The 56,516-nt window shown below is 71.8% G+C and carries 55 protein-coding genes and 1 pseudogene (2 of these 56 running past the window's edge); 28 read left to right on the forward strand and 28 right to left on the reverse strand.

The window, feature by feature from the left end:
* Positions 1–305, forward strand: the final stretch of a protein-coding gene (locus tag CLV40_RS05235; protein ID WP_104477463.1) for a hypothetical protein. Its footprint begins 325 nt before the window's first position; only the last 305 of its 630 coding nucleotides appear in the window; its start codon lies off the left edge, out of view; its stop codon occupies positions 303–305.
* A 17-nt stretch (positions 306–322) separates the two neighbouring features.
* On the opposite strand, the gene CLV40_RS05240 is transcribed toward CLV40_RS05235, so the two are convergent.
* Together CLV40_RS05240 and CLV40_RS05245 are read right to left on the reverse strand one after the other, a co-directional pair.
* The gene (locus CLV40_RS05240; protein ID WP_104477465.1) at positions 323–1,534 is read right to left on the reverse strand and encodes an amidohydrolase; all 1,212 of its coding nucleotides are present in this window, start codon (positions 1,532–1,534) and stop codon (positions 323–325) included.
* A 45-nt stretch (positions 1,535–1,579) separates the two neighbouring features.
* Positions 1,580–2,455, reverse strand: a complete 876-nt coding sequence (locus CLV40_RS05245; protein WP_104477467.1) for an aldose 1-epimerase family protein — start codon at positions 2,453–2,455, stop codon at positions 1,580–1,582.
* A 66-nt stretch (positions 2,456–2,521) separates the two neighbouring features.
* Between CLV40_RS05245 and CLV40_RS05250 the strand changes: the two genes are divergently transcribed.
* A complete protein-coding gene (locus CLV40_RS05250) occupies positions 2,522–3,088 on the forward strand; it encodes a TetR/AcrR family transcriptional regulator (RefSeq protein ID WP_104477469.1) in 567 nt (188 codons plus the stop codon).
* Positions 3,089–3,907 (forward strand): MBL fold metallo-hydrolase, encoded by an 819-nt coding sequence (locus CLV40_RS05255; RefSeq protein ID WP_104477471.1) that lies wholly within the window; start codon positions 3,089–3,091, stop codon positions 3,905–3,907.
* Here the strand turns inward: CLV40_RS05255 and CLV40_RS05260 are convergent.
* On the reverse strand, positions 3,897–5,258 hold the full coding sequence (locus CLV40_RS05260; RefSeq protein ID WP_104477473.1) for an APC family permease: 1,362 nt from the start codon (positions 5,256–5,258) through the stop codon (positions 3,897–3,899). The genes CLV40_RS05255 and CLV40_RS05260 overlap by 11 nt on opposite strands.
* A 234-nt stretch (positions 5,259–5,492) precedes the next feature.
* Between CLV40_RS05260 and CLV40_RS05265 the strand changes: the two genes are divergently transcribed.
* Positions 5,493–7,109: an integrase gene (locus CLV40_RS05265; RefSeq protein ID WP_146107937.1), complete on the forward strand. Its 1,617-nt coding sequence runs from the start codon at positions 5,493–5,495 to the stop codon at positions 7,107–7,109.
* Between the two features lies 1 nt (position 7,110).
* Here CLV40_RS05265 and CLV40_RS05270 read toward each other — a convergent pair whose 3' ends face one another.
* Both CLV40_RS05270 and pdxH read right to left on the reverse strand, forming a co-directional pair.
* The gene (locus CLV40_RS05270) at positions 7,111–8,397 is read right to left on the reverse strand and encodes an MFS transporter (RefSeq protein ID WP_281261641.1); all 1,287 of its coding nucleotides are present in this window, start codon (positions 8,395–8,397) and stop codon (positions 7,111–7,113) included.
* Positions 8,398–8,473: 76 nt separating this feature from the next.
* On the reverse strand, positions 8,474–9,133 hold the full coding sequence (gene pdxH / locus CLV40_RS05275) for a pyridoxamine 5'-phosphate oxidase (protein ID WP_104477476.1): 660 nt from the start codon (positions 9,131–9,133) through the stop codon (positions 8,474–8,476).
* Between the two features lie 336 nt (positions 9,134–9,469).
* On the opposite strand from pdxH, the gene CLV40_RS05280 reads away from it, so the two are divergent.
* From CLV40_RS05280 to sepH, 8 genes are all read left to right on the forward strand, one after another.
* Positions 9,470–10,630 (forward strand): citrate synthase 2, encoded by a 1,161-nt coding sequence (locus CLV40_RS05280; RefSeq protein WP_104477478.1) that lies wholly within the window; start codon positions 9,470–9,472, stop codon positions 10,628–10,630.
* A 163-nt stretch (positions 10,631–10,793) separates the two neighbouring features.
* Positions 10,794–11,627, forward strand: coding sequence for an ABC transporter ATP-binding protein (locus tag CLV40_RS05285; RefSeq protein ID WP_104477480.1), 834 nt, complete (start codon positions 10,794–10,796; stop codon positions 11,625–11,627).
* Positions 11,624–12,466 (forward strand): ABC transporter permease, encoded by an 843-nt coding sequence (locus tag CLV40_RS05290; protein ID WP_104477482.1) that lies wholly within the window; start codon positions 11,624–11,626, stop codon positions 12,464–12,466. The genes CLV40_RS05285 and CLV40_RS05290 overlap by 4 nt, the downstream gene beginning before the upstream one ends.
* Entirely contained in the window at positions 12,403–13,680 is a 1,278-nt protein-coding gene (locus CLV40_RS05295; protein ID WP_245931093.1) for a sensor histidine kinase, read from the forward strand. The genes CLV40_RS05290 and CLV40_RS05295 overlap by 64 nt, the downstream gene beginning before the upstream one ends.
* Positions 13,677–14,297, forward strand: a complete 621-nt coding sequence (locus CLV40_RS05300; protein ID WP_104477484.1) for a response regulator — start codon at positions 13,677–13,679, stop codon at positions 14,295–14,297. The genes CLV40_RS05295 and CLV40_RS05300 overlap by 4 nt, the downstream gene beginning before the upstream one ends.
* Before the next feature lie 22 nt (positions 14,298–14,319).
* Complete coding sequence (locus CLV40_RS05305; protein ID WP_104477486.1) at positions 14,320–15,681, forward strand: serine hydrolase domain-containing protein; 1,362 nt, start codon at positions 14,320–14,322, stop codon at positions 15,679–15,681.
* 81 nt (positions 15,682–15,762) lie between these two features.
* Positions 15,763–16,899, forward strand: a complete 1,137-nt coding sequence (serC, locus tag CLV40_RS05310; RefSeq protein WP_104477488.1) for a phosphoserine transaminase — start codon at positions 15,763–15,765, stop codon at positions 16,897–16,899.
* A 416-nt stretch (positions 16,900–17,315) separates the two neighbouring features.
* A complete protein-coding gene (gene sepH / locus CLV40_RS05315) occupies positions 17,316–18,329 on the forward strand; it encodes a septation protein SepH (RefSeq protein WP_104477490.1) in 1,014 nt (337 codons plus the stop codon).
* Positions 18,330–18,375: 46 nt separating this feature from the next.
* Here the strand turns inward: sepH and CLV40_RS05320 are convergent, their stop codons facing one another.
* Positions 18,376–18,627: a hypothetical protein gene (locus CLV40_RS05320; protein WP_245931095.1), complete on the reverse strand. Its 252-nt coding sequence runs from the start codon at positions 18,625–18,627 to the stop codon at positions 18,376–18,378.
* A 117-nt stretch (positions 18,628–18,744) separates the two neighbouring features.
* On the opposite strand from CLV40_RS05320, the gene CLV40_RS05325 reads away from it, so the two are divergent.
* Positions 18,745–18,942, forward strand: coding sequence for a hypothetical protein (locus CLV40_RS05325; RefSeq protein ID WP_104477492.1), 198 nt, complete (start codon positions 18,745–18,747; stop codon positions 18,940–18,942).
* Positions 18,943–18,985: 43 nt separating this feature from the next.
* Here the strand turns inward: CLV40_RS05325 and CLV40_RS40210 are convergent, their stop codons facing one another.
* The 4 genes from CLV40_RS40210 to CLV40_RS05345 form a co-directional block, all read right to left on the reverse strand.
* The gene (locus CLV40_RS40210) at positions 18,986–20,818 is read right to left on the reverse strand and encodes an ABC transporter ATP-binding protein (protein ID WP_281261642.1); all 1,833 of its coding nucleotides are present in this window, start codon (positions 20,816–20,818) and stop codon (positions 18,986–18,988) included.
* The gene (locus CLV40_RS05335; RefSeq protein WP_104477494.1) at positions 20,815–22,578 is read right to left on the reverse strand and encodes an ABC transporter ATP-binding protein; all 1,764 of its coding nucleotides are present in this window, start codon (positions 22,576–22,578) and stop codon (positions 20,815–20,817) included. The genes CLV40_RS40210 and CLV40_RS05335 overlap by 4 nt, the downstream gene beginning before the upstream one ends.
* 97 nt (positions 22,579–22,675) lie before the next feature.
* Complete coding sequence (locus CLV40_RS05340) at positions 22,676–23,296, reverse strand: DUF2537 domain-containing protein (RefSeq protein WP_104477496.1); 621 nt, start codon at positions 23,294–23,296, stop codon at positions 22,676–22,678.
* Positions 23,274–24,104, reverse strand: coding sequence for a TrmH family RNA methyltransferase (locus tag CLV40_RS05345; protein ID WP_104477498.1), 831 nt, complete (start codon positions 24,102–24,104; stop codon positions 23,274–23,276). The genes CLV40_RS05340 and CLV40_RS05345 overlap by 23 nt, the downstream gene beginning before the upstream one ends.
* Before the next feature lie 191 nt (positions 24,105–24,295).
* Between CLV40_RS05345 and CLV40_RS05350 the strand changes: the two genes are divergently transcribed.
* Both CLV40_RS05350 and CLV40_RS05355 read left to right on the forward strand, forming a co-directional pair.
* Positions 24,296–25,789 carry a glutamate-cysteine ligase family protein gene (locus CLV40_RS05350; protein ID WP_104477500.1) on the forward strand — a complete coding sequence of 498 codons (1,494 nt, stop codon included), beginning with the start codon at positions 24,296–24,298 and terminating at the stop codon, positions 25,787–25,789.
* A gap of 92 nt (positions 25,790–25,881) precedes the next feature.
* Positions 25,882–26,517 (forward strand): superoxide dismutase, encoded by a 636-nt coding sequence (locus CLV40_RS05355; RefSeq protein WP_104477502.1) that lies wholly within the window; start codon positions 25,882–25,884, stop codon positions 26,515–26,517.
* A gap of 291 nt (positions 26,518–26,808) precedes the next feature.
* Here the strand turns inward: CLV40_RS05355 and CLV40_RS05360 are convergent, their stop codons facing one another.
* Positions 26,809–28,071, reverse strand: a complete 1,263-nt coding sequence (locus CLV40_RS05360) for an MFS transporter (protein WP_104477504.1) — start codon at positions 28,069–28,071, stop codon at positions 26,809–26,811.
* Between the two features lie 114 nt (positions 28,072–28,185).
* The gene (locus CLV40_RS05365) at positions 28,186–28,617 is read right to left on the reverse strand and encodes a MarR family winged helix-turn-helix transcriptional regulator (RefSeq protein WP_374065267.1); all 432 of its coding nucleotides are present in this window, start codon (positions 28,615–28,617) and stop codon (positions 28,186–28,188) included.
* A gap of 86 nt (positions 28,618–28,703) precedes the next feature.
* Between CLV40_RS05365 and CLV40_RS05370 the strand changes: the two genes are divergently transcribed.
* Positions 28,704–29,219: a GNAT family N-acetyltransferase gene (locus CLV40_RS05370; protein ID WP_104477508.1), complete on the forward strand. Its 516-nt coding sequence runs from the start codon at positions 28,704–28,706 to the stop codon at positions 29,217–29,219.
* Between the two features lie 16 nt (positions 29,220–29,235).
* Here the strand turns inward: CLV40_RS05370 and CLV40_RS05375 are convergent, their stop codons facing one another.
* Positions 29,236–30,687: an NCS2 family permease gene (locus CLV40_RS05375; RefSeq protein ID WP_104477510.1), complete on the reverse strand. Its 1,452-nt coding sequence runs from the start codon at positions 30,685–30,687 to the stop codon at positions 29,236–29,238.
* A gap of 17 nt (positions 30,688–30,704) precedes the next feature.
* Here CLV40_RS05375 and CLV40_RS05380 point away from each other — a divergent pair, with 17 nt between their 5' ends.
* A complete protein-coding gene (locus tag CLV40_RS05380) occupies positions 30,705–30,980 on the forward strand; it encodes a DUF2530 domain-containing protein (protein ID WP_104477512.1) in 276 nt (91 codons plus the stop codon).
* Positions 30,981–31,064: 84 nt separating this feature from the next.
* On the opposite strand, the gene CLV40_RS05385 is transcribed toward CLV40_RS05380, so the two are convergent.
* Together CLV40_RS05385 and CLV40_RS05390 are read right to left on the reverse strand one after the other, a co-directional pair.
* Positions 31,065–33,998, reverse strand: coding sequence for a sacsin N-terminal ATP-binding-like domain-containing protein (locus CLV40_RS05385; protein ID WP_104477514.1), 2,934 nt, complete (start codon positions 33,996–33,998; stop codon positions 31,065–31,067).
* Entirely contained in the window at positions 33,995–34,990 is a 996-nt protein-coding gene (locus CLV40_RS05390) for a DUF3027 domain-containing protein (RefSeq protein ID WP_104477516.1), read from the reverse strand. Before CLV40_RS05390 ends, CLV40_RS05385 begins: the two co-directional genes overlap by 4 nt.
* A gap of 58 nt (positions 34,991–35,048) precedes the next feature.
* Here CLV40_RS05390 and CLV40_RS05395 point away from each other — a divergent pair, with 58 nt between their 5' ends.
* The 3 genes from CLV40_RS05395 to CLV40_RS05405 all read left to right on the forward strand — a co-directional run bounded on the left by CLV40_RS05395 (position 35,049) and on the right by CLV40_RS05405 (position 38,298).
* Positions 35,049–35,846 (forward strand): glutaminyl-peptide cyclotransferase, encoded by a 798-nt coding sequence (locus CLV40_RS05395; protein WP_104477518.1) that lies wholly within the window; start codon positions 35,049–35,051, stop codon positions 35,844–35,846.
* 75 nt (positions 35,847–35,921) lie between these two features.
* On the forward strand, positions 35,922–37,817 hold the full coding sequence (locus CLV40_RS05400) for an MFS transporter (protein WP_104477520.1): 1,896 nt from the start codon (positions 35,922–35,924) through the stop codon (positions 37,815–37,817).
* 10 nt (positions 37,818–37,827) lie between these two features.
* On the forward strand, positions 37,828–38,298 hold the full coding sequence (locus CLV40_RS05405; protein WP_181043338.1) for a DUF2771 family protein: 471 nt from the start codon (positions 37,828–37,830) through the stop codon (positions 38,296–38,298).
* A 7-nt stretch (positions 38,299–38,305) separates the two neighbouring features.
* On the opposite strand, the gene CLV40_RS05410 is transcribed toward CLV40_RS05405, so the two are convergent.
* Positions 38,306–38,692: a cold-shock protein gene (locus tag CLV40_RS05410; protein WP_018682566.1), complete on the reverse strand. Its 387-nt coding sequence runs from the start codon at positions 38,690–38,692 to the stop codon at positions 38,306–38,308.
* A 210-nt stretch (positions 38,693–38,902) separates the two neighbouring features.
* Here CLV40_RS05410 and CLV40_RS05415 point away from each other — a divergent pair, with 210 nt between their 5' ends.
* The gene (locus tag CLV40_RS05415; protein ID WP_104477524.1) at positions 38,903–39,094 is read left to right on the forward strand and encodes a hypothetical protein; all 192 of its coding nucleotides are present in this window, start codon (positions 38,903–38,905) and stop codon (positions 39,092–39,094) included.
* 38 nt (positions 39,095–39,132) lie between these two features.
* Here the strand turns inward: CLV40_RS05415 and CLV40_RS05420 are convergent, their stop codons facing one another.
* Entirely contained in the window at positions 39,133–39,771 is a 639-nt protein-coding gene (locus tag CLV40_RS05420; RefSeq protein ID WP_104477526.1) for an HAD family hydrolase, read from the reverse strand.
* Between the two features lie 79 nt (positions 39,772–39,850).
* Between CLV40_RS05420 and CLV40_RS05425 the strand changes: the two genes are divergently transcribed.
* Positions 39,851–40,225: a YccF domain-containing protein gene (locus CLV40_RS05425; RefSeq protein WP_104477527.1), complete on the forward strand. Its 375-nt coding sequence runs from the start codon at positions 39,851–39,853 to the stop codon at positions 40,223–40,225.
* Positions 40,226–40,229: 4 nt separating this feature from the next.
* Positions 40,230–42,602 (forward strand): KAP family P-loop NTPase fold protein, encoded by a 2,373-nt coding sequence (locus tag CLV40_RS05430; protein WP_104477529.1) that lies wholly within the window; start codon positions 40,230–40,232, stop codon positions 42,600–42,602.
* Between the two features lie 217 nt (positions 42,603–42,819).
* Here the strand turns inward: CLV40_RS05430 and CLV40_RS05435 are convergent.
* The 3 genes and pseudogenes from CLV40_RS05435 to CLV40_RS05445 all read right to left on the reverse strand — a co-directional run.
* A pseudogene (locus CLV40_RS05435) lies at positions 42,820–43,635 on the reverse strand (metallophosphoesterase family protein); the annotation flags it as partial.
* A gap of 98 nt (positions 43,636–43,733) precedes the next feature.
* Positions 43,734–44,525, reverse strand: a complete 792-nt coding sequence (locus CLV40_RS05440) for an HAD-IIA family hydrolase (protein ID WP_104477531.1) — start codon at positions 44,523–44,525, stop codon at positions 43,734–43,736.
* A gap of 9 nt (positions 44,526–44,534) precedes the next feature.
* Complete coding sequence (locus tag CLV40_RS05445; protein WP_104477533.1) at positions 44,535–44,966, reverse strand: TOBE domain-containing protein; 432 nt, start codon at positions 44,964–44,966, stop codon at positions 44,535–44,537.
* 114 nt (positions 44,967–45,080) lie between these two features.
* On the opposite strand from CLV40_RS05445, the gene moaA reads away from it, so the two are divergent.
* The 4 genes from moaA to CLV40_RS05465 all read left to right on the forward strand — a co-directional run bounded on the left by moaA (position 45,081) and on the right by CLV40_RS05465 (position 48,147).
* Positions 45,081–46,163 (forward strand): GTP 3',8-cyclase MoaA, encoded by a 1,083-nt coding sequence (moaA, locus tag CLV40_RS05450; protein ID WP_374065260.1) that lies wholly within the window; start codon positions 45,081–45,083, stop codon positions 46,161–46,163.
* A 107-nt stretch (positions 46,164–46,270) separates the two neighbouring features.
* Positions 46,271–46,534 carry a MoaD/ThiS family protein gene (locus CLV40_RS05455; protein ID WP_104477537.1) on the forward strand — a complete coding sequence of 88 codons (264 nt, stop codon included), beginning with the start codon at positions 46,271–46,273 and terminating at the stop codon, positions 46,532–46,534.
* 440 nt (positions 46,535–46,974) lie between these two features.
* Positions 46,975–47,649: a LysM peptidoglycan-binding domain-containing protein gene (locus CLV40_RS05460; protein WP_104477539.1), complete on the forward strand. Its 675-nt coding sequence runs from the start codon at positions 46,975–46,977 to the stop codon at positions 47,647–47,649.
* Between the two features lie 135 nt (positions 47,650–47,784).
* On the forward strand, positions 47,785–48,147 hold the full coding sequence (locus CLV40_RS05465; RefSeq protein ID WP_181043339.1) for a VOC family protein: 363 nt from the start codon (positions 47,785–47,787) through the stop codon (positions 48,145–48,147).
* A 3-nt stretch (positions 48,148–48,150) separates the two neighbouring features.
* Here CLV40_RS05465 and CLV40_RS05470 read toward each other — a convergent pair whose 3' ends face one another.
* The 4 genes from CLV40_RS05470 to CLV40_RS05485 all read right to left on the reverse strand — a co-directional run bounded on the left by CLV40_RS05470 (position 48,151) and on the right by CLV40_RS05485 (position 51,287).
* Entirely contained in the window at positions 48,151–49,059 is a 909-nt protein-coding gene (locus tag CLV40_RS05470) for a molybdenum cofactor biosynthesis protein MoaE (RefSeq protein WP_104477542.1), read from the reverse strand.
* Positions 49,056–49,532: a cyclic pyranopterin monophosphate synthase MoaC gene (gene moaC, locus CLV40_RS05475; protein ID WP_181043340.1), complete on the reverse strand. Its 477-nt coding sequence runs from the start codon at positions 49,530–49,532 to the stop codon at positions 49,056–49,058. The genes CLV40_RS05470 and moaC overlap by 4 nt, the downstream gene beginning before the upstream one ends.
* Positions 49,533–49,593: 61 nt before the next feature.
* A complete protein-coding gene (locus CLV40_RS05480; protein WP_104477546.1) occupies positions 49,594–50,979 on the reverse strand; it encodes an NAD-dependent malic enzyme in 1,386 nt (461 codons plus the stop codon).
* Positions 50,980–51,104: 125 nt separating this feature from the next.
* Positions 51,105–51,287: a hypothetical protein gene (locus tag CLV40_RS05485; protein WP_104477548.1), complete on the reverse strand. Its 183-nt coding sequence runs from the start codon at positions 51,285–51,287 to the stop codon at positions 51,105–51,107.
* Between the two features lie 77 nt (positions 51,288–51,364).
* On the opposite strand from CLV40_RS05485, the gene CLV40_RS05490 reads away from it, so the two are divergent.
* Entirely contained in the window at positions 51,365–53,608 is a 2,244-nt protein-coding gene (locus tag CLV40_RS05490) for a helicase-associated domain-containing protein (RefSeq protein WP_104477550.1), read from the forward strand.
* 778 nt (positions 53,609–54,386) lie between these two features.
* On the opposite strand, the gene CLV40_RS05495 is transcribed toward CLV40_RS05490, so the two are convergent.
* The 4 genes in view from CLV40_RS05495 to CLV40_RS05510 are tightly spaced (at most 30 nt apart) and all read right to left on the reverse strand, a layout consistent with a single transcriptional unit that may run on beyond the window.
* Entirely contained in the window at positions 54,387–54,992 is a 606-nt protein-coding gene (locus CLV40_RS05495; protein WP_104477552.1) for a GTP-binding protein, read from the reverse strand.
* A complete protein-coding gene (locus CLV40_RS05500; RefSeq protein WP_104477554.1) occupies positions 54,973–55,698 on the reverse strand; it encodes a DUF742 domain-containing protein in 726 nt (241 codons plus the stop codon). The genes CLV40_RS05495 and CLV40_RS05500 overlap by 20 nt, the downstream gene beginning before the upstream one ends.
* A 30-nt stretch (positions 55,699–55,728) precedes the next feature.
* Positions 55,729–56,154 (reverse strand): roadblock/LC7 domain-containing protein, encoded by a 426-nt coding sequence (locus CLV40_RS05505; RefSeq protein WP_104477556.1) that lies wholly within the window; start codon positions 56,152–56,154, stop codon positions 55,729–55,731.
* On the reverse strand, positions 56,151–56,516 hold the 3' end of the coding sequence (locus tag CLV40_RS05510) for a sensor histidine kinase (protein ID WP_104477558.1). The gene runs 2,610 nt beyond the window's last position; only the last 366 of its 2,976 coding nucleotides appear in the window; its start codon lies beyond the right edge, outside the window — the gene reads right to left on this strand; the stop codon is at positions 56,151–56,153. The genes CLV40_RS05505 and CLV40_RS05510 overlap by 4 nt, the downstream gene beginning before the upstream one ends.

Consider the following 56,516-nt stretch of genomic DNA (forward strand, 5'->3'; position numbering starts at 1 on the left):
GGGTGCCCAAGCGGGTCCTCATGGGGGCCGGGGCGGCGGTCCTGGCCCTGGCCCTGGTCGTGGGTGGTCGCGCGCTGTTCGTCGAGCTGACCGAGGAACCCGAGTTGGACGGCACCACACCGTGCCGGACCTTCTGGACGTTGAAAGAACCCGAACAGCGGGGACTGCTGGTCCGCGCCTACCGCGGCAAGGGCCAGGAACGGCGCGAGGACGAGCCGTACATCGTGGCGAGCGTCCTGTACGCCTGCGGGCAAAGCCCGGATAGCACGGTCAACGACATAATCGACGCGGCGGCGCTGAAATAGCGCGGAATTCCGCCGGTTCAGCCCCGGTGGAACGGGCTCTCGGTCACGCCGAACCCGGTTTGCTCGTCGAACCGGTACACCGACCGCCCATTCACGAACACCCGCGTGGCGCGGCTCATCACGTCCAGCGGGTCGCCCGACCAGAGCACCACGTCGGCGTCGAGCCCCGGTGCCAGCGCGCCGACGCGGTCACCGATTCCCATCATCTCCGCCGGGTTGGTGGTGATCGACCGCAATCCGGTCTCCTCGTCCAGCCCCTCCTTCACCGCCAGGGTCACCTGGTGCACGAGGAAGTTGATGGGCACGACGGGGTGGTCGGTGGTGATCGCGATGCGAACACCCGCCCGCGCCAGGATCCCGGGGGTGCGCAGCGTGCGGTTGCGCAGCTCCACCTTGAGGCGGCTGACGAACAGCGGCCCGACGACGACGGGGATGTCGCGTTCGGCGATGAGGTCGGCGATCAGGTGCGCTTCCGTGCCGTGGTTGAGGACCAGGCGGTAGCCGAACTCGTCGGCCAGGCGGATCGCGGTCGCGATGTCGTCGGCGCGGTGGGCGTGCTGGCACCAGGGGATCTCGCCGTCGAGCACGCGCGCGAGGGTCTCGTCGGCGAGGTCGCGGTCGAACGGTTCGCCGTTCTCCCGCGCGCGGTCCCGTCGGGCGCGGTAGTCCTGGGCCTTGGTCAGGGCCTCGCGGATGACGGCCGCGACGCCCAACCTGGTGGCGGGCATGACGTTGCGCTCGCCGTAGTTGCGCTTCGGGTTCTCCCCCAACGCGCTCTTGACGCTGATCGGCGCGCGCACCAGCATCTCGTCGGCGGTGCGGCCCCAGGCCTTCACGGCAACCGTCTGGCCGCCGATCACGTTGCCGGAGCCCGGTTTCACCACGATCGTCGTGACGCCACCGGCCAGCGCGTCGCGGAAGCCCTCGTCGTCCGGGTTGATCGCGTCGAGGGCCGACACCTGCGCGGTGACGGGGTTGGTCGTCTCGTTGAGGTCGCGACCCTCCCAGCCCTCGGACTCCTCCAGGACGCCGACGTGGCCGTGCGCCTCGACGAAACCGGGCAGCACCCAGGAACCCGACGCGTCCACGATCTCCGCGTCGTCCGGGACGTCCACGTCGGCGGCGGGGCCGACGGCGGCGATCCGGCCGCCATCGATGAGCACGGTCCCGCCCTCGATCGGCGCGCCCACAACCGGAACCACGTATCCACCCGTCACGGCGATAGTCACACCACCACCGTAGCGCGATGATCAACATGCCACCGGCCCGAACGGCTAGATCGGTGAGATTCCCCAGGATCCGGTCCAGCGCGCGCCCGCGTCCACAACCAACAGGTCCACTCCCGAGTTGAGCGCGTCCGGCGGGCAGGTCATCGGTTCGACCGCGACCGCGCCGCCTTCGCGGCCGGGGAAGGAATCCGGGGTGTACACCTGGACCCAGCGGAACACCGGGTCCGCCCACAGGTCCACGCCGCCGGACCCGCCGCGCAGCGTGTGGTGGACCAGTCCGTCGCTTTCCGGCGCGCAACCGCCGAATGCGTCGTCGAGCGTGACTTCCCGGACCACACGGGAGAACCGGGGCACCGGGGTGGCGGACCCGGTGGGCACCATGCGTTCCGGGTCGAGCGGCAGGTGCGTGGTCGCGGCGAGGGTGAGCACGCAGTCGTCGACGTCGAGGCGGCCGGGGCGCGGGTACGGGTGAGCGCCGACGCCGAAGGGCATCGGGCGCTCGCCCAGGTTCTCGACGCCGTGCGTGACGGTGAGGCCCGCAGCGGAGACGGTGTAGGTGGTGGTGGTCCGGAAGGGGAAGGGCCAGCCGGGGCGGCCGTCGACGGTGACCGCCAGCGTCACGGTGTCGTCGGCGCGCTCGGCGACCTCCCAGGTCTCGCGGCGCACGAGTCCGTGGCTGGCATTGCCGCGCGCGGGCTCCGTTACGTCGAGGCGCAACTCCTCGCCGTCGTGGTGCCAGACGGCCCCCGCGACCCGGTTGGGCCAGGGCACCAGCACGGCGCCGGAGCCCATGGGTGGCTGCTCCCCCGCCGGGAAGGTTTCCAGGTAGGGCACGTCGTCGAACTCGAAGAGGCGCAGCGCGGCGCCGTGGTGGGTGGCGACGGCACGGGCGCCGCCAAAGCGGATCTCGGTCTCGGCCATGCCAAGGAGGCTAGTCGGGTCGCCACGGTCGCGACTCTTACTAGACCGGTCTGTATAATAACCGCCATGCCCCGCCGTACCGACACCCGAGACCGCACGCTGCGCACCGCCGCCGAGCTGTTCCGCACGCACGGCTACCACGGCACCGGCCTCAACCAGGTCGTCGCCGAGGGCGGCCTGCCCAAGGGGTCGCTGTACTTCCACTTCCCCGGCGGCAAGGAGCAGCTGGCCGCCGAGGCGGTGGGGCTGGCGGGGGCCGAGGTGTGCGCGTGGGTGGACCGGGCGTTCACCGAGACGCCGGACGCGGTGGGCGCGCTCGCCGCGATCACCGGGTTCCTGGCCGACGAGCTGGCGGCCTCCGGGTTCCGGCGGGGCTGCCCGATCGGCACCCTCGCCCAGGACGCCGGGGACGCGGAGCCGGTGCGCGCGGCCTGCGCCGAGGCGTTCCGCGCGTGGCACGGCGTCGTCCGCGGCCACCTCGCCCGGCACGGGCTACCCGACCCCGACGCGCTGGCCACCACGTTCTTGGCCGCCGTCGAGGGCGCTCAACTGCTCTCCCGCAACCAACGCGACACGGCCCCGTTGCGCGCGGTCGCCACCGCACTCGCACCACTGCTTCGAAAGGACTCCTAGATGCGCGTTCGACACCTCGACTGCGGCAGCATGCACCCGCTCGGCGGGAAGCTGGTCGACGGTGAGCCGGGGCTGTTCCGGTTCGCCCACATGGTCTGCCACGTGCTGCTCGTCGAATCCGACGACGGCCTGGTGCTCGTGGACACCGGCTTCGGCGTCACCGACCTGACCGACCCGCGCACGAACCTGCCCGGCCCGTTCGTGGCCCTGGTGCGCCCGGTGCTGGACCCGGCGCAGGCGGCGGTCCGGCAGGTCAAGGCGCTGGGCTACGACCCGGCGGACGTCCGGCACATCATCCTCACCCACCTCGACCTCGACCACGCGGGCGGCCTCGCCGACTTCCCCGACGCGCGCGTGCACGTCTACGGGCCGGAGCTGCGCGCGGCGCTGACCCCGGCGACCGGCGCCGAGCGGCACCGCTACCGGCAGGCCCACTGGGCGCACGGGCCGAAGTGGGAGGTGCACGAGCCCACCGGCGGTGAGGGCTGGATGGGCATGGAGGCCGTGCGCGGGCTCGCGGGCCTGTCCGACGACTTCCTGCTCGTCCCGCTGGTCGGCCACACGCGCGGGCACTGCGGCGTGGCGGTCCGCTCGGACGACGGTTGGCTGCTGCACGCGGGGGACGCGTACTTCAACCGGGCGCAGATGGGGCCGACGGCCAAGTCGACCGTGGGGCTGCGGGTGTTCGAGTCTTTGGTGCAGACGGAGAAGGAGGCCCGCAAGGCCAACCAGGACCGGTTGCGGACCATGCTCGCCGCACACGACGTCACGGTCTTCTCCGCCCACGACGTCGTGGAACTGCGCCAGCTCACACGCTGAGCTTCTCCGCGTCCACCCGCACCCGCCCGACCACGAAGCGGTTGACGAGCCAGAGGACGACGCCGACGGCCAGCAGGATGGCGGCGATGCCGTACTCGCGGGCGGGCCTGCCGGACAGCGGGCTGGCCAGGTAGGCGCAGGCCACGGCGCCGATGGCCGGGAGCGCGGTCGGCGCGCGGAAGTGCTTGTGCTCGACCGTGTCCTTGCGCAGCACCAGAACGGCGATGTTGACGACCGTGAACACCACGAGCAGCAACAGCGAAGTCGTGCCCCCGAGCAGGTTGATGTCGACGGTGGCCACCAGCACAACGGCGATGAGACTCGTGAACACGATCGACACCCACGGCGTCCGCCGCGCGGGGTGCACGACGCCGAAGACCTTCGGGATGATCCGCTCGTTGGCCATCCCGTAGACCAACCGGCTGGCCATCAACATGTTGATCAGCGCCGAGTTGATGACGGCGAGCAACCCGATCAACGCGAACACCCAGAGCGGGAAGTCGGGCGCGCCCGCGGAAAGCACCTTGAGCAGCGCGTCGCTGCCGGACCCCGCCAACTCGCGGGCGGGGAGCAGGAGCGAGGACGTGACCGCGACCAGTACGTAGATGACCGCCGCGATCCCCATGCCGACCAACATGGCGCGCGGGAAGATGCGAACCGGCTCGCGGCACTCCTCCGCCATGTTGACCGAGTCCTCGAACCCCACCATGGCGAAGAAGGCCAACGCGGTGGCCGAGCTGACGGCGATGAGGGAACTCTGGCCGGAGGTGTCGATTTCGACGAGCCTGCCGGGGTCCCCCTGACCGTTGGCGATGGCGTAGATGCCGACCACGATGATGATGAGCAACCCCGAAAGCTCAATCACCGTAAGCACGACATTGGCCCACAACGACTCGGCAACACCCCGGAAGTTGATGGCCGCCAAGAGCACGACGAACCCCACCGCGATCCAGACAGTGGGAATGGTGAGCGAGTCACCCATGAGTTTCTTGAGGTAGGTGTTCCCGAACGCCTGCGCGGCGGAGGCAGCGGAGGTGATACCGGAAGACATGACGGCGAAGGCCACCATGAACGTCAGGAACTGGACTTTGAACGCCCGGTTGGCGTAGAGCGCGGCCCCGGCGGCCTTCGGGTACTTGCCGACCAGCTCCAGGTAGCTGAACGCGGTCAAGAAGGCGACGGCGAAGGCGAGGAGGAAGGGCAGCCAGAGGGCGCCACCGACCTTGCCCGCGACCGTGCCGGTCAGGGCGTAGACACCGGTACCGATGATGTCCCCGACGACGAACAGCAGCAACAACCCGGGCCCGATCACCCGCTTCAACTCAGGCTGCGCCTGCTCCTGGGAGGTCATGCCGCAACAGTGTCCCGGAAGGACTCAAACCAAACATCGTTTTGAGCCACGCACAACACCTCTGCCCCGTTCGCCACCCACCGGTCCCTCGCGAACCCCAACAGCACCCGTTGCCGTGATGTCAACGCGCTGGGCGCCACACAGAAAATAAGAAAGCCTGGGGACGGCCCCAAAGGGGCGGCACCCAGGCTTTAGTCATCGTGCTCAACGCACTGGTTAGGAGTGAACCACACCGTGGCCAACACTGTCAACACTCGGGCTGGCTTGCTGGCGAAAGACCCTTTCGCCAAGCATGTCGCTGCGCGGCTGGCCGACTTCTTCGCGGACACCACTCCGTGGCCACGGCGACTGTGGGACGTGGGCAGCGTGCTCGCGCTCCGCGAGGCGGTGGAGGCGGGCAATTGGCTCCGTGCCCATGTTCTCTCAGGAGCTTCGGTGGCCTGGTACCTGCACGATCTGGAACGCGCGCTAGGCCCTGACCGGGGGCTCGGCGATGGGCGCTTGCGTCGCGAACTCACCGATCTGCTGCGCAACGGCTTGTCCCCGGACGGACAAGACCGCCGAAAGCTGATCGAGCTCCTACCCGCGATCCAGAAGAACTACCTGACCCGCTGGGCGGACAGTGTCGACTCATCCCGCCCGCCTTCAGCAGAGCGGCTGGCCAAGGCTGTTGCCACACATCTCCTCGACTGCGGCCACAGCTCCGGGCAGCTGCACCGCTGGGTCCGAGCGTTCACTCGCGAGCCGCAGGCATCACTGGCCGATCTGCTGGACTCCGCTCGCGAACTGGCGGACAGGGTGGACCAGGAGTTCGAGGTCATCGTCCCGTTCATCTCCGTACCGGAGCAGCAACTACTAGTCGAACACCTTCGTGAATGGCTCTCTCCCGACGAGGCTTCGGCCTGGTTCAAAGCGCAGAACCTCACCAACCCCGAGCGCCAGAACGGCGCGTTCCGCTACCGCGTCTCGGCGAAGGACGCTGTTGCCGACGCCCGAACCATGGGTGGACTGGTCCGGCGCATGGAGAACCGGTGGTCCTACTCCCGGAGATCGGACAAGACGTTGCGGCCGTGCGGCAAGGTGTGGGTCATGGGTGCGGCGAAGCCGCTACCGCTGCTCCCCCCGCCGCGTGGCGTCGCGATTCCCTCGCTCATGCGGGAGCGAACCATGTTCGACGTGCAGAAGAGCGACCGACTGGATGAAGCGCTCGAGCTCGCCGCGCCGCTGGACGCCGGTCCCTCGACCTCGGCGGTGACCGGGGCCTGGGCGGCGATCGAGGCGTTGCTCTTCCACCCCGGCGACAAGGCCGAGACCAAGGTGGGACGAGCTGTGGCCGGAGACCGCCTCGCGGCGATCACCGCCTGCTCTTGGCCGCGTGCCGAGCTGACAGCGCTGTCGTACCAGCATCAACCTCCTGCTCCAGACAAGCTCAGCGAGGACTTGGCGAATTGCCCCAACAACCAGCGCCGTTCGGAGGTAGTCGCGAACGCCTTGGGCAACACTTCACTGGTGATCACAACCGCGAGCGATAGCGCTGCGGCCGACCGCATGACGGCGATGGTGCAGGATCCCCAGCCGCAACTGGAGAGCGTCCGCCGGGTCTTCAGAGGGATATTCAGGCGGCTCTACCGGCAGCGGAACATCGTCGCGCACGGTGGGAGCACCGGCGGGGTTGCGCTCGAAGCAGCGCTTCGAACAGCGGCACCGCTGGTCGGCGCGGGACTCGACCGGATTGTGCACGCGAAGCTCGCGGCGGGTGTCAAGCCACTGGCGCTGGCGGCCGGAGCGGAGAACTCGCTGGCTTTGGTCGGGGACGCCATGGGGCAGCCGGTGACCGGTTTGCTCGGCTGAGTCAGTCGATCTTCTCGGGTTGCGGGGCGAAGCGGTAGCGCCAGAAGGCCGGGAGGAAAGCGACCGTGATGATGGTCAGCACGATGCTCAGCACGCCGCCCCACGTGGCCGCCGCGCGGGTGCCGAACTCGGCGGCCGCCCAGCCGTGGGTCAGGTCGGCGATGCGGGGTCCGCCCGCGACCACCACCGTGAACACGCCCTGCATCCGGCCGCGCATTTCGTCCGTGGCCTCGGTTTGCAGCATCGAGCTGCGGTGCACCGCGCTCACCAGGTCGGCCCCGCCCGCCAGCGCCAGGAAGACGACGGCCAGCCAGAGGGAGCTGGTGAGGCCGAACGCCGCGATGGCCGCGCCCCAGCCGACGATCGCGCAGGTGATCACCACGCCCTGGCGGGCGATGCGCGAGTAGGCGCCGGAGAACAGGCCGAACAGGGCCGCGCCGATCGGGATCGCGGCGTAGAGCACGCCCAGGGCGGTGCCGCCGCTGGGCGGGTCGCCGAAGGTGCGCTGGGCCATCTCGGGGAACAGGGCCCGGGGCATGCCCGCGACCATGGCGATGATGTCGACCAGGAACGACACCAGCAGCAGCTTGCGCATCCCCAGGTACCGGAAGCCCTCGACGATCGACCGCAGCCCGGCCGTCCGGTTGGCCAGCTCCCCCGGCGCGATCGGCGGCAGCTGCCACACCATGTAGCACGCCACCGTCAGCGCGACCGCGTCGATCAGGTACATAGTGGACAGTCCGAGCGCGGGGATCAGCGCACCGGCCAGCAGCGGGCCGAAGATCATGCCGAAGGTGAACGTGGTGAAGCTCAGCGCGTTCGCGGGCGGCAGCAGCTCCGCGGGCACCAGCCGGGCGACGGCGGCGCTGCGGGCGGGCATGTTGACCGCCACGAACGCCTGCTGCAACCCCAGCAGCACCAGGATCACCGGCACCGAGTTCAGCCCGACGAACGCCTGCACCCAGAACAGCACCGACATCACCGCGACGCCGATGTTGCTCCACAGCATCACCGTGCGCCGGTCGACGGCGTCGGCGATGGCCCCGCCCCACAGCCCGAAGATCAGCAGCGGGACCAGCCCGACGGCACCGGTCAACCCGACGTATCCCGAGGAGTGCGTCAGCTCGTAGATCTGCTGCGGCACCGCCACCGTGGTCAACTGGCTGCCGATGGCGGTGACCACGGTGGACACCCACATGCGACGGTAGTCGAGCACCTTCAGTGGCCTGGTGTCGATGACGATCCGACCCAGGATGCCCTTTGCCCGCCCAGTCGCCTCAGTGGTCACGATTGGTTAGCTTAGGTTAGCTAACCAATCCGTGTCCTGTGACTTTTCCCGGAGCCCGCGGTCTCAGAACCGGGGGTCACGGACCGAGGCGCTCGACCTTCCAGCCGTCCCGGCCGAGCTTGTAGCGCAACCGGTCGTGCATCCGGTCGCGGCGGCCCTGCCAGAACTCGACCAGCTCGGGCTGGATCCGCCAGCCACCCCAGTGCGGGGGGACCGGCACGGTCTCGGCGTCGGCGAACCGGCGCTCCACATTGGCCAGTGCGGTCTCCAGCGTGCCGCGCCCGCTCACCACGATCGACTGCGGCGACGCCCACGCGCCCAGCTGCGAGCCGCGCGGCCGCTTGGCCCAGTACGCCGCGGTCTCCTTGGCGCTGACCTTCTCCACGGTGCCGCGGATCGTCGCCTGGCGGTGCAGCCCGTACCAGGGGAAGGTGGCCGAGGCGTAGCGCGTGGCGCTGAGGTCGTGGCTCTTGGCGGAGGTGTAGTTGGTGAAGAACACCAGCCCGCGCTCGTCGAGGCCCTTGGCCAGCACGGTGCGCGAGGACGGCATGCCGTCGGCGCCCGCGGTGGCCAGCACCATGGCGTTGGGCTCGGCCAGCCCGGCCTGCTTGGCCGCGTCCAGCCAGGCTTGCAGCTGTTCGTGCCAGGAGGCGGCGAGGTCGCTCTCGTGCAGGTCGCCGTGCTCGTAGGACACCCGCATGGTCGGGAGCTCAAGGGCGATGTCGCCGTCAGCCATTCCACGTCTCCTCACCGCAGCGCGTGGCGGGGTCGCACCACGAGGCCAGTTTGGTTCATTGGACGGTACGGGGAATCGAGGTGAACGGAAACCGCCCGCACGGTGACAGCGGACACCAAGCGCCCGGAGCTGGCGATCGCCGACAATCTGGATCGTTTCACTGGATCGTGACCGAAGACACCGGTGTGAACGATTGCTAACACCGGGTACGAGGAGGAGGGTTGCCCGAAAGCCGTGCAGTGGTGCCCGGCGTGGGCGATCTGCCTCGCAGTGCCGCTGCCGACCCCGCGGAAACCTCCGTGAACCGTCGTGGACATGGCGTGAAAGGCGAGGCGTATGCAGAACGCGGTGCGCGAGACCGAGCAGAGCTCTCCCGCGCAGACCCCCACCCCGCCGGACGACGGTTTCAAACCCGGCCTCGAGGGCGTCATCGCCTTCCGGACGGAGATCGCCGAGCCGGACCGCGACGGCGGCGCCCTGCGCTACCGGGGCGTGGACATCGAAGACCTCGCGGGCAAGGTCACCTTCGGCGACGTCTGGTCCCTGCTGGTGGACGGCCGCTTCGGCCGCGGCCTGCCGCCCGCCGAGCCGTTCCCGCTGCCGGTGCACTCCGGTGACGTGCGGGTGGACGTGCAGGCGGGCCTGGCCATGCTGGCCCCGATCTGGGGTTACCGCCCGCTGCTGGACATCACCGACGAGGAGGCCCGCGAGCAGCTGGCCAGGGCGTCGGTCATGGCGCTGTCCTATGTGGCCCAGTCGGCGCGCGGCATCCACCAGCCCGCGGTGCCGCAGCGGCGCATCGACGAGTGCGCCACCATCACCGAGCGGTTCATGACCCGCTGGCGCGGCGAGCCCGACCCGGCGCACACCAGGGCCATCGACGCGTACTGGGTCTCCGCCGCCGAGCACGGCCTCAACGCCTCCACCTTCACCGCCCGGGTGATCTCCTCCACCGGCGCGGACGTGGCGGCGGCGCTGTCCGGGGCGATCGGCGCGATGTCGGGTCCGCTGCACGGCGGCGCGCCCGCCCGGGTGCTGCCGATGATCGCCGACGTGGAGCGCAGCGGTGACGCCCGCGCGTACGTCAAGGGCATCCTCGACCGCAAGGAACGCCTGATGGGCTTCGGCCACCGGGTCTACCGCGCCGAGGACCCGAGGGCCCGCGTGCTGCGCCGCACCTGCCGGGAGCTCGGCGCCGAGCGCTACGAGGTCGCCGCCGCGCTGGAGCAGGCCGCGCTGGCCGAGCTGCGCGAGCGCCGCCCCGACCGGGCGATCGAGACCAATGTGGAGTTCTGGGCCGCGGTCATCCTGGACTTCGCCCAGGTGCCGCCGCACATGATGCCCGCGATGTTCACCTGCGCCCGCACCGCGGGCTGGTGCGCGCACATCATGGAGGAGAAGCGCACGGGCAGGCTGATCCGCCCGGCCGCCAAGTACGTGGGCCCGGCACCGCGCCGACCGGAGGACGTCGAGGGCTGGTCGACCGTCCGCGGCTGACAATTCGACGATTCACCGGAAAGGGGCCACCGACACCACGTCGGTCGGCCCCGTTGTCCTTTTCCGCGTAGGCCAGCGGACACCGCTGTCCACCGACCGGTGGACAGCCGAGTTCAATCGCTCGTTCGTCCCCGGGGAACGCGCACCGCGACAGCATTGAGCCATGAACGCGATCGAAGTCCACGGGCTACGCAAGACCTACGGCGCCAACACGGCGGTCGCGGGCGTCGACCTGGTGGTGCGGGAGGGTGAGGTCTTCGCGCTGCTCGGTCCGAACGGCGCGGGCAAGACCACGACGACGGAGATCCTCGAGGGCTACCGGGAGCGCGACGGCGGCGAGGTCCGCGTGCTGGGCCAGGACCCGGCGACCGCCGGGCGGCACTGGCGGGCCGAGCTCGGCATCGTGCTGCAAACCGCCACCGACTCCGCCGAGCTGTCGGTGCGCGAGACCGTGCGCCAGTTCGCGGGCTACTACCCCGACCCGCGCGGCGTGGACGAGGTCATCGAGCTGTGCGGGCTCACCGCCAAGGCGGGTGCCCGGATCAGCTCGCTCTCCGGCGGCCAGCGCCGCCGGGTCGACGTCGCGCTCGGCATCATCGGCCGCCCCCGGCTGCTGTTCCTCGACGAGCCGACCACCGGCTTCGACCCCGAGGCGCGGCGGCAGTTCTGGGACCTGGTCCGCGCGCTGGCCCGCGAGGGCACCACGATCCTGCTCACCACGCACTACCTGGACGAGGCCGAGGCGCTGGCCGACCGGCTCGCGGTGATCGCGGCGGGCCGCATCGTGGCCGAGGGCACCCCGTTCACCGTCGGCGGACGCGACACCGCGCCCGCCACGGTCACCTGGACCGACGTGTCCGGCGCGCACGAGGTGCGCACCGTCGACCCGGTCGGCGCGGTCACCAACCTGGCCCGGCGCGGGCCGGTCAGCGGGCTGCAGGTGCGCCAGCCCAGCCTCGAAGACATCTACCTGGACCTGATCGGAGCCAAGGCATGACCACCGGGACGCTGCCCCGCCGCACCACCACCGCCCGGCCGCCGCTGCCGTCGACGCTGCGCAGCGGCGTGCTGCGCGGCGGCGCCGAGCTGCGGATGTTCTTCCGCTCCAAGGAGGCGGTGCTGTTCACCTTCTCCTTCCCGGCGATCATCCTGCTGCTGCTCGGCTCGATCAACAGCGGCGAGGCGACCGAGGGTGTGCCGATGAGCCGGGTGCTCACCGCGAGCATGATCGCCTACGGCATCCTCTCCACCGCCTTCATCAACATCGGCGTCGGCATCGCCGCCGACCGCGAGGACGGCAGCCTCAAGCGGCTGCGCGGCACGCCGGTCACCGCCGGGGCCTACTTCACCGGCAAGGTCATCCTGGTCGCGGTGGCCACGGTCGCCGAGGTGGCCGTGCTGCTCGCGGTCGGCGTGCTCGCCTTCGACCTGGACCTGCCGACCGAACCCGGCAAGTGGCTGACCTTCGCGTGGGTGCTGGCGCTCTCGGTCATCGCCTGCACCCTGCTGGGCATCGCGGCCAGCGCGCTGACCCGGTCCGCGCGCAGCGCGGGCGCGGTGCTCAACGTGCCGGTGCTGGCCCTGCAGTTCATCTCGGGCGTGTTCGTCTACGTAGGCTCGCTGCCCAAGGCCATGGTCGACGTGGCCGCGTTCTTCCCGGTCCGGTGGATGGCGCAGTCCTTCCGGGCGGTGTTCCTTCCGGACAGCATGGCGGCTGGAGAGGTGGCTGGCACGTGGCAGTTGGGGACGGCGGCGCTGGTGCTGGGCGCGTGGTGCGTGGTCGGCACGGTGCTCTGCCTGCTGACCTTCCGCTGGACGGACCGGCGCGCGGGCTGACCGAGCGGCACCGGGTCGAGGCCACCACGCGCAACTTCTGGACCTGGGACCTGTACTTCGCGGTCGGGTTCCTGTTCGTCACGACGCTGGTCCTCTGCACCGACAACAGCTGGGGCGATCGCGGTGTCGCGGCAGGGGCGATCACCGCGATCGCCCTGCTCTACCTCGTCTGGGGCAGGCGGAAGGCGATCATCGAGGAGGCCCGGGGGCACACCGCGGTCTTCGTCGTGGTGACCTCGCTGCTGTTCCTCCTCGCGGTCTGGTTCGTCCCGGTGAGCACCTTCCTGCTGTTCGAGATGTGCCCGCTGATCTTCATGGCGCTGCCGCTGCCGGTCGCCGCCCCGGTGGTGGTGCTGCTCAACGTGCTGCCCCCCGCGCTGGAGGCGGCGCGGCACGGCGACATCGGCGGCTGGCGCGGCCAGTTGCCCACGTCGGTCCTCGGTCTGGCGCTGTCGCTGCTGATCGGCACCTTCGTGCACCGGGTGGTGACCCAGAGCCACGAGCGGGCCGCGCTGATCACCGAGTTGGAGGACAGCCGGGCCCAGGTCGCCCAGCTCTCGCACGAGGCGGGGGTGGCCGCCGAACGGGCCCGGCTGGCGGGCGAGATCCACGACACCCTGGCCCAGGGGTTCACCAGCATCGTCGCCCTGGTGCAGGCCGCGGAGTCCGAAGTGGACCGCGACAGCGCCAAGGTGCGGCACGCACTGGGCCTGGCCGCGCGCACCGCCCGGGAGAACTTGGCCGAGGCCCGCGCGCTGGTCGCCGCGCTGGCCCCGACCGCGCTCGGCGAGGGCAGCCTCACCGACGCGCTGCGCAGGCTGGCCGAGCGGCTGGCGGCGGAAACCGGCGCGGCGACCAGCTTCCACACCGAGGGCGACCCGAGTGGACTCCCCACCGGCGTGGAGGTGGTGCTGCTGCGGGCGGCGCAGGAGGCGCTCGCCAACATCCGCAAGCACGCGGGCGCGGAGTCGGTGTCCGTCGACCTCTGCCACACCCCGACGGGTGTCACCCTGACGGTGAGCGACGACGGCGCGGGCTTCGACCCCGGCGCACCGGCGGGCGGCTACGGTCTGCGCGGGATGCGGGCGCGGGCCGAGCAGGTCGCGGGCACCGTGACCGTGCACAGCGCACCGGGTTCGGGCACCACGCTGACCGTGTCCGTACCCACCGCGGCGGCGCACCAGCCGACCGAGGACCCGAAGGAGCGGCCGTGATCACCGTCCTGCTGGTCGACGACCACCCCGTGGTCCGCGAGGGCCTGCGCGGCATGCTGGAGGCCGAGCCCGACCTCACCGTGGTGGGCGAGGCGGGCTCCGGCGCGGAGGGCGTCGCGGTGGCCGCCGCGCTGCGGCCCGACGTGGTGCTCATGGACCTGCGCATGCCGGGCCTCGACGGGGTCGGCGCGACCGCGCGGATCGTGGCCGCGGGCGGGCCGAGCAAAGTGGTGGTGCTGACCACTTATGAGACCGACTCCGACATCTTGCGCGCGGTCGAGGCGGGCGCTTCCGGATATCTGCTCAAAGACGCTTCCCGAACGGAATTGGCGGGCGCGGTTCGCGCGGCCAGTCGCGGTGAGACGGTTCTCGCACCCTCTGTAGCCGGCCGTTTGGTCCGCCAGGTGCGTCAACCACCCAAACAGGGGCTATCAGGTCGCGAGGTCGAGGTATTGCGGCTGGTCGCCCGCGGCCTGACGAACGCCGACATCGGCCGTGAGCTGCACATCAGCGAAGCCACGGTGAAAACGCACCTGCTGCGCGCATTCGGCAAACTCGACGTCTCCGATCGCACCGCGGCGGTCACGACGGCCATGTCGCGAGGCTTATTGGGTTGAGTTATGGCGCACAATTCCCTGCATGCTGCAAACACTCGAGTTCGCATTGCTGCGCAGGCTCGCGGTCGAACAGGCCGAGAACCGGGTGCCGTCGTTGGTCGCCGCGGTCGTCCGCGGCGACCGGACCACCTGGACGGGCGCGCGGGGCAAGGTCGACGGGGCGACCCCCACCGCCGACACCCAGTACCGCATCGGGTCGATCACCAAGTCGTTCGTCGCGACCCTGGTGATGCGCCTGCGCGATGAGGGGAAGCTGGACCTCAACGACCCGTTGGACAAGCACGTCCCCGGCACGGCGTTCGGCGCCGTCACCGTCGCCCAGCTGCTCGCCCACACCAGCGGCATGACCGCCGAGTCGCCTGGCGTGTGGTGGGAGCGGGCCCCCGGCGCCGACTGGTCCGCGCTGGAGCGGAGCCTGGAGGAGGGCGCGCTCAAGCACCGCTCCGGCGCCCGGTTCCACTACAGCAACACCGGCTACGGCGTGCTCGGCGAACTCGTCGCCCGGCTGCGGGGCACCTCGTGGCTCGAGGCGCTCAACGCCGAGATCGTCGGACCGCTCGGCCTGACCCGCACGTCGCCGCACCCCGAGGGCGCCGCGGCCACCGGCTGGGCCGTGCACCCGTACGCCGACGTCCTGCTGCACGAGCCCACCCCCGACGCGGGCGCGATGGCCCCGGCCGGTCAGCTGTGGTGCAGCATCACCGACCTGGCCCGCTGGACCCGGTTCGTCGGCGGCGACACCGGCGACGTGCTGCACCCGGACACGGTCGCCGAGATGCGCGAGGTCGCGCACATCGACGACGACCAGAACTGGAGCTCCGCCTACGGCCTCGGCCTGCAGGTCCTGCGGATCAACGGCAGGCGGGTGTCGGGCCACGGCGGCTCCATGCCCGGGTTCCTGGCGATGAACCTCATCGACCCGAAGACCGGCACCGGCGCCTGCGTGCTGGCCAACACCACCTCGGGCGCGGCGATCGGCGCGCTGGCGGGCGACCTCATCGAGTTGGTGGAGAAGCACGAGCCCGCGCTGCCCGCCGAGTGGGAGCCCGCCACCGAGGCCGACCCGGCGCTGCTCGCGCTCACCGGCCAGTGGCACTGGGGCCCGACCCCGTACGTGCTGCGCCTGCTGCCCGACGGCTGGCTGAACCTGACCCCCGTCAGCGGCCGGGGCCGCGCGTCCCGGTTCCGGCCGTCCGGCCAGGACACCTGGACCGGCGTCGACGCCTACTACGCGGGCGAGACGCTGCGCCTGTGCCGTGGTGCCGACAACCGGCCAACCCACCTGGACCTGAACACGTTCATCTTCACCCGGGAGCCCTACGGCACCCCGGCCGCCATCCCCGGCGGGGTGGACGAGCGGGGCTGGCGCACCCTGGAGGGCTGAGGGTGCGAGACTGGGAGGCGCGCTCCGCCAACGCCGCCGGGGTTCGTCCCCAGTCACACCATTTGGGAGAAAGGCGCCCACATGACGCAGACCGCCGATCCGAGCACGCTGGAACTCCCGGCCGAGTTCAAGCCCTCCGACGGCCGCTTCGGCTGTGGCCCGTCCAAGGTCCGTCCCGAGCAGGTCGCGGCGCTCGCGTCCGAGGGCGCGAAGCTGCTGGGCACCTCGCACCGGCAGAAGCCGGTCAAGTCCCTGGTCGGTCGGGTCCGCTCCGGTCTGCGCGAGCTGTTCTCCCTGCCCGACGGCTACGAGGTCGTCCTGGGCAACGGCGGCACCACCGCGTTCTGGGACGCGGCCGCGTTCGGCCTCGTCCGCGAGCGCGCACAACTGTTCACCTACGGCGAGTTCTCGGCCAAGTTCGCCACCGTGAACAAGAAGGCCCCGTTCCTCGCCGACCCGATCGTGGTCTCGGCGGACCCGGGCAGCGCCCCGGCGATCGCCTACCAGTCCGGCGCCGACCTCGTGGGCTGGGCGCACAACGAGACGTCCACCGGTGTCGCCGTGCCGGTCTCGCGGCCCGCCGGGTCCGATGGCGCGCTGGTCGCCATCGACGCCACCTCCGGCGCGGGCGGCCTCCCGGTCCGCGCCGAGGACTTCGACGTCTACTACTTCGCCCCGCAGAAGTCCTTCGCCTCCGACGGCGGGCTCTGGCTGGCGCTGATGAGCCCGGCCGCGCTGGAGCGGGTCGCCGAGATCGGCGCGTCGGACCGCTGGGTGCCCGAGTTCCTGTCCCTGCCGACCGCGCTGGACAACTCGCTGAAGGACCAGACCTACAACACCCCGTCGGTGGCCACCCTGTTCCTGCTCGCCGAGCAGCTGGACTGGATGAACGGCAACGGCGGGCTCGAGTGGACGGTCGCGCGGACCAAGGACTCATCGGACCGGCTGTACTCGTGGGCCGAGAAGACCGCGTACACCTCGCCGTACGTGGCCGACCCGGCCAACCGCTCCCAGGTCGTGGGCACCGTCGACTTCGTCGACTCGATCGACGCGGCGGCGGTGGCCAAGGCGCTGCGGGCGAACGGCATCGTGGACGTGGAGCCGTACCGCAAGCTGGGCCGCAACCAGCTGCGCGTGGCGATGTTCCCGGCCGTCGAGCCGGACGACATCACCAAGCTGACCCAGGCCATCGACTGGGTCGTCGAGCAGCTGGGCTGAGCAGGCGCTGAGCTGTGCCCGCGGAGTCGCGGGTCCGCCTGTGGGCACAGCTCTCCGCGCCTGCCAGTGACCTCGGCCGCGAGCGTTCACCCCGGTGCGAGCCCACGGAACCGGTTCGCCGGAACCGCGCCGGTTGGGTGCTCATGGGAGTCCCGCGCTTGCGCGCGGGCGAGCACTGCTCTGTCCGTGACACCGCCGCAAGCGCTTGCGCACCCCGCAGGTGACCAGCGGATACCCGACATGCCAGCCAATGGGTGAATCTTGAATCAACCCAGGTGCGGTAGGGCCGGTGGATACGGCAAGATCACAACTAGATGTCACGGGGATCGCGGCGCGCCTTGCGCGCCAATCCGGTTCACCGATCTACCGTGGGACGCAGGCGGGTGAAGTCTGCTCAGGTCGCGGGGAGGTGAGCGATGCGTGCGCTGCGGGTAGTCGGTCTGTCCGACGACGGCAAGACGGTGATCTGCGAGGACCCGGCGCGCGGTGAGCGCTTCACCCTGCCCGCCGACGAGCGCCTGCGCGCCGCCGCGCGCGGCGACGTCACCCGACTCGGCCAGATCGAGATCGAGCTGGAGAGCCAGATGCGTCCTCGGGAGATCCAGACCCGCATCCGCGCGGGTGAGTCCGTCGAACAGGTGGCCGAGGCAGCGGGCATCCCCACGCACAAGGTGGAGCGCTTCGCCTACCCCGTGCTGCTGGAGCGCTCGCGCACGGCCGAGCTGGCCCAACGCGCCCACCCGGTGCGCGAGGACGGCCCGGACGTCCAGACGCTCGGCGAGGTCGTGGCGCACGCCTTCGGCCTGCGCGGGCAGGACTACCCCACCACCGGCTGGGACTCCTGGCGCGGCGAGGACGGCAAGTGGGTCGTCCGGCTGTGCTGGACCGCGGGCCGGTCGGAGAACCGCGCGCACTGGTCGTTCCACCCCGGAGCGCACGGTGGCACGGTCACCCCGCTCGACGAGCACGCCCAGGACCTGATGGACCCGCAACCGAACCGCCCGCTGCGCACGGTGCGACCGGTGACGGAACTGGCCCAGGCGGCGCTGGCGATCGAGATGCCGCCGCCCGCCCCGGTCGTGGAGCCCGACGCGGACCTGGAACTGGACGCGTCGGTCTTCGAGCCGCCGGTGGCGCCGGTGCCGGACCCGCCGAAGGTCGAGGAGCCGTTCGAGCAGTCCTACGTGGAGGACTTCGAGCTGACCCCCGAGCCGGTGGTCCCGGAGCAGCCCGCGGCGGAGCCGGTGGTGGCCGAGGAGCAGCAGCCGGTCGCCGAGGAGCCGGAGCAGGACGCGCTGATCGAGGAACCCGCCCGCAAGCAGGCCGAACCCGCCGCGGCGGCGAACCGGCGGCCGAAGGCGAAGAAGGCCCGCCCGATCGTCCCGTCCTGGGAGGACGTGCTGCTCGGCACGCGGTCCAACCGCGGGTAGGCGTCGAGTTTTGAGGGCCCGGTTCGTTCGCGAACCGGGCCCTTTCTCATAGCCGTCGTGATGGGGGTGCGGGGACCTCGTTGAGGAGGTCGAGGGGCCAGCCCTCGCGTTCGCACCAGTCCTCCGCGGACTCGCGGGAGAGGTAGTCGGCGGACGGGGGTTTCACCCGGCCGAGGTGGACCCAGCCGTCCGGGGCGAGGACGTGCACCTCGCCCGCGCGGATCGCGAGGAGTCGGCCGTCCGGGAACGCCATGGTCGGTTCCGTGCGCAGGAACCGCACCGCATCAGGGCGGGTCATGGGTCCATGATGCCGCCGGTGTCCGGATCCGGCTCGTGCCGATCTTGTTCGTTACCCATCCGATCCTGCCCGTTGACCAGCGGTAACCCGGTTGCCCGCCCGGCTACCGCCAGGGCCATGGATGCCTTCGCCGCCACTCTCGCCGGGTTCGCGGACTGGCCGGAGGCGGAGCGGGACGCGGAGCGCGCCGAGTTCCGGGCCATGATCACCCGCGCGGCGCGCGCCGAGCGCGACCTGGTCGAACCTGGTGCGGCACCGCTGACCCGGCTCGCGGCCCACGGGGCACTGGACCGGATCGCCAACATCGCCGACTGACCCCGGTGTTCGGCGCCGCGCGGGGTGCGCGGCGCCGAACCGGCTAGGCCAGGGAGTCCTGCCAGGCGGAGTGCAGGTCGGCGAAGGGGCCGCGGCCCTTGCCGATCAGGGTTTCCGGGGCGCCGTCCTCGGCGATGCGGCCCTGGTCGACCACCAGCACCCGGTCGGCGATGAGCACGGTGGAGAGCCGGTGGGCGATGATCAGCGCGGTGCGGTCGGCCAGCACGGACTCCAGGGCCCGCTGCACGATCCGCTCCGTCGGCAGGTCCAGGCTGGACGTCGCCTCGTCAAGCACGAGCACCGCCGGGTCGGCCAGGAAGGCCCGGGCGAAGGCCACCACCTGCCGCTGACCCGCCGAGAGCCTGCCGCCGCGTTTGCGGACGTCGGTGTCGTAGCCGTCGGGGAGGGCGCGGATGAACTCGTCCGCGCCGACGGCCCGGGCCGCGGCCTCGATCTCCGCGCGGCTCGCGCCCGGCTTGCCCAGCGCGATGTTGTCCGCGACGGATCCGCTGAACAGGAAGTTCTCCTGCGTCACCATGACCACCGCGGCGCGCAGGTCCACATCGGACACCGCGCGCAGGTCGACGCCCGCCAGCCGGACCTCGCCCTCGGTCGGGTCGTAGAAGCGGGCGACCAGCTTGGCGATGGTCGACTTGCCCGCGCCCGTCGGCCCGACCAGCGCCACCGTCTGCCCCGCCGGGATCGCCAGGTCCAGTTCCGGCAGCACGACCGGGGTGTCCGGGCGGTACCGGAACTCCGTCCCCGCGAACTCGACCTCCAGCCCGCCGTCGCGCCGCCGCGGGAGCGGCACCGGGCGCTCCGGTTCGGGCACGTCCGGCTTCTCCTCCAGCAGACCGGAGATCTTCTCCAGCGCCGCGATCGCCGACGAGTACGAGTTGGCGAACATCGCGACGTCGTCCAGCGGCTCGAAGTAGCGGCGGACGTACAGGATGAACGCCGTGAGCACGCCGAGTTCCATGGAGCCGCCCGCGACCCGCAGCGCGCCGATGGTCAGCACCGCGACCATGGTCAGGTTGCCGATCATCCGGACCGCCATGGTGAACACCGCCACCACGCTCAGCGAATCGCGCGCCGAGGAGCGGACCCGCGAGTTCAGTCCGTCCATGATGGACTTGTTGCGGCCCTCGCGGCGGAACGCCTGCACCGCGCGCATGCCGTTCATGGTCTCGACGTAGTGCACGATCAGCGTGGCCGTGCGGCCGCTGACACCGCGGTACGCCTCGTTGCTGCGGCGCAGGAACCAGCGCGCGATGAACGCCAGCGGGATGGCGGTGACCAGCACGACCAGCGCCAGCTCTAGGTCCAGGGTCAGCAGCAGGATCGCGATGCCGGTGACCGTGAGCACCGAGGTGAGCAGGTCGTCGATGCCCACCTCCAGCAGGTCGCCGAAGGCGTCGATGTCACTGCTCTGCCGGGAGATGACCTTGCCGGAGGTGTAGGTCTCGTGGAAGGACACCGAAAGCCGCTGGGCGTGGTCGAAGATCCGCTGCCGCAGGTCGAGCACCAGGTCCTGGCCGATGCGGCCGGACAACCGCAGGAAGCACATCCACAGCAGCGCCGACGCGAGGGAGCACACCGCGTAGGAGACCACGCACCAGGCCAGCACGGTGCCGTCGCCGCGGACCGCGTTCGGGATGCCGACGTCGATCACCGCGGCGACGATCAGCGGCCCGGCCAGTTGGGCGGCGTTGCCCAGCATGACGAGCAGCAACACCACCATGGCGGGCCAGAACCTGGGACGCAGCAGCGATCCGAGCAGGGCCCGCGACCGCGCGCGCAGCTTCATGGTGACCGCCGCGGCGACGTCCTCGGTGTCCTCGGCGGCGACGCCGCGCCAGTCCCGCTCGGCGGTCACGACGCCGCCTCCGCGCGCTCGTCCTCCACAGTGGATAGTTGAGCGCGGTAGGCGGCGCTGGTGGCCAGCAGTTCCGCGTGCGTGCCCAGCGCCACGATCCGGCCACCGTCGAGCAGCGCCACCCGGTCGGCGAGCCGGACCGTGCTCGGCCGGTGCGCCACCACGAGCGCTGTGACACCCGAGAGCACCTGGCGCAGCGCGCGTTCCACCTCGGCCTCGGTGTGCACGTCCAGTGCGGACAGCGGGTCGTCGAGCACCAGCACCTTGGGCTTGCCGACCACCGCGCGGGCCAGCGCCAGCCGCTGCCGCTGACCGCCGGACAACGACAGCCCCTCCTCGCCGATGCGGGTGTCGAGGCCCCAGGGCAGCCGGTCGACGAAGTCCTCGGCCTGGGCGACCCGCAGCGCTTCCCGGACCTCTTCGTCGGTGGCGCCGGGCGAGCCGAGCGCCACGTTCTCGCGCACGCTGGCGGAGAACAGCACGGGTTCCTCGAACGCGACGGCCACGACCGCGCGCAGGTCGTCGAGCCGCAGGTCGCGCACATCGACGCCGTCCACGGTCACGCGCCCGCCGGTCACGTCGGCCAACCGCGGCACGAGCATGGTCAGCGTCGACTTGCCGGACCCGGTCGGCCCCACCAGCGCGACCGTCTCACCCGGGCGGAGCGCCAGGTCCACTCCGGACAGAACCTCGTGGTCCGCGCCCGCGTGGGCGAAGCGCACGCCCTCGAAGCGGACCGCGCCGACGCCATCGGCGGGCAGCGGCCGGGACCGGTCGGGGTCGGTGATCGTCACCTCGGCGTCGCGCACCTCCCAGTACCGGGTGGACGCCGTGGCCGCCTGGTTCGCCTCGGCCAGCAGCCAGCCGATCGAGTCGGTCGGCCAGCGCAGGAACCCGGCGACCGTGATGCCCGCGACCAGCGTGCCGACGGTCATCGTGCCGTCCGCCACGCCGAGCGAGCCGATCAGCAGCTGCGCGGCGATGCCCAGCTCGGGCAGCAGGATGATGGCGCCCCACAGCAGCGACAGCACGCGGAACTTGCCCAGCTCCGTGCGCCGCAGCCGCCGGGCCTGCCCCAGGAACTTGGCCGCGAGCTGCGGGCCGCGGCCGAACGCCTTGAGCACCCGGATGCCCAGCACGGACTCCTCGACCACCGTGGCCAGGTCGCCGACCTGGTCCTGGGCCCGGCGCGCGAGCACCGCGTACTTCGACTCGAACTGGGTGGAGATCAGGAGCAACGGCAGCGAGCACACCAGGGTGATCAGCCCGAGCGCGGGCGAGAGAGAGAACAGCACGACCATGCCCAGCACCAGGGTGATCGTGTTGACCACGAGGAAGACGCCCGCGAAGGCGATGAACCGGCGCAGGGTGGCCAGGTCCGAGATGGCCCGGGAGAGCAGTTGGCCGGACTGCCACCGGTCGTGGAAGGAGATCGGGAGCCGTTGCAGGTGCGCGTACAGGTCGGCGCGCATCCGGGCCTCCACCAGCGTGCTCGGCCCGGCGACGAGCTTGCGGCGCAGGTAGAACATCAGCGCCTCGAGCGCGCTCAGCGCCGCCACGACCACGATGGGCCACGGCAGCGCGCCGGTGTCCCGGGCGGCGACCGGTCCGTCGAGGATCCACTGCAGCACCAGCGGGATCGCCAACCCGCTGAGCATGCCGGCGGTGACCGCGGCACCGGACCCGATCAGCCCGGCCCGCACCGGTTTCAGGTACGGCACCAACCGCCGCAACGCCGCGACCGTCCCAACCCGCTCCATGCCCGCCCCTCAGCGCTCGCCACCCGGCCGGTCCTCGACGGTAGCGAGCACCCCGCGCCGAAAGCACGCGAGTTTCCCCGAGCGGGGCCGGGCGGGGTCAGCCGAAGACGATGAACGGCAGCGCGAGCCAGCCCAGGGCGATGCCCGCCGCGACGCCGACCGCCACCCAGCGCCAGGTCGGCACGTTCCGGGCCAGCCAGACCGACGGGAGCAGACCACCGCTGATCACCGCGTTGGACAGCAGCGCCAGCAGCGGGTTGGTCTCGTAGAGGGTGATCGCCAGGGTGAGCACGGCGAACAGGACCAGGGCCAGGGAGAAGCCCGCGACCAGCAGGCCGGTCCCCCACGGCGTCGGCTCCGCGGGCTCGGCGGCGGTGGCGGGCTCGGCCTCTGCGGCAACGGGTGGTTCCACGATCGACACCTCTCCGGACAGGGGATCCTCATAGCGGACGGGGGCGCCCATGACGGCCGCGACGCGCTCGGCGAGCTGGTGGCCCCGGCGGGACACGACCGCGGTGGCGGAGTCGCCCGACTCGGGTTCGGGGTCCGGCGCGCCCGCGGGCACGGAGCGGCGGACGGCGTGCACGACCTTGGCCCACTCGTGCAGCGCCGCGGTCAGCTCACCGCCCAGGGCCAGGCTGTCGACGTCGACCTCGCGGGCGCCGGTGCCGTCGTCGCCGACGAGGACGGCCCGCTCACCCTTGGCGCGCAGTTCCACCGCTGCCCCTTTCGCCGAGCGCGTAGAAGGTGACCGCCGCCGCGGTGGCGACGTTGAGCGAGTCGACGCCGCGCGCCATCGGGATGCGCACGGCGGTGTCAGCGGCGGCGATGGCCTCGGGGGTGAGCCCGGGCCCCTCGGAGCCGAGCAGCACGGCCACCCGCTCGTGCGCGTCGACCGCGTCGGCCAGCGCGACGGAGTCCGCGGCGGGGGTCAGGGCGAGCACGCGGAAGCCGCTGTCGCGCAACCACTTGAGCCCGTCGGGCCACGGCTCCAGCGGCGCGAACGGCACCGCGAGCACGTGCCCCATGGACACCCGGACGCTGCGCCGGTACAGCGGGTCGCTGCACCCCGGGCCGAGCAGCACGGCGTCCACGCCGAGCGCGGCGGCGTTGCGGAACAGCGCGCCCAGGTTCTCGTGGTCGCCGACGCCCTCGAGCACGGCCACCGTCCGGACTCGCTCGATCAGGTGAACGGGGTCGGGCGCGGGTGCCCGGTCGGCGGCGGCCAGAACCCCGCGGTTGAGGTGAAAACCCACGGTCTCGGCCATCACGTCGGCGCTCGCGACGTACGCGGGCACATCCAGCGCGGCCAGTTCCGGGGCCAGCGCGTCGATCCGGCGGCGCACGCCGAGCAGGGCGCGCACCGGGTACGGGGAGGCGAGCAGCCGCTGCACGACGACCACGCCCTCGGCGATGACCAGGCCGCGACCGCCCGGTCGGTCGGGTCGGCGGTCGGCGGTCGACAGGTCCCGGAAGTCGTCGAGCCGCGGGTCCGCCGGGTCGGTCACCTCGATCACCTGCGCCACCGGGGCAGTCTCGCACGCCGGGGTGTAACGGTGACGTTGTCCCGCGCGACTTCTTCCCCGAACGCTCGCTCTGTGTAACGCCTTCATAACGCACGGCACCAATTTGGCCGCTAGCCCGGCCGTGTCCGCTGTGCGAATGTTGGCTCCCCGCGCGTGTGCCGGACGCCGATCCGGCCAGACGGGAGGGCGGCATGGGGCAGGACGTACGAACCGACGCTTTCAGCCGAGAAGACCGGCAGCGCTACCGCCAGAAGGTGCGGCGGTGCCTGGACGCGCTGGAGCGGATGCTGGCCGAAGGCGGATTCGCCGACGAGCACCCGAGGATGGGCCTCGAGATCGAGCTGAACCTGGTCGACGACGCGCTGCGGCCCGCCATGCTCAACCACACGGTCCTGGAGAAGATCGACGACCCCTGCTACACGACCGAATTGGGCCAGCACAACCTGGAACTCAACGTGCGGCCCCGGTTCCTGCGCGACTCGGAGTCCACCGAGCTGGAGTCCGAGCTGCGCCAGTCGCTCGCGCTGGCCGGGCACAAGGCGCAGGACGCGGGCGCCACCCTGGTCATGATCGGCGCGCTGCCCACGCTGCGCCGCGAGCACTTCGACATCCGCTGGCTGACCCAGAACCCGCGCTACCACCGGCTCAACGACCAGATCTTCGCCAGCCGGGGCGAGGAACTGCTGCTGCACATGGAGGGCACGGCGCTGCCCGGCCAGCGCGCCGACCGGTTGCGGTGCCTGCAGGACTCGATCCTGGCCGAGTCGGCGTGCACGTCCGCGCAGCTGCACCTCCAGGTGCCGCCGGAGCGCTTCGCCGCCAACTGGAACGCCGCGCAGTGCCTGGCGGGCGTGCAGGTGGCGATCGCGGCCAACTCGCCGTTCCTGCTGCGCAAGGCGCTCTGGCACGAGACCCGCATCCCGCTGTTCCTGCAGGCCACCGACACCCGGCCGCAGGAGCTGATGAACCAGGGCGTGCGGCCGCGGGTGTGGTTCGGCGAGCGGTGGATCACCTCGATCTTCGACCTGTTCGAGGAGAACGTGCGCTACTTCCCCGGCCTGCTGCCCGAGATGGACGACGAGGACCCGTTCGAGGCGCTGGAATCCGGCCGCGCCCCGCGCCTGGCCGAACTGCGGCTGCACAACGGGACCATCTGGCGGTGGAACCGCCCGGTCTACGACGTCACCGACGACGTGCCGCACCTGCGCGTGGAGAACCGCGTGCTGCCCGCCGGACCGACCGTGGTCGACCTGATCGCGAACGCGGCGTTCTTCTACGGCGCGCAACGCGCGCTGACCGCCGAAGAGCGTCCACTGTGGACCAGGATGTCGTTCCAGGCGGCCGAGGAGAACCTCCAGGCGGGCGCCCGGCACGCGTTCGACGCGCAGCTGTACTGGCCCGGCATCGGGTGGATCCCCCCGGACGAGCTGGTGCTGCGCCGCCTGCTGCCGATGGCCCACGAGGGCCTGCGCGACTGCGGCGTGTCCGACCAGTCCCGCGAGCGCTACCTCGGCGTGATCGAACGGCGCTGCCTGGCCCGGCGGACCGGGTCGAGCTGGCAGCGGGACACGGTCGCCGACCTGGAGGCGCACGGGGTGGACCGGGACGCGGCGCTGGTGACGATGCTGCGCAGGTACATCGAGCTGAGCGAGGCGGGCGACCCGGTGCACACCTGGCCGGTGTAGGTCCCGCTGGGTGGACCCTTGTCGGCACATCGTGGCAGTTGCGAGTAGGTTGCAATTAGCACCGACTGGCACCAACGTTCCAAGGAGAGCACGTGGCTCCCTACGTCCTTCCCGACCTCGACTACGACTACGGCCAGCTCGAGCCGGTGATCATCGGCGACATCAACGAGCTCCACCACAGCAAGCACCACGCGGCCTACGTCAAGGGCACCAACGACACGCTGGAGAAGATCGCCGCCGCCCGCGACAAGGGCGACTTCTCCGCCATCGTCGGCCTGGAGACCACCCTGGCGTTCAACCTCGCGGGCCACACGCTGCACGCGCAGTGGTGGAAGAACCTCAGCCCCGACGGCGGCGACAAGCCGACCGGCGAGCTGGCGGCCGCGGTGGACGAGCACTTCGGCTCGTTCGACAACCTCCGCGCCCAGCTCAACGCGGTCTCGGCCACGATCCAGGGTTCCGGCTGGGGCATCCTCGCCTGGGACCCCGTCGGCGAGCGGCTGATCACGCAGCAGCTGAAGGACCACCACTCGAACCTGTCGATCGCGACCACGCCGCTGCTGGTGTTCGACACGTGGGAGCACGCGTACTACTTGCAGTACAAGAACGTGAAGACCGACTACATCGACCGACTGTGGAACCTCGTCGACTGGGCGGACGTCACCGCCCGCTTCGACGCCGCCCGCGCGGGCGTCAACGGCCTCCGCCCCCCGGCCCCCCAGGCCTGACAAGCCCCGGCGAGATGCTCCGACAAGCTCCCCCGCCGGTTTTTCGGGTCCCCGCACGGAGTCCGCTCCGGTGCGGGGACCCGTCGCATTCGCGCCCGGATGCGCGAGACCCCCGCTCCGGACGCTTGGAGCGGGGGTCTCACTGTTCCCGAACTGACTGCCGCTCCCACCACGAAGCGGACGAGAGTTAGGTTAGCCTAACCTCTTTGCCAGGGCAAGAGCGGATGCGTCCCGAGCAGACTCCCCCTGGTGAACGCCCGAAAAAGGCCCCGGCCGAAGCCGGGGCCTTGATCACCTGGCCCGTCTCCCAGGCCGCCGCAACAGCAATCTCCCCCACCCGGTCACCGGCAACTCCACTCCCCCGCGACGCAACAGCACCGCCCCGCAGACCACCGCCGTCAACGCCGCGATGGCACCCCCGACGACGAACGGGGACCTGGCGCCCCACTGGTCCGCCATCCACCCCACCATCGGCGCGCCCAGCGGGTTGCCGCCGACGAAGACCAGCATGTACAGCCCCATGACGCGACCCCGCATCTCCGGGGCCACCGCCAGCTGGACGGTCGAGTTCGCCGTGGTCATGAAGGTCATCAGGCACAGCCCGACCGGGATCAGTGCGATGGCGAAGCTGGCGTACGACGGCATCAGCCCGACCACCACCTCCAGCACCCCGAACGCGAACGCCGACCCGAGCAGCAGTCGGGTGCGGGGCTTGCCCCGGGAACTGCGGCGCACCGCCCACAGCGCGCCCATCAGGGTGCCGACGGCCAGGGTGGTCGACAGCAGCCCGTACCCGTCGGCGTCGCGGTGGAAGACCGTCGCGGCCACGACCGCCAGGGTCACGAAGAAGGTCATGCCGAACGTGCTGACGAAGAACACCAGCACCATCACGGTCAGGATGTCGGCGCGCTTGCGCACGTAGCGCAGGCCCTCGACGAGCTGCCCCTTCTTGCGCGGCACCTTCGGCCCGGGGATGAGCTTGGCCGGGTCCATCAGCAGCAGCCCGGTGATCACCCCCACGGTCAGCAGGGCGTTGCCCAGGAACAGCCACCCGGTGCCGATCACCGTGATCAGCACGCCCGCGATCGCCGGCCCGACGATCCGGGCCACGTTGAAGCTGGTCGAGTTGATCGCGACCGCGTTCGCCACCTGGGCGCGGCCGACGATCTCCGCGACGAACGACTGCCGCACCGGCACCTCGACCGCCGCGAACGCGCCGAGCACGAAGCACAGCACGTACACGTGCCACACCTGCACCAGACCCGTCACGTCCAGCAGCCCCAGCACCAGCGCGCAGGCCACCAGGCCGCACTGCACCCCGACCAGCAGCCTGCGCTTCTCCAGCCGGTCCGCCAGCACCCCCGCCCACAGCGAGAACATCAGCGTCGGCAGGAACTGCAGCGCCGCCGCGACGCCCAGTGCCACCGGGTTGTTGTCGGTGAGCACCAGGACCAGCCAGTCCTGGGCGATGCGCTGCATCCAGGTGCCCACATTGGACACCAGTTGCCCGCTCGCGAACAGCCGGTAGTTGGGCACCCGCAGCGAGGCGAACATGCCCGGCTCGGGGTCTGGAGTGGACTCCAGGGTGGGTCTGTGCGGCGGCGGCAGGGGTGTCGAGATCGCTTGGTCGGTCCGTTCCTCTCGGGTACCACCCGCTTGTGCCCGCACCTATTGGTTCCCCGCCATCCTGTCGATGATGTCGGCGGCCTGGGCGAGGATCGCCCGCTCCCCGTCGTCCAGTTCCGCCAGTCGTCTGTCCAGCCACGCCTCGCGCGCGGAGATGTCGGCCTCGATGTAGGCCTGGCCCGCGTCGGTCAGCGCCACGATGGCCTGCCGCCCGTCGCTGGGGTGCGGCGAGCGGCTGGCGTACCCCAGTTCCTCCAGCGCGCCGATGATCCGCGTCATCGACGGCGGCTGCACGCCTTCCTTGGCGGCCAACTCCCCCGGCGTCAGCGGCCCGCACTTGTGCAGGCAGGACAGCGCCGAGATCTGCGTCAGGGTGACCGCGGAGTTGGTGCGCTGGGCGCGGAGCCTGCGGTTGAGCCGCACGACCGCCAACCGCAACCGGCTGGTTAGCGCGCGCTCAGCTGACTCCGACACATTCGTTAGCATACCTCAGTAAAAGGTCGGTTATCCACGAACTTACGCGGACATCACACCGTACGGGCCACGGCTATCGTGGAGCCATGAGTCGATCTCCGCACGTGGTCCGCCGCGTCCGCGCTGGTGACGGCGCCGGGATCGCCCGCGTCCACGTCGCGGCCTGGCGCCGCGCGTACGCGGGGATCATGCCCGAGGACCGGCTGGCCGCCCTGTCCGTGCGCACGTCGTCGCGCCGGTGGGAGACGATCGTCACAACGCCGACGGAGACCAGGGCGTTCGTCGCGGAGTCCGACGGCGAGATCGTCGGCGTCGGCGCGGCCGGTCCGCCGCGCGAACCGGGGCCCGCGGACACAGGTGAGGTCAACCTGCTCTACGTCCACCCGGACCGCTGGGGTACGGGAATCGGCAGCCTGCTGCACGACCGATTGCTGGCGGAGTTGCGCACCCTCGGCTACGCCGAGGCGTACCTCTGGGTCGCCGACGGCAACACCCTCGGCATCGACTTCTACGTCCACAAGGGATGGACCCGCACCGAGGACACGTCCGACCACGACGAGAACCCCCCGATCCCCATCCGCCGCTTCACCATCGACTTGTGACGCGGCAAGGGGTCGGTCAGGCGATGGCCGCGCGCAGGGGGCCCATGGCGAAGTAGACGACGAACGCGGCCGCCACCACCCACATCAGCGGGTGGATCTCGCGGGCGCGGCGGGTGACCACGCGCAGGACCACGTACGTGACGAAGCCCGCGCCGATGCCGTTGGCGATGGAGTAGGTGAAGGGCATGACCACGATGGTCAGGAAGGCGGGGAGGGCGATGGTGAAGTCGGTGAAGTCGACATCGCGGATCTGGGTCATCATCATCGCCCCGACGACCACCAGCGCCGGGGCCGCCGCCTCGATCGGGACGACCTGGTAGAGCGGGGTGAAGAACATCGCGGCGATGAACAGCAGCCCGGTGACCACGTTCGCCAGCCCGGTGCGCGCGCCCTCGGCGATGCCCGCCGCCGACTCGATGTAGACGGTGTTCGAACTCGACGACGCCGCACCGCCCGCGACGGCGCCGAGGCCGTCGACGAACAGGGCTCGGCTGGTGCCGGGCAGGTCGCCGTTCTTGTCGATCAGGTCGGCTTCCCGGCCGAGGCCGGTCATGGTGCCGATGGTGTCGAAGAAGTCGGTCAGCACCAGGGTGAACACCAGCAGCGCCGCGGTGATCGCGGGCACCCGCCACCACGCGCCGAAGGAGACGTCGCCGACCAGGGAGAGGTCGGGCAGGGCGAAGACCTGGTCGGGCAGCGCCGGGTAGCCGAGGTTCCAGCCCTTGGGGTTGACGCCCGCCGAGCGGCCCGCGTGCGCGACCGCCTCCAGCACGATCGACAGCACCGTGCCGGACAGCACGCCGATCAGGATCGCGCCGCGCACCCGCTTGGCCACCAGGATGCCGGTGACCAGCAGTCCGACGACGAACACCAGCGTCGGCCAGGACGCGATGGACCCGTCGATGCCCAGGCTGACCGGGACCGTGGTGCCCGCGACGTCCGGGACGCGCCGGACGAACCCGGCGTCGACCAGTCCGATGAGGCTGATGAACAGGCCGATGCCGACCGCGATCGCCGACTTCAGCGGCGCCGGGACCGCGTCGAACACGGCTTTGCGCACGCCGGTCACGACGAGCAGCAGCACCACGATGCCGTTGACCACGACCAGGCCCATCGCCTCCGGCCAGGTCATCTGCGGTGCGATGGTGACCGCGACCAGGGTGTTGATGCCCAGCCCGGTGGCCAGCGCGAACGGCAGGTTGGTGAGCAGGCCGAAGAGGATGGTCATCACCCCCGCGACCAGCGCGGTCACCGCCGCTACCTGGTCGACCGGGAGGACGCCGCCGAGCAGGTCCCGGTGCGCGCCGCGGTCGTCCGCGGCGAAGCTGCCGATGATCAGCGGGTTGAGGACCACGATGTAGGCCATGGTCACGAAGGTGACCAGGCCGCCGCGCACCTCCCGGCCCGTCGTCGACCCGCGCTCGCTGATCCGGAAGAACCGGTCGACGGCCGAGGTTGGCTTGTCCATGGCGTAGCCTCCCGAACATGGCTGGACCAGCGAAGACCCCCGACCCGCGCCCCACACCGCCCCTACCCGCGCGGCTGCTGGCCATGGCCCCCATCGTCTACGGCGGCACCGGGCTGTGGGCCCTGGCCGCCGTTGTGCTGGGCATTGCCCACTACGGCTTCGGCAAAACCCCGCCCATCTGGCTGTGGACGGCGATCTCCGGAGCCGCACTGGGGATCGTAGGTGCACTCGTCATGGTTTGGCAGCGCAAGGCCGTCCGCCGGGGCTCGCGCGGCGCGCAGAAGATGGACTAGTCGGGGGCGAGCGGCAACGCGATGTCCACTGTGGAGTGTCGGTCGCGCACGCAACCGGCAGCCACACCGGCCTCGTTGGGGCACTCAGGTGAGGTAGTGGGCGGGTTCCTCGATCAGCGCCGTGAAGAGGTGGCGGTCGGTCCAGCGGTCGGTGGTCCAGGCCAGTGCTCGGGCCAGGGCCTCCGGGGTGTCCTCGCAGTGGACCACGCCGTCCTGGACCCACCACGGGACGTTGTGGGTGCCGGTGGGGGTGTGGATCATCAGCTTTTCGTGGACGAGGAGGCTGCCCAGGGGCGTGGGGACGTCCAGGAGTTCGCAGGCGGCGGCCACGGCGCCCAGCTCCGACCACGGGACCGGCTCCGCGGCCGAGGTGATCTCCTCGTCCAGCTCCTCGGTGGCCAGGGGGAGGTCGAGCAGCTCCGCAAGGGGCTCGGCGAGGGCGAAGTCCGGGCCCGCCGACACGACCTGGGTTTCGCTCAGCACCGCCAGCGGCCAGGGGGCGTCCAGTACCAGGCAGTCGGTGGCGACCGTGCCCGCGAGGGTGCGGGTCGTCTCCGGCAGGCGGACGTCGGCGGGGTCGAAGAGTTCGTCGACCACCGCCTCGGCCAAGGCCGCGTGGGTGCGCAGGATGGCACCGGGGGGCAGCGCGCGGTCCTGGTCGCCCAGGCGGACCAGCAGGTCTTCCGCGTCGTCCGCGTTGTCGACGCGCAGGGTGGAGCGGACGCCGATGGCGGCCAGCACCCGGGGGTCGACGCCGATGTCGGGGATGACGTCGTAGAGGCCCTCGAGTTCGTCGGCCTCCGCCAGGCGCCAGTCGCCGGGGGCGGCGCCCGCGAGGACGGCGTTGCGGGCGATCCACCAACCCGTGTAACCATCGGGCTCAAGCAGGGCGCGCCAGGTGTCGGGTTCGGCGGCGAGCAGGTTCAGCGCCCGCGGCCACGCGTCGTCGGTGACCAGGTCGAGGTCGCGCACGGCCAGGACCCGGGCGGGCGGCTCGGGGCGGGCGTCCCACCAGACGACCTCGTCGGCCAGCGCGTGGTCGGGGCCAGCCGGGGCCTCGTCGACGACCAGCGCGAAGGCGTCGAGCACACCGACGGCGGCCAGCACGTGGTCCGGCCACTCGGCGGCGACCTCGTCCGACAGCACGCCGACGGGCGCGTCCTCGTCGAGGATGTCGAGCAGCGGCGAACCGGGCAGCGCCAGCTCGTCCGCGCGCCGCCAGTCGCCGACGGAGTCCTCGAGCGCCAACGCACCCAGCCACGGGCGATCACCGGTCCGCACACCCGCGTCGCGAACCAGGCGCAGCACCACGGAGATCAGCCCGTGAATGTCCACACCGGACTCGACGTCGTCCAGGCTGCGCTCGACCGCGTCCTGCAACCCACCCGCGTCGAGCAGGTCGGCCGGACCGCCGCGGTGGGCGCCCAAGCGCTCCAGCACCGGGTGCGCGGCCTCCGCGTGCACGACCGGCAGCACGCCGACCTCGGCCTGCCCCAGCAGTTCCAGCAGCTCCGCGTCCTCGACCAGCACGACACCGGCCGGTCCCGGCAGCGTGCGGCCGTCGGCCAGCGGGACCGGCAGACCACCCAGCTCCATCCGGGCGGTGCCATCGGTCTCGATCACGGGGGCGAGCGCGGTGTAGAGCCGGTGCCACCACTCGGGTGGACGAGCCCGTCCGGTGATCGTCTCCACCACGTCGGCGGGCCGCAGCCGGGGCACGTCCAGCGCGGCGAGCGCGGCCGTGTGCCGCTGCTCCGAGAGGTAGCCCGCCGCGAGGTCGGCGACGACCTCGGACAGCAGTTCCGCCAAGCCGTCGGCACTCACGTCGAGCACGTGCGCGCGGGCCGGGGTGAGATCACCGGTGCCGTCGGCGGCGGCCAGCCACGGCGCGCGGCGCAGCGCGGACAGCAGCAGCTCGCGCAGCTTCTCGTCCACTTCGGACAGTGGGAAACCGACCAGCGGGACCAGCGCCGTGCGGTGCTCCGCGGCGGTCAGGTCGACCAGGGCCGGGTACGCGCGCGCGGCCTCGGCGAGCACGGCGTCGGCGGCGGGACCGGGGTGCAGCCTGCGCCGCGACGGCTCGATCGGCAGCGTGGCGACCAGCCGGGCGGGCAGCGAAAGCCGTTCGTCGGTGGGGGTCGGCGCGTGCAGGACGTCGTCGCCCAGCGGCAGCGGGACGCCGTCCGCGTCCACCCGCACCGCCCAGCACACCGTCCACTGCGGCCGTTCCCGGGCCTCGACGCCCAGGCTCTCCACCAGGTCTTCCGGCAGCACGCCCGCGACCCGGTGCACCAGCCACGACACGACACCGTCCGGCCCGTGGATGTGCACGCGGGCGCCGTCGCCGACCCGCCACCACGCGTCCGCGCCGATCTCGATGCGCTCCAGCCCGGGCAGCGCCAGCAGCAGGTCGGCGGCTTGCCCCGCGAAGTCGGCGAGCAGGGCGGCACCGTCGACACCGTCGCGCAGCGGCAGCCGGACCTCGGTGGCGAACCCGTCCGGCACGTCACCGTCCGCGGGCCACACCACGCGCAGCACCGGCACGCGCCCACCGCGCTCGGCGGCGCGGGCCGCCAGGTCGGGGTGCTCGGCGATGGCCGCGCGGGTCCGCTCGGCCGAGAACGCGACACCGCCCGCGCGGGAGAGCACGGACGGCGCGTCGGTGACCGCGAGCACGGCGGAGAAGCCGACGCCGAACTGGCCGACGCCCTGGGCCGGGTTCTTCGCCGACGCGCGTAACGAGGCGAGCGCGGCGACGCCGTCGGCGTCGAGCGGCCGACCGGTGTTCGCCGCCCGCAGCTCACCGTCCACAAGGGAGAGTCGGAGGGTACCGGCGCCGTCGGCCGCGTCGGCGGCGTTCTGCGCCAGCTCGACCAGCAGCCGGTCGCGGTAGCCACCGAGGTAGAGGTCTTCCTCGGCGTTGGCGTCCTCGCGGAACCGGGTGGGCGAGGTGGCCCACGCGCCCAGCACGGCGGCGCGCAGGGCCGCGGTGCCGAACGGGTCGGTCGGCGCGCTCACCCGCGCTGGTCGGACTCGGGCTGACCCGACGGCTCGTCGGCCAGCTCAGCCTGCACCAGCGCGTCCTCGGCCTGGTCCGCCGCGGCCTCGATCACCTCGTCGGGCTCGGTCTCCGCGACGACCGCGGACTGCGGCTCGTCGGCGGCGGGCTCATCGGCTTCGGCGGCCACCGACGCCGGGCCGTCGGCCTCGGTAGCGAGCGAGTCGTCGGACCGACCGCCCTCGACCGGCTCGGGCAGCGGTGTGGCCTCGACGTCGAGCTGGGCGTCGTCGTAGATCAGGTCGGCGACCAGGACCGGCGAGATCTGCTCGACCTCGGCCTCCGAGTGCGCGCCGCAGCCGTACCCGGCGTGCACGGCCCGCCCGTCAGCCGGGGCCAGCTCGTTCCCGCAGACGCCGAACGCCGCGCCGACCGCACCCGCCACCGGCAGGTAGAAGCCGCACGTGCCGCAGGCCGCGGGGGCGCCGCGGGCCATGTCGGAGCCGGGTCCGAACTCGCCGGTCTGCCAGCGGTCGGCGGCGTCGAGGCGGCCGAAGCGGGACAGCACGCGCACGCGGCCGAGCCCCACCTCCATGGCCAGCTCCTCGACCTCCGGGTCGTCGGACTCGAGGTACGCGGGTACCAGGCGCGGGTCGTCCGGGGCGGTCGGCAGCAGGTCGCCGACGCCGAGGTCGCCCGCGCGGACCCGGTCCTGCCAGGGCACCCACGGCGGGGCGACCAGGGCGTCCGGGCCGGGCAGCAGCACGACCTCGCTCACGGTCACGTCCGTGTCCGGTGCGGACACGGCGACGGTCACCGCCCACCGCCAACCGCGGTAACCGGTCTTGTCCGCCTCGAACAGGTGCGTCGCCGAAGCCGAGTCCTCGGCGCGCACCTCGACGTGCGCGCCGACCTCGGTCCCGGCCTGCTCCCGTGCGGCGGCCCGCGCGAACTCGACCGCGGCGATCAGCGCGGGGTCGGTCGCGGCTTCTGGTGCAGGCGTCGAGGTCATCACGGCTGATTGTGCCCCACGGCCGCTACGGCTCACACAGCCGTGTCACGCTTGTGGGGTGCGCGCCCGCTCGATCGCCTCGATCACCACCGCCGTGCTCGGCTGCTTGGCCGCGGGTTGTTCCTCCGCTTCTCCCACACCCGCACCGGCAGCGGGCGCAACCGTGCTGACGCCGCGGGTCCTCGGCGAGGTCTCGCACGACAAGGGCGCCTTCACCCAGGGCCTCGAACTGGCCGACGGCGTGCTCTACGAGGGCACGGGCCTGGTGGGCAAGTCGCAGGTGCGCGCGGTCGACCCGGCCACGGGGGCGGTGCAGAGCAGCGTCGACCTGCCCGCCGAGATGTTCGGCGAGGGCATCACCGTCGTCGGCGACCGGATCTGGCAGATCACCTGGCGCGACGGCGTGGCCGTCGAGCGCGACCGGGCGACCCTCGCCGAACGCCGACGAGTCACCTATACGGGTGAAGGTTGGGGCCTGTGCCACGACGGTGGCCGGTTGGTCATGAGCGACGGCACCGACCGGCTCGCCTTCCGCGACCCGGGCACCTTCGCCGAGGTCGGTGACGTGCGGGTGCACGACGCCAACGGCCCGGTGCGCAACCTCAACGAGCTGGAGTGCGCGGGCGGCGCGGTCTACGCCAACGTCTGGCAGACCGACCGGATCGTGCGGATCGACCCCGCCACCGGCGCGGTGACGGCCGAGGCCGACCTGAGCGGGCTACTGCGACCGGATGAACGCGCGAACGCGGACGTACTCAACGGTATCGCCGCCGTGCCCGGCACCGATGAGTTCCTCGTGACCGGCAAGCTGTGGCCCCGCCTGTTCCGGATCAGATTCGACCCGGCCGCCCGGTGACAGAAACCTGACAAGCCCCGGCGACGTCGGAACAACGACCGCTTGATCCCCCGGACAGCCACCGGGTACGGCAGGATGGACGACGTGATTCGCAACAACCCCGCAGATCAGCCGCCCTCCGGCCGCCGTTCGGGCCGCAAGGCGAAGCGGGGCTGGGCGAACGTCCAGCAGCCGAGCTGGCGGGAGCCGGAGCCGCCGACCAAGGGGATCCCCCGGCAGAACCCGGTGCCCCCGCACGCGCCCCGCAGGCCGGACCCGCTGCCGCCGCCGCGCGCCACGACGAGGCGGATGGCGGAACCCGCCGAGTCGCGCTACGAGACCTACGGCGACCAAGACCCCGAGCGCTACGGCCGGGGCCAGTACGACGACCACCCGTACGACCAGTCCCGCAGGAGCGGCACCGGGTACGACGACCGCCGCCGCGACGACCGCTACTACGAAGACCGCCGCGACGACAGGCGCGAAGACCGGTACGACGACCGCTACGACCGCCGTCGTGACCCCGAGGAGGGCGACCGCCACGAGCGGACCGAGGTCGACCGCTACCGGGGCGACGAGCCGCCCCCGCCGCGCTACCCGAAGAAGCTGACCGTCACCCGCGTGGCCGCGCTGCGCAGCAAGCAGCTGACCAGCCAGGCGATGACCGCGTTCCGCAGGGCCGCGAACGCCGACGGCGCCGACAAGTCCGGCCTGACCTCGCTGACCTACGCCACGATGCTCAACTACGCCGGTGACGCGGCGATGGCCGTGGCGCTGGCGAACACCCTGTTCTTCTCCGCGGCCAGCGGCGAGAGCAAGGGCAAGGTCGCGCTCTACCTGCTGATCACCGTGGCCCCGTTCGCGCTGCTGGCGCCGGTCATCGGCCCGATGCTCGACCGCCTCCAGCGCGGCAGGCGGCTGGCGATGTGCGCGGCGTCGGCCGGGCAGGCGCTGATGTGCCTGATCATGGCGATGCACTTCGACGACTGGATGCTCTACCCGGCCGCGCTCGGGAAAATGGTGCTGTCCAAGTCGTTCACCGTGCTCAAGGCGGCGATCACCCCGAGGGTGCTGCCGCCGGAGACCACGCTGGCCAAGACCAACGCCCGGTTGACGGTGTTCGGCCTGGGGGCCGGTGCCGCGGCGGGTGGTGTCGCCGCGTTGTTCGCCAACATCTTCGGCTCGCCCGGCGCCCTGTGGTTCACGGTCCTGATCTGCGGCGTCGGTGCCGTGCAGGCGTTGAAGATCCCCGCCTGGGTGGAGGTCACCGAGGGCGAGGTGCCCGCGTCGATCAGCGCCCGGATGCCGCTGCCCACGGCGAACAAGCGCAGACCCATGGGCAGGCACGTGGTGGTGTCGCTGTGGGGCAACGGCACGATCCGGGTGCTCACCGGGTTCCTGATGATGTTCGCCGCGTTCGCCGTGCGCGCGCAGAACGAGGCCGAGCCGTTCCAGCAGCTGCTGCTGCTCGGCCTGATCGCGGGCGCGGCGGGGCTGGGCAGCTTCGCGGGCAACGCGATCGGGGCGCGGGTGCACGTCCGCAACCACGAGCAGCTCGTGCTCGGCTGCGTCATCGGCGCGCTGGCCGCGACGGTCGTGGCGACGATCACCGCGGGCATCTTCGCGGCCACCGTCGTCGGCCTGGTCGGCGCGGTGGCGAGCGCGCTGGCGAAGAACAGCCTCGACGCGGTGATCCAGGACGAGCTGCCGGAGGAATCCCGGGCGTCGGCGTTCGGGCGCTCGGAGACCGTGCTGCAGTTGGGCTGGGTGTTCGGCGGCGCGGTCGGCGTGCTGCTGCCGCCGATCTGGTGGGTCGGCTTCCTGGTGGTGTCGATCATGCTGGGGGTCGGTCTGGCGCAGACGCTGGTGACTCGCGGCGGCGGCTCGCTCATCCCCGGGTTCGGCGGGCAGGGCGCGGCGAGCGCGGCAGCCGCGCTGCGCCGCTTCGGCCCCGCGCGGCCCGCGGCGCGACCGGCCGGTGAGGACACGTAGGGTCAGCCCCGTGCGCCGAGTCCTCACCGCAGCCCTGACCTGCGTCACCGTCGCGGTGGTGGCCGGGTGCGCCCCGCCGCCGAAGCCCGAGGTGACCTTCTACTCCGACGGCAACAGCGTCTCCGTCGGACCGGTGAACGCGAACTGCCCCGACGGTGTGCTGCGCGGCTGCAAGACCCCGGTCTTCGGCTCGCTGCGCATGCGCATGGGCAAGACGGTGCAGATCTCGGTGCCGTCGGAGATCTCCGAGAGCCCCTGGGGCGTGACGTTCTCCTACGCCAACGGCGAGGGCCGGATCATCGACGGCAGCAGCAAGCTCTTCTTCCCGCAGGCCAAGCAGCACGCGTTCACCCTCGACCTGCCGTCGGACGACGACACGCTGCTGATGGTCATCGTGCAGAAGGTCGCCTTCCCCGACGCGAACCGGCCCGCGACGACGGGCATGTGGGTGCTACAGGGGGACCTGGACCGGAAGAAGTAGCCGCCGGTTACGGGTCGAGCTCGCGGGCGACCGCGCGGACGACCTCGGCGATCCGCTTGGTGACCTTGCGGTCGGGGTAGCGACCGCGCTGCAGGTCGGGCTGGACGGTGGACTCCAGCATCTTGATCATGTCCTCGACCAGGCCGTGCAGCTCCTCGGCGGGACGGCGCCTGGCCTCGACGACCGACGGCGGCGCGTCCACGAGCCGGACCGAGAGCGCCTGCGGCCCCCGGCGCCCGTCGGCGACGCCGAACTCGATGCGCTGCCCGGCCTTGAGCCCGGACACCCCCGCGGGCAGCGCGGACGCGCGGACGTAGACGTCCTCGCCCCCGTCCTGCGTGACGAACCCGAAGCCCTTCTCCGAGTCGTACCACTTGACCTTGCCGGTCGGCACAGCACTCACCGTTCCCTACGTCGTCGCCTCGCCCCGCGCGCCGCGGACCCATCGCCCGCGCAAAGCGAACGCGCCCCGGGCGCACACCCTGGACGCGTCCCCCAAGCCTAGGCCACGCCGAGGCTCGGCAGTTGAGTCGCCTCAGCCCCGCCCAGGCGTTACCACCGCCTTCGCGGTGGTCGAAACGAACGGGGCGCTTATCCTGTTCCCATGACCGCCCAGACCCACCGCGACCTGCCGATGCGCGTCGCTTTCCTGCTGTTCGGCCTCGGCTTGCTGGCGGTTGTGGCCATCTTCACCCTGAGCCTGTTCGACCGGCACGCCTCTTGGCTGTGGGCGGTGTCGATGGCCTTGCCCGCCGGTCTGGTGCTGGGTGTGGTCCGGTTGGTCCGCAACCGCTAGATCACTTATTCGCCAGGGTAGAGGGATTTCCCTCGTGGCTACAAGGGCTTTTGGGACTGGTAACCACCGGTATTGAGGTACTCGGATAGCCAGGCGGGGAATTCCTCGAGGCTCGTCAGAACCGCGTCGGCCCCGCTGGCGCGCAGTTGTTCGGCCGTGCACGGGCCGGTTGTGACGCCGACCGCGAGTGCGCCCGCCGCCCGCGCGCCCGCCATATCGCCTTCGTGGTCGCCGACATAAACCGCGGCGCCGTGTTCGCGCAGCGACTCGGCCTTGGCCACCGACCAGCGGTTACCGACCAGCGCGTCGACGTGCCAACCGAACTGGGCAATGTGCCGCGCGGCGTTGGGCTCGTATTTCCCGGTCACCACCAATGTGCGGCCACCGGCGGCGCGCACCGATTCCAGCGCGGCACCCGCGCCGGGTAGCGCGATGGTGACCGGAACCACGTACTCCGGGTACATGGCTCGGAACCGGGTGGCCAGCGCCGGTATCCGCGCCTCCGGTACGGCGAATCCGCGGAACGCCACCTCCAGCGGCGGACCGAGGTTGGCCGCGAAGTGCTCGCCGTCGAGGTCGAAACCGGTTTCCGCGGCCAGCGCCGCCATCGCGGCGACCATGCCGGGCCGGGGGTCGATCAGGGTCATGTCGAGGTCGAAACCGACAGCCAGGCCCATGTGCGCGCGTCCCCTCTCCGCTCACCCGATCCTAGTGAGCGGACCACACTCCCCCGCCCACTTGCGCGACACTGATCACGTGCGCCTACTGCTGAACGTGATCTGGCTCTTCTTCTGCGGCTTCTGGATGGCGGTGGGGTACGTCATCGCGGGGGTGATCTGCTGCGTGCTGATCATCACCATCCCGTTCGGCCTGGCCTCCTTCCGGATCGCCAACTACGCCCTCTGGCCCTTCGGCCGGACCATCGAGCCCCGCCGCGACGCGGGCGCGGGCTCCGCCATCGGCAACCTCATCTGGATCGTCTTCGCGGGCTGGTGGCTGGCGCTGGGCCACGTCGTGACGGGTTTGCTGCTGTGCGTCACGATCATCGGCATCCCGCTGGGCATCGCCAACTTCAAGATGATCCCGATCTCCCTGGTCCCGCTGGGTTCCCGGATCGTGCCCACGGCGTAGGCGCGTGGACCTGGCGTTGGCGGCCCCGGACAGCCGCGTCCTGCTGATCATCGCGGGGTACGCGGCCGAGGACCGGCTCTCACCCATGCCGCTGTCCACCAGCCGCGTGCACCGGGTGCGCCGTGCGCTGCTCGACCGGTGCGGCGTCACCCCGGACCGTCTACTGGTGGTGACCGAACCGGAACGCCCCGATTACGTGGCCGCCATCGCGTGGGCCGTGGCCGGGACGCGGCGGCTGCTCGTCTACTACTCCGGGCACTCGCACCTCGACGGCGAAACCCACCTGGCCCAGGGTTCCTCGGTGTCCGGGGTCACCTCGACGTGGTTCCCGGTCAGCGTGCTCACCAACGCGATCGCGAGCAGCGACGTCGAAACCGCGTACCTGGCGCTGGAAACCGGCTACGCCCGGCACGCGCCCGTGGGGGTGGCGCCGCGCGGGTACCTGCTCGCCGCCGCGGGCAGCGCCTACAGCGCGGGGCTGGCGGACGTGCTGACCAACGGCATCGAGGGTGGTCCCCCGACCCTCACCTTCCGGCAGGTCGCGGACCGCCTGATCGCGGACATGGCGCGGGACGACTGGAAGCTGCCCGTGCTGACCGGGTGGGGCGAGGAGGACCTGCCGTTCGTCGGCAACGCGGCGGCGCGCGACCACACCGCCGACCGGCTCGGCCCGGTGCGCATCCGGGGCTTCGGCGACCAGCGCGCGGATCGGGACCTGCTGGACCGCGCGCACCTGGTCACCGTGCTCGCCGACACCCTGCGCGAGCCACCGGACAACGACCGCGGGCCCACGGTGGTCACCATCGAGGGACCGTGGGGTTCGGGCAAGAGCACGCTGCTGGACCTGGTCAAGCGGGAAGTCTCCGGCACCTGCGCGGCACCGCCGCCGGACCCGCCGCTGCGCGTGGCGCGGGCTTGCGCGCTGCTGCGCAGGCCACCGCCGGAACCCGCGCGCGAGCCGCGGCCCGGTTCGACACCGGTGGTCGTGGAGTTCAACTCGTGGCTGTACCAGTCCGACCAGCAGGTCTGGGCCGGGCTGGCACGGGAGTTGACCAAGGCGGTCGAGGACGCGGTCTACCCGGACGCCGAGTCGCGGCAGCGGTTCTGGTTCACCCGCAACCTCGGCAAGATCGACCGGCCCGGGCTGCGGCGCGCGATCTGGCGGCGGATCAGGTCGCCGCTGCTGGCCGCGGGCACCCTGGCGCTGGGCATCCCGGTCGCGAGCCTGCTGGCCCGCGACCAGTCCAGCGGCCGGTTCCTGGGACTGACCCCGGGCTGGTTCGTGCTGCTGCCCGCCGCGCTGCTGGTCGCGGGGCTGACGCACACCGCCTACCGGTTCTTCCGGGGCCGGGCGGCGAGTTTCCTGCCCAGCGAGCTGTTCCACGGGCCGCTGACCAGCGGGGCGTTCACCCAGACCGCGCCACCGACGGACCCGGCGGTGCGCGACCCGTATTACCACGCGCGGTCCGGGTACCTCTACCTCACGCAGCACGACGTGGGTGAGCTGCTCGGCGAACTCGCGGGCGCGGGCAGGCACCTCGTGGTGTTCATCGACGACCTCGACCGCTGCCTCCCGCACACCACGGCGGAGGTGCTGAGCGCGATCAACGTGTTCATCTGCGGCGGTCTGCCGCGCACGCGGTTCGTCATCGGGCTCGACCCGGGGACCGTCGCGGCGCACATCGACCACTCCTACCGGGACCTCGCCGACGGCGGCCGGGTCCGGCACCCGCACGACCCGAGTCCGGGGTGGACGTTCCTGCGCAAGCTCGTGCAGCTCCCGGTCCGGTTGCCCGCCATCGCCGAGGAGGCCACCGGCCCGGTGCTCGACCACCACCTCGGCCCGGTCCAGCACCAAGCGCGCGGAACCATGCGCGAGCTCGACGTGCGCGACGACCTGTCCACGACCGACACCGCGACTGCGGTGCCGGTCGTCGCCGAGGCGCCGAGCGCGGTGGAGGCGGTGCCGCTGGAGCGGCATCCGGTGGTGCGGGGCGTGTTGCGGCGGCGGTTGGCGGCGCAGGAGAGCGGGACGGTCCGTGAGTACAAGCGGCTCATCACGGTGTGGCAGTTCTACCTGCGCGTGGTGACGTTGGCCGATGGGGCGCCGTCGGTGGACCGGGCGTGCGAGTTGATCGCGGTGGCGGAGTTGGCGACGCGGTGGCCGGGGTACCAGGACGCGCTCGGCAAGGTCGTTGGGGGTGGACGTGGGCTTGGTCTCTTAGCGGCCGCGGTCGACGACGATCTCGAGTGGGACACCGTTGTGGGCAGGCTCGGGTTCGGCCACTCCGACCGGGAGGCGGCGAGCGGGATTCGGGCGCTCCTGCGGGAGTTCGACGCGGTGAACGTCGCCGCGCTCAGTCAGCGGTTGCGCTAGTCCCCGGCTTCTCGGGCTCGTCGATCACGGACGACTCGGCGGACTCGGCAGCCTCGGTGGGTTCCTCAACCTCCGCGGAGTCCTCGGCTTCGACGACTTCCTCGGCGTCAACGACCTCGACGGCTTCATCGGGCTCGTCGGCCGCCGCGGGCTCGTCGGAGCTCGGTTCCACTGGGGAGACCGGTCGGTCAGCCTCGTCCGGTTCCTCGGTCGCCGACTCCCACGGCAGCCGCACGACCAGGCACGGGCCGCCGACGAACAGGCCCGCGTCGATGCCCAGCACCTTGCCGCCCGCGTACCGCAGCGGCCCGTCGACCTCGGTCGGCAGGATGCCGAGCTGGTCGGCGATCACGCTGTGGCCGTGCACGATCTGCTCGCCGCCCAGGGCCGCGAGCAGCGCGTGGGCCACCTGCTCCCCGTCGGGGCCGCGGAACGCGTAGCGGGTGGTCATCCGGCGCCAGACCTCCCACCACTGGCTGATGTCGTCCGAGCGCAGGATGCCCTCGACGGCGGTGTTGATCGTCGGGATGTCCACGCCCCAGCCCAGGTACTCCGTGGTGTCGGAGTGCATCAGCAGGTGGTCGCCGACCAGCGCCAGGACCGGGCGGCTGACCAGCCACTCGACGTGGGCGGGGGTCAGGGCCTCCTGGTCGGTGCCCTTGCCGCCGTTCATCTGCCAGCTGCGGGCGAAGCTGCGCGGGCCGAAGTCCGACGGCACCTCCTCGTCGCCGAAGCGGTGCATGCCCAGCAGCAGGATCTCGTGGTTGCCCAGCAGGGTCTCCACCCGGCCGCCCGCCGCGGCGGCGCTGTCGGACAGCGACCGGACCAGGTCGATCACACCGATGCCGTCCGGGCCGCGGTCGACGAAGTCGCCGAGGAACCACAGGTGGTCCGACCCGCCCGCCCACTCGCCGTCGGCGGTGGCCAGGCCGGCTTCGCGCAGGGCGTCGAGCAGTTCGTCGCGGTGCCCGTGCACGTCGCCGACCACGTAGGTCGCCCCCGCGCCGTCCGCCTCGGGGCTGTCCTGCTGCACAGCGACGACGATAGGGGAGCCGCGACGGCGACGCGCAGTGATCGCCAAGCCCGACGGCCAGCGGATACCGAACGTGACCACACCCACCCCCGGCCGAACTACCGCTGGGCGAACGGGTCGGCGGTGTGGCCGACCAGGTCGGCGACCGAGTCGAGCACCAGCGTGGGCCGGTACGGGAACAGGTCCGCGGTCTGCGCCCCGGAGATCCCCGACAGCACCAGGATCGTGTGCAACCCCGCCTCCAATCCGCTGCGCACGTCGGTGTCCATCCGGTCGCCGATCATGAGCGTCGTCTCCGAGTGTGCCCCCAACGCGCGCAGCGCGGACCGCATCATCAACGGGTTCGGCTTGCCCACGTAGTAGGGCGCGCGGCCGGTGGCGCGTTCGATCAGCGCGGCCACGGAGCCGGTCGCGGGCAGCGAGCCCTCGCGGCTGGGGCCGGTGGCGTCCGGGTTCGTCGCGATGAACCGGGCACCCTCCTCGATCAGCCGGATGGCCCGGGTGATCGCGGTGAAGCTGTAGGTGCGGGTCTCGCCGAGCACCACGTAGTCGGGGTCGCGGTCGGTGAGCACGTACCCGACCTGGTGCAGCGCGGTGGTGAGCCCGGCCTCGCCGATGACGAAGGCGGAGCCGCCGGGGCGCTGGGTGTCGAGGAACTTCGCGGTGGCCAGCGCCGAGGTCCAGATCGCGGACTCGGGCACGTCGAGGCCGGTGCGCAGGAGCCGGGCGCGCAGGTCGCGCGGGGTGTAGATGGAGTTGTTGGTCAGCACCAGGAAGGGCGTCGCGGCGGCGGTCAGCTCGCTGATCAGCACGTCCGCGCCCGGGATGAGGTGCTCCTCGTGCACCAGCACCCCGTCCATGTCCATCAGGTAGGTCCACCGGCCGCTCATGGCGAGAGGCTACCCAGCCGCCGGGTGCCGAGTGGACTGGACCACTCGGTCCGGTGTCTCCACGATCACCTGCGTGGCCTTGACCAGCGCCACCGCCAGCGACCCCGGGACCAGCTCCAGCTCGCGCACCGCCTCCGTGCTCATCAGCGACACCACCCGGTGCGGGCCGCACTGCAACTCGACCTGGGCCATCACCGCGTCGGCCTTGACCTCGGTGACCAACCCGACGAACCGGTTGCGGGCCGAGCGGCCGACCCCGGTCGGGTCCGGCACCTCGGTGGCCTGCGCGCGGGCGAACGCGGCGAGCACCGCGCCGTCGACGACCTTGCGGCCCGCGCCGTCCACCTCGGCGGCGAGGTGCCCCTGCTCGACCCAGCGGCGCACGGTGTCGTCGCTGACCCCCAGCAGCCGGGCGGCCTCGGCGACCCTGAAATACGGCATGGCAGAGACATTAGTTCCGCAGCTGCGGCGCGGCTGCCCGGTGTGAGGTGAATGGTGAGCTACCGCTCGCGCCGGGTGTCCACCGGGTCGGCGACGAGGGCTACCCTGGATCGGGTGACAGCCGTTGACCTCGGGTTTCCCGGCATCCGCGGCACTGGGGCGCAGGACCCCGCGTCGGCGCCGGGGGCCCCGCCGAGACCGGATTCCCCACTGCTGGTCGACCGCTTCGGCCGGGTCGCGACCGATCTGCGGGTCTCGCTGACCGACCGGTGCAACCTCCGCTGCACATACTGCATGCCCGCCGAGGGGCTGGACTGGATGCCCCGGGCGGACCGGCTGACCGACGACGAGGTGGTCCGGCTGGTCCGGATCGCGGTCGAGCGCCTCGGGGTCACCAACGTGCGGTTCACCGGCGGCGAGCCGACCCTGCGGCGCGGCGTCGAGGGGATCATCGCCGCGACCGCCGCGCTGGCCCCGCGACCGCGGATCTCCATGACCACCAACGCCATCGGCCTGGCCGCCCGCGCGCCCGCGCTGGCCGCAGCGGGCCTGGACCGGATCAACGTGTCGCTGGACACCCTGCGGCCGGAGCGGTTCGCCGAGCTGACCCGCCGGGACCGGCTGGCCGACGTGCTCGACGGCCTGGCCGCCGCCCGCGACGCCGGGCTGACCCCGGTGAAGGTCAACGCGGTGCTGGTGCGCGGGCGCAACGACGACGAGGCCGCGCCGCTGCTGCGCTACTGCCTCGACCACGGCTACCACCTGCGCTTCATCGAGCAGATGCCGCTCGACGCGCAGCACGGCTGGGACCGCGCCGAGATGATCACCGCCGCGGAGATCCTCACCGCGCTGGGCCGCGAGTTCGAGCTCACGCCGAGCCCGCGCCCGCGCGGCGCCGCGCCCGCCGAGCGGTGGCTGGTCGACGGCGGCCCCGGCGAGGTCGGCGTGATCGCGTCGGTGACCCGGCCGTTCTGCGGCGACTGCGACCGCACCCGGCTGACCGCGGACGGCCAACTGCGGTCGTGCCTGTTCAGCCAGACCGAGACCGACCTGCGGGCGCCGCTGCGCGCGGGGCTGCCCGACGAGGAGGTCGCCCGGCGGTGGCGGGCCACGATGTGGGCCAAGCTCGCCGGGCACGAGATCAACGAGGCCGGGTTCGCCCAGCCGATCCGCCCGATGAGCGCGATCGGCGGGTAGTCCACTCGGCGCGATCGGCGGCCGGACCCGGGTCCGGCCGTAACCCGAACGGGCGAAACCGGGCGGGGCCGAACGAGGGAACTTCTCCGGAGAGGCGGTGGGGTGGGGTGGGTGTGAACACGGTCGTGAGGGTGCGGTATTTCGCGGGCGCGCGCGCGGCCGCGGGCGTGCACGAAGAAGAGGTCTCGCTGCCCCACGGGGCGACCGTCGCGGACGCCGTGACGAGCATCGCGGCCCGGCACGGCGACGGGCTCGCGCGGGTGCTCGCCGCGGCCAGTTTCCTGCTCGACGGCGTCGCCGTGCGCGACCGCGCCACCCCGGTGCCGCACGGCACCGGACTCGACGTCCTGCCGCCATTCGCGGGCGGGTGATGGCCGTTCCCAGTTGGCCTAGTACCCGGGGAACAGACGTGAGCCAGAACTCACCGACGGTTATTTATCTCGGGTTGGACACGGCCAAATAACAGCCCGGTGCGACGCGCTGACCTGGCTAAACGCCAGGGATCGCGGAAGGTTGCGCGCCGTTACTGTGACGACGGTCACGCCCCGTGGAGTTTTCCAATCCCCTCACCGTTACGTACCGTCGCTTCCGGCTGGCCCCGACCAGCCGCGCTAGACCCGGGAGTTCGCAGCGCCAAACCCTGTTCGGCGGGCTCTCGGGAACCAACCCCGAGCGAAAGCGAACTCTCGGACAGGGGCGAGGGACCACGACGAGCACCCCGGTGCGCGACGCGGTGGCCGACTCCGGTCGGTCGGGCCCACGAGGTCCAACCCACAGCGCGGCAAGCGCAGGCGCGGGAGGAGAGACCCAAATGTCCTACCGTGGCAAGCACCGCAAGCAGACCGCCGCCCAGCGCACCATCGCTCGCGTCGTCGTCGCAGGCGTCGCGGTCGGTGCCCCGATGGCGATCGCCGCGACCCCCGCCTCCGCCGAGTCCGTCAACTGGGACGCTGTGGCCCAGTGCGAGAGCGGCGGCAACTGGAACATCAACACCGGTAACGGGTACTACGGCGGCTTGCAGTTCACCCCCAGCACCTGGAAGGCGAACGGCGGCTCGGGCAGCGCCCACAACGCCTCTCGCGACGAGCAGATCCGCGTTGCGGAGAACGTGCTCAAGACCCAGGGCATCGGCGCGTGGCCCGTGTGCGGCAAGAAGGGCGGGTCGGCCAAGTCGGCTTCCGCGCCCAAGAAGGCCGCCGCCCCCGCCAAGAAGCAGGCGACGGCGCCGAAGAAGGTCACCAAGACCGCGCCGAAGACCGAGACCCGGACCGCTCCGGTCGCGGTGGCCCCCGTGGCCGCGACGACCGCCGCCGTGTCGAAGTCGAACCCGAACGGCGACTACACCGTGGTCGCGGGCGACACGCTGTCCAAGATCGCCACCCAGCAGGGTGTCTCGGGCGGCTGGCAGTCGCTGCACGAGAAGAACAAGGACTTCATCGGTGACCCGAACCTGATCCTGGTGGGTCAGAAGATCGCCACCAAGTAAGCGCCTTACCGGCTCGTTTCCCGGCCCCCGCCGCTCCTGCCCTGTTGGAGCGGCGGGGGCCGAGCCGTTGTCAGGGGCCATTCGGTGCGGCCTCCGGAACCGACCTAGCCTGGCGGTATGGGATCTAGACCGTGGATGACCCTGACCGCCTCCGTGCTCGACTCCCGGGACGCCCAGGAGCTGGCGGGCTTCTACCAGCGCCTCCTCGGCTGGCCCCGCGGTGCGGACGAGGCGGACTGGGTGACCCTGCGGCCGCCCGGCGGCGGGACCGGGCTCTCCTTCCAGACCGAGCCCGCGTACGTGGCGCCGACCTGGCCGACGCGCGGCGGGCGGCAGCAGATGATGGCGCACCTGGACATCGAGGTCGCGGACCTGCGCGCGGCCGGGGCCAAGGCGCTGGCCGAGGGTGCGGTGCTGGCCGAGTTCCAGCCGCAGGAGGACGTGCGGGTGTTCCTCGACCCCGCCGGGCACCCGTTCTGCCTGTGGGTCCGGAACTGACGCCTACGGGCAGTTGACCCACTCGTCGGTGCCGTCGGCGAAGCGCTGGTGCTTCCAGATCGGCAGCCGCGCCTTGACCTCGTCGACCAGCCGCGCGCACACCGCGAACGCTTCCGCCCGGTGGTCCGCCGAGACCGCGCAGGCCAGTGCGACGTCCCCGATGGCCAGTGGACCGATCCGGTGGCTCACCGCGATGGCGCGGACCCCGGGAATCGCCGCGATGTCCGCGGCCACCTCCGCGATGACGTCTTTCGCGCCGGGGTGCCCCTCGTAGGTCAGCCCGTGGACCGAGCGGCCGCGGTCGTGGTCCCGGACGACGCCCGCGAACGTGACGACCGCGCCCGCGGCCGCGTTCTCCACCAGTTCCGCGTGCTCCTCGACCGAGATCGGGGACTCGCTGACGTCCGCGCGGGCGACGAGCGCCCCGGCGGGCGTCGGGGTCCTGGGGTGGTCGCCGCCGCGGAGCTGGTCGACGGCGTGGGACAGGACCGCGTCGAGCACGCCCAGCCCGTCCCGCACCCCGCCGGTCGACCCCGGCAGGTTCACGACCAGGGTGCGGCCCGCGACCCCCGCGACCCCACGGGACAGCACCGCGGTCGGGACCTTGGGCAGCCCGGCGGCGCGGATGGCGTCGGCCAGGCCGGGGACCTCGTGGTCGATGACCGCCCGGGTGGCCTCGGGGGTGCGGTCGGTCGGGCTGATACCGGTGCCGCCGGTCGTGATGACGACGTCGACGCCCACCGCCGCGCGCAGGGCGCGTTCGACCGGCTCGCCGTCGGGGACGACGGCGGCGTCCGGGGTCTCGTAGCCGCGGTCGCGCAGCCAGGCGACGATCACGGGGCCGGTCTTGTCCTCGTAGACACCGCTCGCCGCGCGGTTGGACGCGGTGACGACGCGGGCGTGGCGGGTCATGCCTGCTCCCTGGTCCAGGTCCCGGACTTGCCGCCGTCCTTGCGCTCCAGGCGGATGGCGTCGAGCACCGCGGCCGGGTCGACGGCCTTGACCATGTCGTGCAGGGTCAGACCGGACACCGCCACGGCGGTCAGCGCCTCCATCTCCACGCCGGTGCGGCCGGTGGTGCGGACCGTCGCGGTGATCCGGACCTCGTCCTCGACCAGGACGAGGTCGATCTTGGCGCCGGAGAGCGGCAGCGGGTGGCACAGCGGGATCAGCTCGGGCGTGCGCTTGGCGCCCATGATCCCGGCGATGCGCGCGGTGGCCAGCGCGTCGCCCTTGGGCAGGCCGTCGCGGCGGAGCAGGTCGACGACCGCTCTCGTGGTGCGCAGCACGCCGCTGGCGACCGCGATCCGGTCGGTGATGTCCTTGGCGGTGACGTCGACCATCCGCGCCGCGCCCGTGTCGTCCACATGGCTCAACTCGCCCACCCCACCGATGCTAGTGGGCGGGAGGGTGGGACACGGGCACAGCGGGGGCGGGTCGAGCGGGTCAGCCCGCCGTGGCGGCCTTGCGCACGGCTTCGGCGACGGCCGGGGCGACCGCGGCGTCGAACACGCTCGGCACGATGAACGACGGGTTGAGCCGGTCGCCGTCGACGATGTCGGCGAGCGCGTCGGCCGCGGCGAGCAGCATGGCGTCGGTGATGCCGTGCGCCTGGGCGTCGAGCAGGCCGCGGAAGACGCCGGGGAAGGCCAGCACGTTGTTGATCTGGTTCGGGTAGTCCGAGCGGCCGGTGGCGACCACGGCGGCGTGCTTCTGCGCCTCCAGCGGGTCGATCTCCGGGTCGGGGTTGGCCAGCGCGAACACCACGGCGCCCTCGGCCATGGTGGCGACCTGGTCGGCGCCGAAGAGGTTGGGCGCGGAGACGCCGATGAACACGTCCGCCCCGACCAGGGCGTCGTGCAGGCGGCCTGAGACGTCGGCCCGGTTGGTGTTGGCCGCGACCCACGCCATGTTGGCGTCCATGTTCTCGCGGCCGCGGTGCACGATCCCGTCGATGTCGACGGCGATGATGTCGGCCGGTCCGCGCTGGGACAGCAGCCGGATGATGGCCGACCCGGCCGCGCCGACCCCGCAGACCACGATGCGGACGGCTGACATGTCCTTGCCGACCACGCGCAGCGCGTTGCGCAGGGCCGCGACCACGCAGATCGCGGTGCCGTGCTGGTCGTCGTGGAAGACGGGGATGTTCAGCTTGTCGCGCAGCCGCGCCTCGATCTCGAAGCAGCGGGGGGCGGCGATGTCCTCGAGGTTGATGCCGCCGTAGACCGGCGCGATCAGCTCGACGGCCCGGATGATCTCCTCGGTGTCCTGGGTGTCCAGGCACACCGGCCAGGCGTCGACCCCGGCGAACTTCTTGAACAGCGCGGCCTTGCCCTCCATCACCGGCAACGCGGCGGCCGGGCCGAGGTTGCCCAGCCCGAGCACGGCGGACCCGTCGGTGACCACGGCGACGGTGTTGCGCTTGATGGTGAGGCGGCGCGCGTCGTCCGGGTTCTCGGCGATGGCCTGGCAGATCCGGGCGACACCCGGGGTGTACGCCCGGGAGAGGTCGTCGCGGTTGCGGAGCGCGACCTTGGCGGTGACCTCGATCTTGCCGCCGAGGTGCATGAGGAAGGTCCGGTCGGACACCTTCCGCACCGCGACCCCGGGCAGCGACTCCAGCGCCTCGGTGATGTCGCGCGCGTGGTTGGCGGACATCGCGTTGCAGGTGATGTCGACGACCACCCGGTCGCTGTGCGACTCGACGACGTCGAACGCCGTGATCACACCGCCGACCCGGCCCACCGCGCTGGTCAGGTCCCCGGCCGCGCTCGCCGACGGCGGCGCCTCGACCCGGACGGTGATCGAGTAACCGGGACCGGGAACGGGCATGCGACTCTCCGGGGTGGGTTGCAATTCACAGATTTACCCGGAAAGCCTAGCCCCGTGGCGCACAGCCCTTGAGCCGGGTGCGCACGGGTGCCTGGCCGGTCGAGACGCGGGACGGCCGAACGACCTCAGCGGTTGATCTTGGTCTCCGGGTGCACGTACGGGATCGTCTCCAGCGGGAACGTGATGTCGCCGAACGGGGACAGCGCGCCCTGGCGGTCGGAGGTGAGCTCGGTGACCGGGTGGGAGCCCTTGTCGTCGTCGCCCGCCCAGGTCGGGTCGATGCGGTCGGTCTTGGCGGTCTTGCCCACGGCTCCTCCTCGGCTCACGCACACCCGCGCGTGCCTCATGAGGCTATCGGACCGGGCGGCCGTATACCGTGGTCAGGGTGTCCGGCACCACGCTCACCGACTGGCTGCGCACCCAGGATGACGCCTACCTGGCGGCGGTGCTGCGGGCGCGCCCCGACCTGGCCACCCCCCGTCCGGCCGACACCTCGGTGCTGGCCACCCGGGCGGCGTCGCGGGCCTCGGTGGCGCGGGCCGCCGAGGGGCTCGACACGTTCACCCTTGTGGTGCTCGACGCGCTCTTGGCACTCGGTGCCGACCGTGCGCCGGTTAGCGCCATCGGGCTCGATGTCGGTGTCGAGGTCAGCTCCATGCGGCTGGCGGAGGCGGTGGACCGGCTCCGGTCGCTGGCCGTCGCCTGGGGGCCCGACAACGCGGTGTCGCTGGTGCCCGCTGCGCGGGAGGCGGGCGGTCTTGTCCCCACCGGGCTCGGTAGGCCGTCGGCGGCCCTGGACGGTGTGGACATCGCAGCTGCGCTGTTGGCGCTACCCGAGGACGAACGCGGCATCTTGACGCGTCTGTCGACCAACGGCCCTATAGGCAACACCCGGGATGCGGCGACCGTACCGACCCTCGATGAGGCCAAGACCCCCATCCAGCGCCTCTTGGCCCGGGGGCTCCTCACGCGCGTGGACGCCAACACCGTCGAACTCCCCCAGCAGGTCGGTCTGGTGCTGAAGGGCGCGCGGGCGCCTGTCCTCGAAGAGCCCGCGCTGCGCACCAAGGCCAACAAGGCCGTCGACTCCACCGGGGCGGGCGCGACGCTGGAGATCATCCGGCACACCGAGACCCTGCTGCGCATGTGGTCCGACGACCCGCCCCCGGTGCTCAAGTCCGGCGGTCTTGGCGTGCGCGACCTGCGCAAGCTCACCAAGGTCATGGACATCGGCGAGCGCGAGGCGATCGTCCTGGTGGAGGTGGCCGTCGGCGCGTCCCTGGTGGCCGACAACGAGTCCGCCAACCCCGAGTACGTCCCCACCCACCACAGCGACGTGTGGCTGACCGCCTCCCCCGCCAACCGGTGGGCGGCCCTCGCCTCGGCGTGGCTCGACCTGCCCCGGCTCCCGGGCATCGGCGGCCACCGCGACGCGAAGGAGCGGCTGCTCGCCCCGTTGTCGGAGGACCTTCGCCGCCCGGTGGCGCCGCTGGAGCGCGCCCGGGTCCTGCGGGTGCTCGCGGACCTGAAACCCGGCACCGGCGTCACCGACCCCGACGACCTGGCCGCCCTGCTGGCCTGGCGCGCCCCCCGGCGCGGCGGGCGGCTGCGCGACGAGGTCGTGCGCTGGACCCTGACCGAGGCGACGGCGTTGGGCATCGTCGCCCTGGGCGCGTTGACCGGCCCGGGCCGCGCCCTGCTGGAGGAGGGCGCGGCGGCCGCGGCCAAGCGGATGGCGGAGGCGCTGCCGGAGCCGATCGACCACGTGCTGGTGCAGGCGGACCTGACGGTCGTCGCCCCCGGCCCGCTGGAGCCGCACCTGGCGGCACTGGTCAACGAGGTCGCGGACGTGGAGTCGGCGGGCAGCGCGACGGTCTACCGGGTCAGCGAGTCCACGGTCCGCCGCGCGCTGGACGCGGGCCGCACCGCCGGGGACCTGCACGACCTGTTCCGCACCAAGTCGAAGACCCCGGTCCCGCAGTCCCTGACCTACATGATCGACGACGTGGCCCGCCGCCACGGCAGGCTGCGCGGCGGCGCCGCCACGTCCTTCCTGCGCTGCGACGACCCGGCCCTGATCGCCGAGGTGGCGGCCTCCGCCGCGGCGGCCCCCCTGCGACTGCGCAAAATCGCGCCAACGGTCCTGGTCAGCCCCCTGCCGCTGCTGGAAATCCTGGACGAGCTGCGGGCCTTGGGGTTCGCGCCCGCGGCGGAGGACAACGAGGGCCAGGTCGTCGACCTGCGCCCCACCGGCCGACGGATCCAGGCCCCGGTCCGCGCGGTGCGCAAGGTGGCCAGCCGCCAACCGGACGACGAACAGGTCTCGGACATGGTCCTGGCCATGCGGGCGGGCGACCGCGCGGCGGACAGCAAGCGGGGCCGATCGGTCACCGCGTCGGCGGGCGCGGGCGCGAACACGGCACAAACCATGGCCCTGCTCCAAGAAGCCGCTCGCGCAGGACAAGCGGTCTGGGTCGGCGTGGTCGACGCCCACGGCGTGGCCAGCCAACGAGTCCTGGAACCCCAGCGCATCGGCGGCGGCGTACTGGAAGGCCGCGACCCGTCAACCGACGAGATCCGGCGGGTACCACTGCACCGCATCACCACAGCGGCCTTGGTCGAGTCCTAACCCTCACACCCCAGCTCGCCCCAGGCACCCCTTGCGACAACTCACCCTTTGGTCGCAGCCACGGCCAGCTCCCTTTTCGGCCTGGCGGCTCCAACCACCTCGCCAAGCCACCCTCGCCCACCTGCCGCAGCCTCCTCACAACTTCCCCAGCCCCGCCAACCGAACCCACCTACCCACTCAAGCGGCACTCCCCCACCCACCACAGCGCCCCCGCAACTTCCCCCACCCCGCCAAGCCGAACCCGCCGGCCCTCGACGTCTGCCAGCCTGACCCACCACTGAACCCACCGCGCCCGTCTGAACTGCTCGATGGGTGTGGATTGTCTTTGTGTGGGGGGACGAGCCTGCCAAGCTCTCCCGCAGGTGGGGTGGCTTGCCCATCCCACCGCTCTTCCCCACCGCAGGCTCGTAGGGGCCCCGCGCAAAGACAATTCACCCCATCGAGCAACGCTCGAAAACTCGCGCTAGGACCACGAGAGAACCCAACCACGCTGGGTCAAAACGTCCACGCGATCACAAGAACGCGACCACGCTAGGTCAGAACCTCCACACGATCACAAGAACCCAACCACGCCGGGACGAAACACCCCGCGCCCAAGCCCCCACCCCACCAGCCAAAACAGACACAGCCAGCAAGATCAACCCACGCCTCCGGCCCCCGGTAACCATCCTACCGACGCACACCGACACCCAGCGCCAAAGACGATCAAGCCTGTGGACAACCCCCGAAAAAGCGAAAAGCCCCCGAAACCGGGGGCTCCTCACAGCAACCAGAAATCTCAGACCGCCCGCGACATCCGCTGGTGCATCGCGTGCTCCACCAACGTGATCAGCGTTTCCTTCGTCGAGTCCCGGTCCCGCGCGTCCGTGGTCACGATCGGCACCGTCGGCTCCACCGTCAGCGCCTCGCGGACGTCGTCGATCCGGTGGTGCAGAACCCGGTCGAAGCAGTTCAGCGCGATCACGTAAGGCAGCCCGCGGTCCTCGAAGAAGTCGATGGACGCGAAGGCGTCGGCGAGGCGGCGGGTGTCGACCAGCACGATGGCGCCGATCGCGCCGCGCACCAGGTCGTCCCACATGAACCAGAAGCGGTGCTGCCCCGGGGTGCCGAACAGGTACAGGATCAGGTCGGAGTCCAGCGACACGCGGCCGAAGTCCATCGCGACCGTGGTGGTGACCTTGTTCGGCGTCGACGACAGGTCGTCGACGTCGACGCTGGCCTCGGTCATGACGGCCTCGGTGGTCAGCGGGACGATCTCCGAGACGGACCCGACCAGGGTCGTCTTGCCCACGCCGAACCCGCCCGCGACCACGATCTTGGCCGAGGTGGTCGGCTGTGGGTTAGCGCCGCGCGCGCTGAGAGGACTAGAGCTTGCGGAGCCCACTGAGCACCCTTTCCATGAATTCGATCGACGGCCGGTCACCGACGACCATGCCGCTCTGGTGGATCGAGACCAGGCCCATACCGGCCATGTCACCGATCAGTACCCGCGCCACCCCGAGTGGCAGCCGGAGGTGGGCGGCGACCTCGGCGACGGAGCGGGTGTCCAGGCACAGACCGCAGATCGACCGGTGCTCCGGCCGGACGGCGGCGTCGGGGTGCTTGCCCCGGTCGCTGGTGGACACCAGCGCCTCGATCGCCAGATCGTAGTCGGACCGGGTGCGGCCCCCGGTCTTGGTGTACGGGCGGACCAGGGAGCCGGTCTCGTGCGGGGCGAGCTCGGCCGGGTCCGGGATCTCGAGCTCCAGCTCGGGTTCCGGCTCGGCCGGGACGGCGGGGATCTCCTTGCTGTCCCAGTCCGACTGCGCGGGGATGCCGGGGTCGCCGTAGAGCGTGGCGCTCGGCCCACCGAACAGGCGGGCGCGGAACCCGTCGATGTCGAACCGGTTCGGCGGCTCGCCGAGTCCCGGTTCGGACATCTCGTCCCAACCTCGCTCCGACATGTCGGCCAGCCTCCGATCAGGCTCGTCCTGCTGTTCGCCGGGGTGTTCGAACTCCGCGTCGCCGAAAGCCGCTTCCGGTTCGAACAGGTCCCGGTAGGAGAAGTCGTCCTCGGCGCGTCGGCTGGTGGGTCTGCGGCCCGTGCTCATCTCGTCTCACCCCGGTCGTTTCGCCCGCTGCTACCTGCGTTGCGCGCCTTGGAGCTGCGCGCGCAGCTCCGGCGTCATCTGCTGGCCGACCCGCTCGACGAGCAGGGTCATCTCGTAGGCGATCAGGCCGATGTCGCAGTTCGGCGCGGCGAGCACGGCCAGGCACGAACCGTCGGAGATCGACATGAGGAACAGGTAGCCCCGGTCCATCTCGACCACGGTCTGGTTGACGCCACCTGCCTCGAAGCACCTCGCCGCCCCGGCGGTCAGGCTGACCAGACCGGAGGCGACCGCGGACAGCTGTTCGGCGCGGTCTCGGGGCAAGCCCTGTGACCCCGCGAGCAGCAGCCCGTCGGCGGACACCACCACGGCGTGCGCCACGCCGGGCACCTGGCGGACAAAGTCGGTGATGAGCCACCCGAAGCTACCGGGCTGCTGTACGGACGCGGTCGTCACTCCTGCTCCTCGTCTTGGCGGCTCTCGTCTGAACCGGTCTGGTCACCAGCGTAGGCGTCGATGAGGGCATGCCGGCCACGCCGGACCCCCTGCTGGAAGCTGGACATGCGGCCGCGGACGGCGTCCGCCGAACGTGGAGGCAGCGGGGGCACCGCGGGCTGTTCCGCGGTGGTCTCCTCCCGGGGGGCGGCGGAGCCCGGAACCAGGTGCGCCTTGGGGACGCGCTTGGGCAGGCCCGCCGTGGTGATGGTTTCCGCCGAGGTGTCGAGCAGGGCCCGGGCCCGCTGCCAACCGTCGTCGCCCGGCGAGCGCCAGGCGTCGGCCTTGGCGGTCACCGGCTCGGGCTCCGGTTCCGGTTCCGG

The sequence above is a fragment of the Actinokineospora auranticolor genome (genome assembly GCF_002934265.1).
In the GTDB taxonomy this organism is placed as follows: Bacteria; Actinomycetota; Actinomycetes; order Mycobacteriales; family Pseudonocardiaceae; genus Actinokineospora; species Actinokineospora auranticolor.

Excerpts from the sequence above, each read along its gene's own strand:
- CLV40_RS05245 (WP_104477467.1), bottom strand. The coding sequence starts at position 2,455 with ATGGCCGAGACCGAGATCCGCTTTGGCGGCGCCCGTGCCGTCGCCACC.
- CLV40_RS05250 (WP_104477469.1), top strand. The coding sequence starts at position 2,522 with ATGCCCCGCCGTACCGACACCCGAGACCGCACGCTGCGCACCGCCGCC.
- CLV40_RS05255 (WP_104477471.1), top strand. The coding sequence starts at position 3,089 with ATGCGCGTTCGACACCTCGACTGCGGCAGCATGCACCCGCTCGGCGGG.
- CLV40_RS05260 (WP_104477473.1), bottom strand. The coding sequence starts at position 5,258 with ATGACCTCCCAGGAGCAGGCGCAGCCTGAGTTGAAGCGGGTGATCGGG.
- pdxH (WP_104477476.1), bottom strand. The coding sequence starts at position 9,133 with ATGGCTGACGGCGACATCGCCCTTGAGCTCCCGACCATGCGGGTGTCC.
- CLV40_RS05280 (WP_104477478.1), top strand. The coding sequence starts at position 9,470 with ATGCAGAACGCGGTGCGCGAGACCGAGCAGAGCTCTCCCGCGCAGACC.
- CLV40_RS05285 (WP_104477480.1), top strand. The coding sequence starts at position 10,794 with ATGAACGCGATCGAAGTCCACGGGCTACGCAAGACCTACGGCGCCAAC.
- CLV40_RS05290 (WP_104477482.1), top strand. The coding sequence starts at position 11,624 with ATGACCACCGGGACGCTGCCCCGCCGCACCACCACCGCCCGGCCGCCG.
- CLV40_RS05305 (WP_104477486.1), top strand. The coding sequence starts at position 14,320 with ATGCTGCAAACACTCGAGTTCGCATTGCTGCGCAGGCTCGCGGTCGAA.
- serC (WP_104477488.1), top strand. The coding sequence starts at position 15,763 with ATGACGCAGACCGCCGATCCGAGCACGCTGGAACTCCCGGCCGAGTTC.
- sepH (WP_104477490.1), top strand. The coding sequence starts at position 17,316 with ATGCGTGCGCTGCGGGTAGTCGGTCTGTCCGACGACGGCAAGACGGTG.
- CLV40_RS05320 (WP_245931095.1), bottom strand. The coding sequence starts at position 18,627 with ATGACCCGCCCTGATGCGGTGCGGTTCCTGCGCACGGAACCGACCATG.
- CLV40_RS05325 (WP_104477492.1), top strand. The coding sequence starts at position 18,745 with ATGGATGCCTTCGCCGCCACTCTCGCCGGGTTCGCGGACTGGCCGGAG.
- CLV40_RS05335 (WP_104477494.1), bottom strand. The coding sequence starts at position 22,578 with ATGGAGCGGGTTGGGACGGTCGCGGCGTTGCGGCGGTTGGTGCCGTAC.
- CLV40_RS05350 (WP_104477500.1), top strand. The coding sequence starts at position 24,296 with ATGGGGCAGGACGTACGAACCGACGCTTTCAGCCGAGAAGACCGGCAG.
- CLV40_RS05360 (WP_104477504.1), bottom strand. The coding sequence starts at position 28,071 with ATGTTCGCCTCGCTGCGGGTGCCCAACTACCGGCTGTTCGCGAGCGGG.
- CLV40_RS05370 (WP_104477508.1), top strand. The coding sequence starts at position 28,704 with ATGAGTCGATCTCCGCACGTGGTCCGCCGCGTCCGCGCTGGTGACGGC.
- CLV40_RS05375 (WP_104477510.1), bottom strand. The coding sequence starts at position 30,687 with ATGGACAAGCCAACCTCGGCCGTCGACCGGTTCTTCCGGATCAGCGAG.
- CLV40_RS05380 (WP_104477512.1), top strand. The coding sequence starts at position 30,705 with ATGGCTGGACCAGCGAAGACCCCCGACCCGCGCCCCACACCGCCCCTA.
- CLV40_RS05390 (WP_104477516.1), bottom strand. The coding sequence starts at position 34,990 with ATGACCTCGACGCCTGCACCAGAAGCCGCGACCGACCCCGCGCTGATC.
- CLV40_RS05400 (WP_104477520.1), top strand. The coding sequence starts at position 35,922 with ATGGACGACGTGATTCGCAACAACCCCGCAGATCAGCCGCCCTCCGGC.
- CLV40_RS05415 (WP_104477524.1), top strand. The coding sequence starts at position 38,903 with ATGACCGCCCAGACCCACCGCGACCTGCCGATGCGCGTCGCTTTCCTG.
- CLV40_RS05420 (WP_104477526.1), bottom strand. The coding sequence starts at position 39,771 with ATGGGCCTGGCTGTCGGTTTCGACCTCGACATGACCCTGATCGACCCC.
- CLV40_RS05440 (WP_104477531.1), bottom strand. The coding sequence starts at position 44,525 with ATGAGCGGCCGGTGGACCTACCTGATGGACATGGACGGGGTGCTGGTG.
- CLV40_RS05445 (WP_104477533.1), bottom strand. The coding sequence starts at position 44,966 with ATGCCGTATTTCAGGGTCGCCGAGGCCGCCCGGCTGCTGGGGGTCAGC.
- CLV40_RS05460 (WP_104477539.1), top strand. The coding sequence starts at position 46,975 with ATGTCCTACCGTGGCAAGCACCGCAAGCAGACCGCCGCCCAGCGCACC.
- CLV40_RS05465 (WP_181043339.1), top strand. The coding sequence starts at position 47,785 with ATGACCCTGACCGCCTCCGTGCTCGACTCCCGGGACGCCCAGGAGCTG.
- CLV40_RS05470 (WP_104477542.1), bottom strand. The coding sequence starts at position 49,059 with ATGACCCGCCACGCCCGCGTCGTCACCGCGTCCAACCGCGCGGCGAGC.
- CLV40_RS05480 (WP_104477546.1), bottom strand. The coding sequence starts at position 50,979 with ATGCCCGTTCCCGGTCCCGGTTACTCGATCACCGTCCGGGTCGAGGCG.
- CLV40_RS05500 (WP_104477554.1), bottom strand. The coding sequence starts at position 55,698 with ATGAGCACGGGCCGCAGACCCACCAGCCGACGCGCCGAGGACGACTTC.